This window comes from Pedobacter sp. V48 (assembly GCF_000523515.1).
Classification (GTDB): Bacteria; Bacteroidota; Bacteroidia; order Sphingobacteriales; family Sphingobacteriaceae; genus Pedobacter.
In genome coordinates this window covers 527-58,197 of the sequence record NZ_AWRU01000020.1, presented here as the reverse complement: position 1 = coordinate 58,197, position 57,671 = coordinate 527, and the positions used below count along the sequence as shown (strand labels likewise).

General features: G+C 37.9%; 44 protein-coding genes and 5 pseudogenes (1 of these 49 cut by a window edge). 27 read left to right on the top strand and 22 right to left on the bottom strand.

The genetic code is table 11. The annotated features are described in order from the left end of the window. Positions 1-1,078 carry the 3' portion of a bifunctional 3,4-dihydroxy-2-butanone-4-phosphate synthase/GTP cyclohydrolase II gene (locus tag N824_RS17290; protein ID WP_048906411.1) on the top strand. 134 nt of this gene lie to the left of the window's left edge, so 1,078 of the gene's 1,212 nt are visible here — the last part of the coding sequence; its start codon lies off the left edge, out of view; its stop codon occupies positions 1,076-1,078. A gap of 16 nt (positions 1,079-1,094) precedes the next feature. On the opposite strand, the gene N824_RS17285 is transcribed toward N824_RS17290, so the two are convergent. Next, on the bottom strand, positions 1,095-5,354 hold the full coding sequence (locus tag N824_RS17285; protein WP_235207177.1) for a translocation/assembly module TamB domain-containing protein: 4,260 nt from the start codon (positions 5,352-5,354) through the stop codon (positions 1,095-1,097). Positions 5,355-5,593: 239 nt separating this feature from the next. Between N824_RS17285 and tsaD the strand changes: the two genes are divergently transcribed. Beyond that, positions 5,594-6,595 (top strand): tRNA (adenosine(37)-N6)-threonylcarbamoyltransferase complex transferase subunit TsaD, encoded by a 1,002-nt coding sequence (gene tsaD / locus N824_RS17280; protein ID WP_048906409.1) that lies wholly within the window; start codon positions 5,594-5,596, stop codon positions 6,593-6,595. Positions 6,596-6,613: 18 nt separating this feature from the next. Then, on the top strand, positions 6,614-6,838 hold the full coding sequence (locus N824_RS17275; protein ID WP_048906408.1) for a hypothetical protein: 225 nt from the start codon (positions 6,614-6,616) through the stop codon (positions 6,836-6,838). A gap of 69 nt (positions 6,839-6,907) precedes the next feature. On the opposite strand, the gene recA is transcribed toward N824_RS17275, so the two are convergent. From recA to N824_RS17255, 4 genes are all read right to left on the bottom strand, one after another. Beyond that, positions 6,908-7,921 carry a recombinase RecA gene (gene recA, locus N824_RS17270; RefSeq protein WP_048906407.1) on the bottom strand — a complete coding sequence of 338 codons (1,014 nt, stop codon included), beginning with the start codon at positions 7,919-7,921 and terminating at the stop codon, positions 6,908-6,910. Between the two features lie 118 nt (positions 7,922-8,039). Continuing rightward, complete coding sequence (gene nth / locus N824_RS17265) at positions 8,040-8,720, bottom strand: endonuclease III (RefSeq protein ID WP_048906406.1); 681 nt, start codon at positions 8,718-8,720, stop codon at positions 8,040-8,042. Between the two features lie 209 nt (positions 8,721-8,929). Next, positions 8,930-9,121, bottom strand: a complete 192-nt coding sequence (locus tag N824_RS17260) for a hypothetical protein (protein ID WP_152542359.1) — start codon at positions 9,119-9,121, stop codon at positions 8,930-8,932. A gap of 98 nt (positions 9,122-9,219) precedes the next feature. Continuing rightward, on the bottom strand, positions 9,220-9,795 hold the full coding sequence (locus tag N824_RS17255) for an RNA polymerase sigma factor (protein WP_048906404.1): 576 nt from the start codon (positions 9,793-9,795) through the stop codon (positions 9,220-9,222). A 269-nt stretch (positions 9,796-10,064) separates the two neighbouring features. Between N824_RS17255 and uvrA the strand changes: the two genes are divergently transcribed. Together uvrA and N824_RS17245 are read left to right on the top strand one after the other, a co-directional pair. Beyond that, positions 10,065-12,866, top strand: coding sequence for an excinuclease ABC subunit UvrA (uvrA, locus tag N824_RS17250; protein WP_048906403.1), 2,802 nt, complete (start codon positions 10,065-10,067; stop codon positions 12,864-12,866). Positions 12,867-12,919: 53 nt separating this feature from the next. After that, positions 12,920-13,501 (top strand): LysE family transporter, encoded by a 582-nt coding sequence (locus N824_RS17245; protein WP_235207176.1) that lies wholly within the window; start codon positions 12,920-12,922, stop codon positions 13,499-13,501. Between the two features lie 5 nt (positions 13,502-13,506). On the opposite strand, the gene N824_RS17240 is transcribed toward N824_RS17245, so the two are convergent. From N824_RS17240 to N824_RS17200, 8 genes are all read right to left on the bottom strand, one after another. Next, positions 13,507-14,544, bottom strand: coding sequence for a hypothetical protein (locus N824_RS17240; RefSeq protein ID WP_048906401.1), 1,038 nt, complete (start codon positions 14,542-14,544; stop codon positions 13,507-13,509). 107 nt (positions 14,545-14,651) lie between these two features. Next, on the bottom strand, positions 14,652-16,814 hold the full coding sequence (locus tag N824_RS17235; protein WP_152542357.1) for a cation:proton antiporter: 2,163 nt from the start codon (positions 16,812-16,814) through the stop codon (positions 14,652-14,654). 477 nt (positions 16,815-17,291) lie between these two features. After that, positions 17,292-18,227 carry a bifunctional riboflavin kinase/FAD synthetase gene (locus N824_RS17225; RefSeq protein ID WP_048906399.1) on the bottom strand — a complete coding sequence of 312 codons (936 nt, stop codon included), beginning with the start codon at positions 18,225-18,227 and terminating at the stop codon, positions 17,292-17,294. Between the two features lie 11 nt (positions 18,228-18,238). Further along, a complete protein-coding gene (locus N824_RS17220) occupies positions 18,239-19,090 on the bottom strand; it encodes a YitT family protein (RefSeq protein ID WP_235207175.1) in 852 nt (283 codons plus the stop codon). Between the two features lie 14 nt (positions 19,091-19,104). After that, positions 19,105-19,830: a tRNA pseudouridine(55) synthase TruB gene (gene truB / locus N824_RS17215; protein ID WP_048906397.1), complete on the bottom strand. Its 726-nt coding sequence runs from the start codon at positions 19,828-19,830 to the stop codon at positions 19,105-19,107. Continuing rightward, a complete protein-coding gene (locus N824_RS17210; RefSeq protein WP_048906396.1) occupies positions 19,830-20,624 on the bottom strand; it encodes an undecaprenyl-diphosphate phosphatase in 795 nt (264 codons plus the stop codon). Before N824_RS17210 ends, truB begins: the two co-directional genes overlap by 1 nt. A gap of 8 nt (positions 20,625-20,632) precedes the next feature. Beyond that, complete coding sequence (locus tag N824_RS17205; RefSeq protein ID WP_048906395.1) at positions 20,633-20,857, bottom strand: DUF3098 domain-containing protein; 225 nt, start codon at positions 20,855-20,857, stop codon at positions 20,633-20,635. Further along, positions 20,857-21,735, bottom strand: a complete 879-nt coding sequence (locus N824_RS17200) for an ABC transporter permease (RefSeq protein WP_048906394.1) — start codon at positions 21,733-21,735, stop codon at positions 20,857-20,859. Before N824_RS17200 ends, N824_RS17205 begins: the two co-directional genes overlap by 1 nt. A 333-nt stretch (positions 21,736-22,068) precedes the next feature. On the opposite strand from N824_RS17200, the gene N824_RS17195 reads away from it, so the two are divergent. Together N824_RS17195 and leuS are read left to right on the top strand one after the other, a co-directional pair. Continuing rightward, the gene (locus tag N824_RS17195; RefSeq protein ID WP_235207173.1) at positions 22,069-23,253 is read left to right on the top strand and encodes a voltage-gated chloride channel family protein; all 1,185 of its coding nucleotides are present in this window, start codon (positions 22,069-22,071) and stop codon (positions 23,251-23,253) included. 63 nt (positions 23,254-23,316) lie between these two features. After that, positions 23,317-26,115, top strand: coding sequence for a leucine--tRNA ligase (gene leuS, locus N824_RS17190; RefSeq protein WP_048906392.1), 2,799 nt, complete (start codon positions 23,317-23,319; stop codon positions 26,113-26,115). A gap of 159 nt (positions 26,116-26,274) precedes the next feature. On the opposite strand, the gene N824_RS17185 is transcribed toward leuS, so the two are convergent. After that, the gene (locus tag N824_RS17185; RefSeq protein WP_048906391.1) at positions 26,275-26,754 is read right to left on the bottom strand and encodes an Lrp/AsnC family transcriptional regulator; all 480 of its coding nucleotides are present in this window, start codon (positions 26,752-26,754) and stop codon (positions 26,275-26,277) included. Between the two features lie 240 nt (positions 26,755-26,994). Here N824_RS17185 and N824_RS17180 point away from each other — a divergent pair. The 3 genes and pseudogenes from N824_RS17180 to N824_RS17170 all read left to right on the top strand — a co-directional run bounded on the left by N824_RS17180 (position 26,995) and on the right by N824_RS17170 (position 31,051). Next, positions 26,995-27,855, top strand: a pseudogene (locus N824_RS17180) (RNA polymerase sigma factor RpoD/SigA). A gap of 6 nt (positions 27,856-27,861) precedes the next feature. Next, on the top strand, positions 27,862-28,815 hold the full coding sequence (locus N824_RS17175; protein WP_048906420.1) for an NAD-dependent epimerase/dehydratase family protein: 954 nt from the start codon (positions 27,862-27,864) through the stop codon (positions 28,813-28,815). Positions 28,816-29,146: 331 nt separating this feature from the next. After that, positions 29,147-31,051, top strand: a complete 1,905-nt coding sequence (locus N824_RS17170) for a PAS domain-containing hybrid sensor histidine kinase/response regulator (RefSeq protein WP_048906389.1) — start codon at positions 29,147-29,149, stop codon at positions 31,049-31,051. On the opposite strand, the gene N824_RS17165 is transcribed toward N824_RS17170, so the two are convergent. Beyond that, the gene (locus tag N824_RS17165; RefSeq protein ID WP_048906388.1) at positions 31,052-31,579 is read right to left on the bottom strand and encodes an N-acetyltransferase; all 528 of its coding nucleotides are present in this window, start codon (positions 31,577-31,579) and stop codon (positions 31,052-31,054) included. Positions 31,580-31,665: 86 nt separating this feature from the next. Further along, positions 31,666-33,072, bottom strand: a complete 1,407-nt coding sequence (locus N824_RS17160) for a PLP-dependent aminotransferase family protein (protein ID WP_048906387.1) — start codon at positions 33,070-33,072, stop codon at positions 31,666-31,668. 54 nt (positions 33,073-33,126) lie between these two features. On the opposite strand from N824_RS17160, the gene N824_RS17155 reads away from it, so the two are divergent. The 3 genes and pseudogenes from N824_RS17155 to N824_RS17145 all read left to right on the top strand — a co-directional run bounded on the left by N824_RS17155 (position 33,127) and on the right by N824_RS17145 (position 37,073). Beyond that, entirely contained in the window at positions 33,127-34,062 is a 936-nt protein-coding gene (locus N824_RS17155) for an NADP-dependent oxidoreductase (protein ID WP_048906386.1), read from the top strand. Between the two features lie 120 nt (positions 34,063-34,182). Then, positions 34,183-35,403, top strand: a pseudogene (locus tag N824_RS17150) (redoxin domain-containing protein). A 59-nt stretch (positions 35,404-35,462) separates the two neighbouring features. Next, positions 35,463-37,073: an alpha-L-fucosidase gene (locus N824_RS17145; RefSeq protein WP_235207172.1), complete on the top strand. Its 1,611-nt coding sequence runs from the start codon at positions 35,463-35,465 to the stop codon at positions 37,071-37,073. On the opposite strand, the gene N824_RS17140 is transcribed toward N824_RS17145, so the two are convergent. Further along, positions 37,074-37,769, bottom strand: a complete 696-nt coding sequence (locus N824_RS17140; protein WP_048906384.1) for a FadR/GntR family transcriptional regulator — start codon at positions 37,767-37,769, stop codon at positions 37,074-37,076. Next, the gene (locus tag N824_RS17135) at positions 37,769-39,298 is read right to left on the bottom strand and encodes a glycoside hydrolase family 43 protein (RefSeq protein ID WP_084498370.1); all 1,530 of its coding nucleotides are present in this window, start codon (positions 39,296-39,298) and stop codon (positions 37,769-37,771) included. Before N824_RS17135 ends, N824_RS17140 begins: the two co-directional genes overlap by 1 nt. A 74-nt stretch (positions 39,299-39,372) precedes the next feature. On the opposite strand from N824_RS17135, the gene N824_RS17130 reads away from it, so the two are divergent. The 3 genes from N824_RS17130 to gap all read left to right on the top strand — a co-directional run bounded on the left by N824_RS17130 (position 39,373) and on the right by gap (position 41,914). After that, the gene (locus tag N824_RS17130) at positions 39,373-39,612 is read left to right on the top strand and encodes a hypothetical protein (protein ID WP_048906382.1); all 240 of its coding nucleotides are present in this window, start codon (positions 39,373-39,375) and stop codon (positions 39,610-39,612) included. A 249-nt stretch (positions 39,613-39,861) separates the two neighbouring features. Then, positions 39,862-40,926, top strand: a complete 1,065-nt coding sequence (locus tag N824_RS17125) for a GlxA family transcriptional regulator (RefSeq protein ID WP_048906381.1) — start codon at positions 39,862-39,864, stop codon at positions 40,924-40,926. Positions 40,927-40,936: 10 nt separating this feature from the next. Next, positions 40,937-41,914 (top strand): type I glyceraldehyde-3-phosphate dehydrogenase, encoded by a 978-nt coding sequence (gap, locus tag N824_RS17120; protein WP_048906418.1) that lies wholly within the window; start codon positions 40,937-40,939, stop codon positions 41,912-41,914. 170 nt (positions 41,915-42,084) lie between these two features. Here gap and N824_RS17115 read toward each other — a convergent pair whose 3' ends face one another. Further along, positions 42,085-44,379 (bottom strand): TonB-dependent receptor, encoded by a 2,295-nt coding sequence (locus N824_RS17115; RefSeq protein ID WP_152542354.1) that lies wholly within the window; start codon positions 44,377-44,379, stop codon positions 42,085-42,087. Between the two features lie 132 nt (positions 44,380-44,511). Between N824_RS17115 and N824_RS35590 the strand changes: the two genes are divergently transcribed. The 4 genes and pseudogenes from N824_RS35590 to N824_RS35585 all read left to right on the top strand — a co-directional run bounded on the left by N824_RS35590 (position 44,512) and on the right by N824_RS35585 (position 48,456). Continuing rightward, positions 44,512-44,643: a hypothetical protein gene (locus N824_RS35590; protein WP_255327456.1), complete on the top strand. Its 132-nt coding sequence runs from the start codon at positions 44,512-44,514 to the stop codon at positions 44,641-44,643. A 296-nt stretch (positions 44,644-44,939) separates the two neighbouring features. After that, on the top strand, positions 44,940-45,944 hold the full coding sequence (locus N824_RS17110; RefSeq protein WP_048906379.1) for an LLM class flavin-dependent oxidoreductase: 1,005 nt from the start codon (positions 44,940-44,942) through the stop codon (positions 45,942-45,944). Positions 45,945-46,049: 105 nt separating this feature from the next. Beyond that, positions 46,050-48,122 (top strand): annotated as a pseudogene (locus tag N824_RS17105) (TonB-dependent receptor domain-containing protein). 55 nt (positions 48,123-48,177) lie between these two features. Continuing rightward, positions 48,178-48,456: an outer membrane beta-barrel protein gene (locus N824_RS35585; RefSeq protein WP_255327455.1), complete on the top strand. Its 279-nt coding sequence runs from the start codon at positions 48,178-48,180 to the stop codon at positions 48,454-48,456. A gap of 73 nt (positions 48,457-48,529) precedes the next feature. On the opposite strand, the gene N824_RS17100 is transcribed toward N824_RS35585, so the two are convergent. Then, positions 48,530-50,062, bottom strand: coding sequence for an ABC transporter substrate-binding protein (locus N824_RS17100; RefSeq protein WP_306413904.1), 1,533 nt, complete (start codon positions 50,060-50,062; stop codon positions 48,530-48,532). Positions 50,063-50,206: 144 nt separating this feature from the next. Here N824_RS17100 and N824_RS17095 point away from each other — a divergent pair, with 144 nt between their 5' ends. Next, entirely contained in the window at positions 50,207-50,665 is a 459-nt protein-coding gene (locus tag N824_RS17095) for a hypothetical protein (RefSeq protein WP_048906377.1), read from the top strand. Here the strand turns inward: N824_RS17095 and N824_RS17090 are convergent. Further along, positions 50,652-51,173, bottom strand: coding sequence for an NADPH-dependent FMN reductase (locus N824_RS17090; RefSeq protein WP_048906376.1), 522 nt, complete (start codon positions 51,171-51,173; stop codon positions 50,652-50,654). The two genes, N824_RS17095 and N824_RS17090, sit on opposite strands and share 14 nt — an antisense overlap. 181 nt (positions 51,174-51,354) lie before the next feature. Between N824_RS17090 and N824_RS17085 the strand changes: the two genes are divergently transcribed. The 6 genes and pseudogenes from N824_RS17085 (at position 51,355) to N824_RS17060 (ending at position 57,354) form a co-directional block, all read left to right on the top strand. After that, the gene (locus N824_RS17085) at positions 51,355-52,158 is read left to right on the top strand and encodes a ParA family protein (protein WP_048906375.1); all 804 of its coding nucleotides are present in this window, start codon (positions 51,355-51,357) and stop codon (positions 52,156-52,158) included. Between the two features lie 11 nt (positions 52,159-52,169). After that, positions 52,170-53,090 (top strand): annotated as a pseudogene (locus N824_RS17080) (ParB/RepB/Spo0J family partition protein). After that, positions 53,090-53,740 carry a DUF5683 domain-containing protein gene (locus N824_RS17075; RefSeq protein WP_048906373.1) on the top strand — a complete coding sequence of 217 codons (651 nt, stop codon included), beginning with the start codon at positions 53,090-53,092 and terminating at the stop codon, positions 53,738-53,740. The pseudogene N824_RS17080 and the gene N824_RS17075 overlap by 1 nt, the downstream one beginning before the upstream one ends. Before the next feature lie 125 nt (positions 53,741-53,865). After that, positions 53,866-54,606, top strand: a complete 741-nt coding sequence (gene dapB, locus N824_RS17070; protein ID WP_048906372.1) for a 4-hydroxy-tetrahydrodipicolinate reductase — start codon at positions 53,866-53,868, stop codon at positions 54,604-54,606. A 9-nt stretch (positions 54,607-54,615) separates the two neighbouring features. Next, the gene (gene lepB, locus N824_RS17065; protein ID WP_048906371.1) at positions 54,616-55,815 is read left to right on the top strand and encodes a signal peptidase I; all 1,200 of its coding nucleotides are present in this window, start codon (positions 54,616-54,618) and stop codon (positions 55,813-55,815) included. Between the two features lie 111 nt (positions 55,816-55,926). Continuing rightward, positions 55,927-57,354 (top strand): annotated as a pseudogene (locus tag N824_RS17060) (alpha-L-fucosidase). Here the strand turns inward: N824_RS17060 and N824_RS34390 are convergent. Beyond that, positions 57,349-57,671: Ldh family oxidoreductase (locus tag N824_RS34390; RefSeq protein WP_048906425.1), on the bottom strand; the 323-nt coding region annotated here is incomplete at its 5' end. The pseudogene N824_RS17060 and the gene N824_RS34390 overlap by 6 nt on opposite strands.

The following is a 57,671-nucleotide window of genomic DNA, read 5'->3' as shown; positions in this document are numbered from 1 at the left end:
AATGATAAATTTTATGGCTACCTATGGCCGAGGCTTAATTTGTGCCCCTTTAACAGAAGAAAGATGTGATGAATTAGGTTTAGATCTAATGGTGGGAAAAAATACCGCAGCCTATGAAACTAACTTTACTGTTTCAGTTGATTTAAGAGGTCATGGCTGTACAACTGGTATTTCTGCATCCGACAGATCAAAAACCATTAAGGCCTTAATCGATCCAAATATTGATCCGGCTGAATTGGGGAGACCAGGCCACATTTTCCCATTAAGATCTAAAGATGGGGGAGTATTAAGACGTTCCGGACATACCGAAGCATCTGTAGATTTAGCTAAACTTGCAGGAATGGAACCTGCTGGTGTATTGGTTGAGATTATGAAGGATGATGGAGAGATGGCCAGATTGCCTGACCTGATTAAGATTGCAGCACAACATCAGCTTAAAATAATTAGTATAAAAGATCTTATTGCATACAGATTAAGTAAAGAAAGTCTAATAGAGCAGGAGGTGACTGTAAATCTACCAACTCAATGGGGCGATTTTAAGATGACCGCCTATACGCAGATAGATACAGGAGCCACACATTTGGCAATTAGTAAAGGTGAATGGACTATTGATGAGCCTGTATTGACAAGAGTACATAGCTCTTGTGTTACCGGTGATATTTTTGGATCTTGCAGATGCGATTGCGGGCCTCAATTGCACAAAGCAATGGAGATGATCGATAAGGAAGGTAAAGGAGTAATCGTTTATATGAATCAGGAGGGAAGAGGTATAGGGCTTGTTAATAAATTACGTTCATATAACTTACAAGATGCCGGACTGGATACTGTTGAAGCGAATATAAAATTGGGTTTCAAAGGCGATGAGAGAGATTACGGGGTTGGAGCTCAAATACTAAGAGCACAGGGCATTACTAAAATGAGACTGATGTCTAATAATCCTACTAAACGTGCGGGTTTAATTGGCTATGGTTTAGAGATCGTAGAAAATATTCCAATTGAAATAGAAAGTAATATTCATAATGAGCAATATCTTAAAACAAAACGTGATAAGATGGGGCATCAAATAATGAAGGGCTAAAAAAAAGTAGGTTAACCTACTTTTTTTTGTTCTTTTTTTCTGGGGGAACAGCCTCTTTGTTAACCGGTTGTTTACTAACAGGAGGCGTCTTTTTCTCTTCCTCAGCCTTCTTCTTCAAGTTTCGGTTGTATTTACCTGATATTCTTTGAACAAACTCTCTAAAGCTATCAAATTGCTGTGTATAGATTAGACCTAAGGATGTTACATTGTTATTTTGGCTTATGCCAGTGTTAAAGAAGGTGTTTTGCTGTGTAGGAGGTTTATTGGCAAGCTTACCCACTAAAGTTCCATCTTTTTTAATTAAGGCTAAAACTTCAACTTCGCCACCTACATTATTTCTTGTAAAGCCAATTGGCGACAAATCGTTTGTACTGCGTTTATCCACAATTCCAGCGTTTAAAACTACGCGGTCATTAAAAAATCTAAAAGAAGCATTTGCTTCACTTAAAGAGCGGATATTAATGTCCACAAAATCAAGATTGAGTGAAGATAAGACATTATTAAATTGATTAAACAAAAGTTCTGTAGCAGTACTTGCTACTCCTGATGTTAATTGCTTGCCGAGAGCCTCTTTTCCCGTTCCAGGGGCAAAACTACGTCTTATGATCAAACTAAGTGCCTGAAGGTTCCTGTTGTTGTCGTCATTAAAATAAGATTGCATCTCTTCTTTGATGGCAGGATTTGAAGGGAAGAATATATCAAGTTTAATATCCGGCTTTAATAATGAACCGGTTAAACCCATTTCTACTTCAGTAAGTACGCGTTCGTTGGCATTATTTCCGCCATCTCTATTTGCGGCAGTATAAAGGTCACTCAGTCCCGCGCGAAGGGAGTAAATTGCCTTTAAATTTATTTGTGCCGTTGTAGGATTTCCCGTCCATCGGATAGTACCACCTTGTCTGATGTTAAATTTCTTATTTATAATTTCCTGAGCAGTAAAATCAAAGCTTCCTGATTCAATGATATAATCACCCGACATCTCAAAATCGCCAAGACTATTAATATTAAGCGCTAAATTTTTAGAATAGCCTTTACCACTTAAATTTCCTAAAGTGGTATAAATATTTGCGGTGCTATTTGCATCAACTTCAAGTTTCAGGTTCATTGTAAGTCCGTCAAAACTGGTTTGTTTTTTTACAACCTTAGTCGTGTCCTTATTTACAAATGTTATAAAATCTTTATTTGATACGGTCTCAGAGCTGTTAAGGGGAAGATTAAATACTGTCCCTTTCTCTGTCTTGGCATTAATATCTATAAATAATTTATTTGTTGGACCTTTAAATCTGAAGGTACCTGTTCCATAAGCCTTTCCAAAATATATAGAGTTATCTTTTTCCGTGGTATTCAAGGCCATGAAATCTTTAGCATTAATATCAATATCCAGCGTTGGTGTATTGATGTTATTGAGGTCAACCGTACCATTTGCGATGGCCTGGTTATCATCAACGTCAAGCAATTTCAAGTCGTTAATTTTGATCACGCTGTTTTCAACATCTACCTGGTCGTTTAATGTATATCTTGTTTTAAGATAATTAACTGTCACTTCAGCTTTGTCAAAAGATACCTGCCCATTAATTTCCGGTTTTTCAAATGGACCGGTAACCGTCAAAGATGATGAAATATGACCTTTAAGATCTGATACAAGTTCATTAACAAATGGTTCCAATACAGCTAATTCACTTTTATCGAGCTTTACGCTTATATCCATTTCTTTCTTTTCCAGATCAAGGACACCCAAAGCCCGAAGTRYWYSWCGSTCNGAAGAAACAATGTTGGTAAAAATGTTGGCTACATTATTTTCACGATCATAAGAAGAAGTATCGGTCAAATTGCCAATGTGGGTATTGTTAAAGGTTAAGGAATCTATTTTTAGATTATCTGATATCTTAGGCGATTTTAAGATATTATAAAGTTTTGTTTCTCCATTAACGTTACCTGCTAACTGCACGCCAAATGCTTTAACAAAGGGATTTATTGTTTTTAAGCTAAACTCTTTAAATCCGACAAGAAGCAAATCTTTTGGATCGTCGGACAGGATGCCGTCAATAGTTAAGAGCTGATTGCCGTTGCTTAAATCAAAATTGTTGATCTCGGTTTTTCCTTCGTGAAAACTAATCCTCACTTTTTCCTGAATCTTCCAGTCCTCATTATTTACTTTAAGCTGAGAAGGGAGTATGCTTACTCTGGCTGTGGTGTCGTTTGCGAACTCTACCAAGCCGTTTAAATCCAGTTGATTTGCATCATCTGAATTGGCAAGTTTTAAGTTAAGAGAGAGACTATCATTTCTCAATATATTTGATATGTTGACATTTTTAATATACAAACTGTCATTTAAGTCAACTCTATCTGATGTTATAATGGCTTGTAATTGATTTACGGAAGTATTCTCATCAATAATAATATTGTTTGCTACTATACCCTTGTACTTTAGCTTTTTTACGAAACCATTTAATGTGGCTATGTTGTTTGGAGAATCAAAATTACCAATAAAAACCGCTTGATCGTCGATTTCTAAGCCCGGAGCAAGAAGTTCTGCAATGGGCTCAAATTTTTTTATTTTTAGATTGAACTGAAAGATCTGGTCTCCATACGGTAGAATGTTAGTTTTGAGGGAAGGTATATACTTTTTCGCCAAGGCTTTATAGTACGATGGTATGGTGTTTAAGTTGTATTGGCCTTTTAAGCTGGCATCCAGAATATCTGAATGAATGGTAAGGTCTCTGTCTTTTCCTATACCTGCAGCCTTTAGTTCTACAGAATCAATATTGTAAATGCCTTTAACATTGTCTAACCGAATTTGTTGAATTAGAAGTTTACCCTGGATGTTATTTAGATTAGTGCCCGAGAAATTGGTGCTAAAAGTAGCATCAATTTTTAACGAATCCTTATATAGTTTTAAGGCCTTTAACTTTGCATTGTTTATTTGGGCTTTGAAATTAAACACCGGCAATTTGGGGTTCAGATTTACCCCGCCATCAAAAACAAGCTGAACATTTTTGTCATTAATTTGCAGACGCCCGTCGAAGTATTTTTTATCAAAAGTTCCATCAATTTTAACGTTTCTGTATCTATACTGATTAAAGTCGATGTAATCGATATCTCCATTTAGCTTTTCGGAAAGGTTTTTTATTTCTGTACCTCTTCCCTCCACATTTAAGGAGGCAGATATTCTACCCAGATCGTTCTCATCTAAAAGATTCCCTAAATTAAAATCGTAGGCTTTAACATTACCTGAATAAGAGGGGACACCCTTCTTATCTATTTTCATATTAACATCAGAAACCAATCTGCCTAATTTAGTTTTAAACTCCCCGTAAGCAATAAAATCGTTTTGGAACCCGGTAAATGAGCCATTAAAATTGATGTTGCCAAATTTTCCGATAACTACAGGGATCACTTTAGTCTTTTTCCCGGTTGTGCTTGTTAATATCTCATCCAGATCAGCTTTATTTGTTCCTGCCATCTCTATTTTAAGATCCATAAAAGTCTCTTTGAGATTCGGTAGCCCTTTTACAATAAAGTCCCCTTTTATATAAGTCGCTTTCCCGGCTTTAACAGATAACTTTTTTGCTTTAAGATTATTTACCAACCCAGTAATCCTTCCATCAACTTCAATTTCAAGATTCATCTGATCTAATTCCGGGGCAAAGTAGGCAACATCGCGCGATGCCAAATAGCTGTTCTTGAAATTAGCTTTCATTCTTACTTTATTCACATAATCTCTAAAGTCGCGGTATTTATCAAACCGCATTTGGAAGTAATCAGACAACCTGCTTTTATTCGTAACCAGCATCAGATTTTTTAACTCTATGCTATTGGTGTCCACAGTAGTAAAGGCCGTTAGGTTTTTTAAATAAAACCCACTCTTTTCCTTAAATGTCAGGTTTTTAATGTCGGCCTGGAGAATATGATCGGTAGTATTTAATTTTTCAAAAATTCCGTTAAAACTGGTTAGATATATGTCATCAAAGTTAACCCCTTTCATAACGGTATCCACTCTTTGGTTTTTGTATTTGAAGCTGATGTTGTTCAGAATAACTCTGTCAAATGATATTTTGTACGGTTTCTTTTTAGGTTTAACTGTGGGAGTCCCAGAGTCAAAGTAATCGATAATAAAATCAAGATTCGTAGACCGGTCCTTATATGATTTTAAATAAAAAGAACCATTATTAATTTGCACAGTATTAATATCAACTATTCGCTTTTTAAGCGAAATCTGATTGATGTCCACTAAAAATTTGGGTGTATTAAGTATAGTATCTTTCTGCCGATCCAATACAAGCAGGTTTTCTATTACTATATACTTAAAAGGTTTTATATATATGCCGGTTAAAGAAATGGTTGTATTAAGCTCTTTGGATAGGTATGATGCCGCTTTTTTAGCTACGAAAGTCTGAATAGGCTTAAATTGGATTGCAAATAGAATGACACCAGCAAGTAATAATACTGATGCAACGACCCAAAGAAGTATTTTTAATAGTTTTTTAATAATTTTGTAGCTTAATAATAATAAACGTGTCTGTAATACTTGCTATAGAATCTTCCTGCGATGAAACCTCCGTTGCTATATGTAACAACGGCAAAATTACTGCCAATGTTATTGCAAACCAAACAATTCATCAAAATTATGGAGGTGTAATTCCTGAGCTAGCTTCAAGGGTACATCAACAAAATATCGTGCCAGTAATACAACAGGCATTAAGTGATGCTAAAGTTAATAAAAAGGAGCTAAATGCAGTCGCTTTTACACAGGGACCTGGATTATTAGGCTCATTGTTAGTGGGTGTTTCTTTTGCAAAATCATTTGCACTTGCTTTAGATTTACCTTTAATTTCGGTAAATCATATGCACGCTCATATTCTGGCGCATTTTATTGATGATCCAAAGCCTAATTTTCCTTTCATTTGCTTGACGGTATCTGGCGGGCATACTCAAATTGTGGTGATAAGAAGTCATTTCGATATGGAGATAGTGGGTGAAACTTTAGATGATGCAGCAGGTGAGGCATTTGATAAAACTGCCAAAATTCTGAATCTACCTTATCCTGGTGGACCACTTATAGATAAGTATGCTAAAGAGGGGAACCCTTTGGCATATAAATTCGGGGAGCCTCAGATCAAAGATTTGAATTACAGTTTTAGTGGATTTAAAACCTCTATTTTATATTTTATCAGAAATCAGGAAAAGGAAAATCCTAACTTTGTTTCTGAACATTTACACGATATTTGTGCTTCGGTTCAGCATAGCATTGTGCATATATTGCTTAGTAAGCTAAAGAAAGCTGCTAAGCAGTATGGAATTAAGGATATTGCGATAGCAGGAGGAGTATCTGCAAATAGTGGATTAAGAGCAGGCTTAACAGCTCTTGCCGAGGAGTTAAATTGGAAAGTATATATACCAGCTTTTGAATATTGCACCGATAATGCGGCTATGATTGCTATTGCAGGCTATTATAAATATTTAAACAAGGATTTTGTGGAACAAGATGTTGCACCTTTGTCCAGAATGGAATTTTAATATATAAAAAGTAGAGTTATGGGTACAATGAGTTTTGTTTTCTTTGGGTTAATGCTATTGCCATTAATCATCTTTTTAATCTGGTTAATCAAAAAGGATAAAAACAGAAACTATATAGGGCTTGTGGTTTTGGTGGCGATGGCTATTATCGCGATTATTGCAATTGTCAGGTTTGACGAGCATTTTATGAAGAACAACACGCCGGGCATGGCACCAGATAGTCAAGCCCCTAGCTATAAGTAAAAAAGTCTTAAATAAAGAAGGGGGATTTTCAAAAAAGAAATACCCCTTCTAGTGTGTTTTAATTATGATTTAAGCTTTATCCTCTAGTTTATCGCCGGTTACTTCAGCTCTAATTTTAGCTTCAATCTCTTCAGATAGTTCTGGATTGTCAAGTAATAACTGTTTAACTGCATCTCTACCCTGACCAAGTTTTGTATCTCCGTATGAGAACCAAGAGCCTGCTTTTTTGATGATATTAAAGTCAACACCTAAGTCGATAATTTCACCGGTCTTAGATATACCTTCTCCAAACATAATGTCAAACTCAGCAACGCGGAAAGGTGGAGCAACTTTATTTTTAACAATTTTTACTTTAACCCTGTTACCTGCAACTTCATCAGAGTCTTTGATTTGAGAAGTTCTTCTGATATCCAAACGAACAGATGCATAGAATTTTAATGCATTTCCACCAGTAGTTGTTTCCGGGTTTCCAAACATTACACCAATTTTTTCACGTAATTGGTTAATGAATATACAGCAACATCCGGTTTTAGAGATTGTTCCTGTTAATTTACGTAGTGCTTGTGACATTAAACGAGCCTGAAGCCCCATTCTGGAGTCACCCATTTCTCCTTCAATTTCAGCTTTAGGAACCAAAGCAGCAACAGAGTCAATAACGATCACATCAATTGCACCTGATCTGATTAGGTTATCAGCAATTTCCAAAGCCTGTTCACCATTATCTGGTTGTGATATCAATAAATTATCTACGTCTACACCTAATTTTTTTGCATAACCTTTATCAAATGCATGTTCGGCATCAATAATAGCAGCTAAGCCACCTTTTTTTTGTGCTTCAGCAATAATATGAGTCGCTAAAGTTGTCTTACCTGAAGATTCGGGACCATATATTTCAATAACCCTTCCTTTAGGTACTCCGCCAATCCCTAAGGCAATATCTAAACTAATAGACCCTGTCGAAATAGATTCAATCGGTTCTACAGCATTGTCACCCAATTTCATAACGGTACCTTTACCATATGATTTTTCCAACTTGTCTAAAGTAAGTTGTAATGCTTTTAATTTGTCTGCGTTTGTGCTCATATTATTAAATTCTGTAAGAAAGTAACTACTTACATTTCTTAACGTAAAATGATTTTCTTTTTACTAATTATATTAGCAAATATAACTATTATTTAATTTAAAATAACAAATAAAATTATTATTTTTTTATTGTCGGTACTGAATCACTAAATATTTTAGTTATTTTATTGTTGTTTTGATAATATTTGCAAAAACTTGTGATTTCGCAGATACTGCATTTTGGAGATCTGGCTAAACAAACATATCTGCCATGTAGTATCAACCAATGATGTGCAACATGTATTGTTTCTTCAGGCAAGTTCTTCACTAAATCCTTTTCAACAGCTAAAGGAGTTTTTCCGGTAGTTAATCCTATTCGGTTCGCAACTCTAAAAACATGGGTATCTACCGCCATGGCAGGTGCATTATAGATAACTGACGCAATTACATTAGCTGTTTTTCTTCCAACGCCTGGCATTTTTTGCAAATCACCTATATCAGAAGGAACTTCGTTGTTGAAATCGTTAAGCAACATCTGGGCCATACCAACTAAGTGCTTCGCTTTATTATTTGGGTAGCTAACACTTCTAATGTAATCAAATACAATGTCGGGTGTAACACCAGCCAATGCTTTAGCATCAGGAAAACGTTGAAATAAAGCAGGAGTTACCTGATTTATTCTTTTATCAGTGCATTGAGCAGATAATATTACTGCCACAAGTAATTGGAACGGATTGTTGTAGTGTAATTCTGTTTCGGCATCTGGTTGCTTGGCAGAAAAATGAGACACAAAAAGTTTATATCTTTCTTTTTTGAGCATTTGCAAACTTATATAATTTTGCCTTTAATTTTCAATTTTGCACAAATTGAATCCCTGTCAAAGCATTTAAGTTAAATTTCATTTTAACGATATTCTTGCCTTTTAAAACGGGCAAATGAATATTTTTTATTTTCTTAAATGAAATGAATTTCAAATAGAGGCATAAAAAAAAGCTGCCAAATCTTTGGCAGCTTTAATTCGTTTGTAAATTACTTGGCTCTTGAGTAGGCTAAAATCTTCGAAATCGTTGTCTCAGAAGGGTTTTTAGCTAAGCTATCCAACTGTGGTTTAATGTTCTCATAGAACGATAAATCCTGTGGTTCAACATCATCTGCAGGAACTGTTTCCTGTTTTTTCTGTCCGTAATTTAATTTGTTAACTGAAGTAGAGGTTTCCATCATAAGCAATAAGCGTATATTAGTTTTACTAAATAACGCTATTATTATTAATTTATTTTAACCCTAACAACAATTTTTTATATTTTCTTTTTTTGGCTTTATCAGGATATTTCTTTAACCTTCATCATCTTCCGAAGATTGCTCAAAGCATACCTCATACGCCCCAAAGCGGTATTTATACTTACGTCAGTTAAATCGGCTATTTCTTTAAAACTTAGATCGGCATAGTGACGCATAATTAATACTTCTTTCTGATCGTCGGGCAACAAATGAATCATAGCTCTTAGATCAAAATGAGTTTGTTCTCTTAAAATCCGGTCTTCGGCGCTTTCTTCATGAAACTGAAGCATGTTAAATACATCAGTGCCATCGGCGCTTGTAATTACAGGTCCTCGTTTTTCACGTCTAAAGTAATCTATCACCAGGTTATGCGCAATACGCATTACCCATGGTAAGAATTTACCTTCTTCGTTATAACGTCCAGATCGTAACGTGTTAATTACCTTAATAAAGGCATCCTGAAATATGTCTTCAGCCAAATACTGGTCTTTAACCAATAAATAGATTGAGGTGTAAATTTTTGATTTGTGTCTTCTTAAAAGTTCTTCCAAAACGGCTTCATCACCGGTAAGGTATAACTTCACCAAATCTTGATCACTATATTGTTGTAATTTCATAGGAGTATCCTAACTAAATTCCCTTGCTTTAAATGCTAAAAAATACTTAGTAGATGTTTGTTTCGATATAATTTCTCCTATTGTTTTTTAAGATGGTGGTGTGTTTTGTTCAGTTAATATATTTCAAAAGAAGCATTTTTTTATTAGAATTCAATAGAAAAAGTGTTAAAAAAAAATAAAAGTGGTCTCAGAGCCTTATTTTTGCATTCTCCCAAAAAACCAAATATTCGTTTTTTGGGGTATATTAGCAATATTCTATCACGAAATCAATGAGCAACGAAATCGACAAAGATCCACACAAAAATATTATCATAAAAGGTGCCAGAGTTCACAACCTAAAGAATATCGATGTAGCCATCCCCAAAAATAAGCTGGTTGTAATAACCGGAATGTCGGGGTCGGGCAAATCATCTTTGGCATTCGATACACTATATGCTGAAGGTCAGAGGAGATACGTAGAAAGTTTATCTTCTTATGCTCGCCAGTTTATGGGAAGAATGAATAAGCCTGATGTCGATTATATAAAAGGAATCGCTCCGGCTATTGCTATTGAACAAAAAGTAATCACCTCAAACCCCCGGTCAACTGTAGGTACGTCAACAGAAATTTACGATTATCTTAAGCTTCTGTTTTCAAGAATAGGCAAAACATATTCTCCGGTTTCCGGTAAGGTGGTAAAAAAAGATACAGTTACTACAGTTGTTGATTTTATATCTAAACTGGAGGATGAAAGTACAGTCACAATATTTTGTCCTTTATTTCCGCACAATAACAGATCTGTAAAAGAAGAGCTTGCTGTACTTTTACAAAAGGGATTTCTTAGGATTTCATATCAGGACAAAGTTCATAAGATTGAAACGATCCTTGAGGATGAGACTTTCAAAGATTTCGAATTAAAAGACGAAAATACGATCAGGATTCTGATTGACCGTATTGTTGTCAACTCTGATGAGGAGACGCTAAGCCGTATCGCCGACTCTGTACAAACAGCCTTCTTTGAAGGAAAGGGAGATTGTTATGTAGAGCATGAAGGTAAGTTAACAAACTTCTGCGACCGTTTTGAACTTGATGGTATTCGTTTTGATGAGCCTACACCAAATTTCTTTAGCTTCAATAACCCATATGGAGCCTGCAAAAGGTGCGAGGGATATGGAAACGTAATTGGAATAGATGAAGATTTAGTTATTCCCGATAAAAGCAAAAGTGTTTTTGATAATGCAATTGCACCTTGGCGTGGCGAAAAAATGAAGGAATGGCTAAATAAACTTGTTAAAGCCTCTTCCAAATTTGATTTCCCGATTCATAGACCATTTAATGAATTAACCGAAAAGGAGCAGAAGCTATTATGGACTGGTAATAAGTATTTTGAAGGTCTGGATGCCTTTTTTAAAGAACTGGAAGAGCAGACTTTTAAAATTCAATATCGCGTAATGTTATCTCGCTACAGAGGAAAAACATCATGTCCTGATTGCAAAGGCTCCAGGTTACGCAAAGATGCCTCTTATGTAAAGATCAATGACAAGTCGATTATTGACATTGTTTTGATGCCTTTATCCACCATACTTGATTTCTTTGATAATTTAAACCTTTCGTCAAATGACGAGAAAATCGCCAAGCGCTTATTGGCCGAGGTGAGCAGTCGTGTGCTATACCTTAATAATGTTGGCCTGGGTTATTTAACACTCAACAGGTTATCTAATACACTTTCTGGTGGCGAATCTCAACGTATTAATCTGGCTACCTCTTTAGGGAGTAGTTTGGTAGGCTCTATTTATGTGCTTGATGAACCAAGTATAGGATTACATCCAAGAGACACGAATAAGCTTATAGAGGTATTGGTGTCGCTTAGAAATGTAGGAAATACCGTTCTTGTAGTAGAGCATGAGGAAGAAATGATGAAAGCCGCCGACCATATTATTGATATCGGTCCGGAAGCCGGAACGCATGGCGGTAACCTGGTTTTTAGTGGTACATACGAACAGATCATTAAGGATAAGAAAAGTTTAACCGGGAAATATCTTTCCGGCGAAGAACAAATTGCCGTTCCTAAAAAAAGAAGAGGTTGGAAAGATCATATTCTAATTAAAGGAGCCAGAGAAAATAACCTTAAAAATATAGATGTAAAGTTTCCCTTAGGCGTATTCACCGTAGTGAGTGGTGTTTCCGGATCTGGAAAAACAAGTCTGATCAAGAAAATACTTTATCCTGCGCTGCAAAAGGCAATAGGGAATTATGCAGGAGAACAAACCGGAGCCTACGACGGTATTTATGGGAATTACGAGCTGGTTAGTCAGGTTGAAATGGTAGACCAGAATCCAATTGGCCGATCATCAAGATCAAATCCGGTAACCTATGTGAAAGCTTGGGATGATGTAAGGGCGCTATTTTCGGCATTGCCTGCCGCTAAAGCAAGCGGACTAAAACCTGCAGCATTCTCGTTTAATGTTGAAGGTGGGCGTTGCGATGTTTGTCAGGGAGAGGGAGAGGTGAAAATAGAGATGCAGTTTATGGCTGATATTTACCTGCCATGCGAAACCTGCGGGGGCCGAAGATTTAAGCAACAGGTACTTGATATCACCTATCAGGATAAAAACGTTGCCGACATTCTGGACTTAACAATCGAAGAAGCAGTGGATTTCTTTAAAAAAGAACCCAAAATTTTAAACAAGCTACAGCCTTTGGTAGATGTAGGTTTAGGGTATGTACATTTGGGCCAATCGTCTAACACACTTTCTGGTGGAGAGGCGCAGCGTATCAAGCTTGCTTCCTTCTTAATCAAAGGAAATAATGCCAATAAAACGTTATTCATTTTTGATGAACCAACCACAGGATTACATTTTCATGATATTAAAAAACTATTAGTTGCCCTTAACACCTTAATCGAGCAGGGGAATACAATTTTGGTAATAGAACATAATATGGACATGATAAAATCTGCTGACTGGGTAATAGACATTGGTCCAGAGGGAGGAGACAAAGGGGGTAACATTGTTTTTGAAGGTACTCCTGAGGATCTTTTACCGGTAAAGTCATCTTACACTGCTAAGTATTTAAAAGCACATTTGAAATAATTGTATCTTCGCCCATGCTTTTTTTAACACTCTTTCTCGGGATAATTCTGAATATGGTTGGATACATACCACCGGGGAACATTAATCTTACTGTAGTTCAGATAACGATAACAAGGGGACTTCGCCAGGCATTGTACTTTATTATGGCGTTTTCAACTGTCGAAATACTTTTCACTTTTGGGGTGATGCGTTTTGTACAATGGCTATCCAGCGAAATTCAGCTGGATAACATTATTGATGTAATCATGGTTTTCATGTTTGGAATATTAGGTGTAATTACCTGGAAGTCTCGTAAGGAGATGCCTAAAGCCGATTATTCAAAAAAGGACAGCATAAAATATGGATTGCTTTTGGGTGTTGTTAACCCAATGCAAATACCCTATTGGTTGTTTGTAGGTACGTACTTAATATCACATGAGTGGATAGATATCGGTTATCTTTCTTTATCTGTTTTTAGTATTGGGTCGGGTATTGGTGCCGGCTTGGCATTATATGGTTTTGCCCGCTTTGCTCAATACATTCAAGAGAAATTTGCGTTGAGTAGCTATATCGTAAACAAAGGGATTGCGCTGCTTTTCTTCGCATTGTCAGCGTATCATATATGTAAAATAGTATATATACACTTTATAAAATAAGTATACTACTTCTTCAAAAATTCAAGATTCCAAATCTTTTCTGCTCTGCGTCCAATGAACCAAAATGAGGCTGCCAGTACGCAAAAGAAAAGTGCTTTGTGCCAGGTGTCCCAGAAGTATTCAAAGTATCTGGTATACAGGTTTATAAATAGAAAGGTAATTCCAAATTCCCTTGCAACATCATCCCTGTATTTTAAGCCGATATAAATACTTACCAAACAAAATGCAGCTGATAATATGCCCCAGTAAAACAGACTTAGCTGTTTTACTGAATACCATTCTTCTAATGAGCCGAAGTTGCCAAATACCGAAAGCAGCCAAAGAGAAACAAAAAGATATACCATCCCGCAGACATAATTTACCTGAAAAAAGATACCCATCTTTTTATTGCCCTTAATGATAAAAGAAAAGGCAGTTATGCATAAGCCAAAAAGCACAAAACGAAGCGGATAATTCATCCCCACAAAGTACCAGTTCCAACGCGATAGGTAACCCGTTTCAGTGCCAAACCAGGCACCTAATGATATCAATACAAAAGCCCATATCAATCTTGATTTAAATATATAGGCCAATACGCCGTATATAAATACAGATATTAAAATGAGCAAGGAGAAATGCGAATTACCGTTGTCAATAGCTTTGCCCAGGTAGGCAATGGCATTTGCAGTTAACATCACGGCAGTAAAAACCATGGCCTCGTTGCTAAATACAAGGTGTGACTGGAGCTTTTTTCTTTTAAAACTGAAATAGTATAAGGCAGCTGCACCAGCTGCCGATAAGATACTGATCATCATATCCGAAGCTGTGAAAATCTGCTCCAGATAGTTCAAAATCTTATTGTCAATCAAAAGTGCGCCTAACGAAATAACCCCACAGGCCATTGCTATCCAAAAAGAATACTGAGCCAATCGGCGCCAGTCGAAACTTTTAGTTTCATAACTCTCGCGTAATCTGCTCACATCATCTGGCGACAAGAGGTTTTCCTCTTGCCAATGATTTAGCATCTCATCTAAAAAGTCACTCTTTTCCTGATCAATTTTCATTTAGATACAAGGTACATCCTGTTACCCTAAAATCAAAATCTGTAATTTACTTTAGTAGTTCAGGAACCTTCTTATTGTTTCCTACAATCCATACAATGTCACCATTCTCAAATGTAAGTGTCGARYYARGATNKKAAKATCCGCTCGCCATTTCTTTCAATTCCCACAACTAGCCCCTGAGTCATTTCTCGTATTCCCGAATTGCGAATAGTCTGCCCATAAACTGGTGAGCTGCTGTTGATCACTATTTTTTGAAGAGCCATGTCTTCTTTAGGGAAGCTAGATTGCAAATTATCGTCTATACTTCCTTCAAATAGCTCTTTTACGGCTGCTAGCTGATCATCTGTTCCTATTACCAAAACCTTGTCATTAGGATACAGTCGTTCGTCTCTGCCTGGTGTTGGGATCATAATTTTCCCACGTTCAATCAATGCAATATTAACCCCGTATTTTTCCCTTACAGACAAATCAATAAGGGTTTTTCCAACAAGTGTTGATTCAGGTGCCACCGTAAGCTCTACAAGGTGAGTATCCCATGGCAATATTTCTGGCTGTGCATTTTGAGCCTCTCTGGCATTAAGGTTAAGCAGAAATCTGCTTTCAAGTTTGTTGTAAAAACCTTGCAGCCTTCTAGAGAAAACAAACATACATAGCACAATCAGGGCTATTGCGATAACAATCGAAATCCAGGTGCTATAGAACTGGTAAATTAAAATGCCGACAAAGAAAATAGCCAAAGAAATACGTAAAACTTCGAGTGCAACAAGTGGCCCCCGCGTATACTTTTTATTCAACCATAAATGAGAATAAGCCTTTCTTTCAATTCGTCTTATGGCTAAGGCCCACAAGAATGGTGTCATTATAAACAGCGTGACTATCAAACTGATCACAATACCATTATTACCATTAATCAGGTTCTGAGTTATAAAAGGCTGAAGATATTTTGAACCCAAAAATACTATTGCAATAAGAATAACCGAGTGTATAATAAGGTTAAAGGTATACGATTTGAGTAGTGTTTTCCAGTCACTTAGTGTAGTTATGCCCGCGGTACTTGAGCTATAACGGTTGATGCCCTCCACCCATTTTTTAGGAAGTTTACGTTCCAGAAATAAATAGAAAGGTTCAGAAAATTTAATCAGATAAGGAGTAGTAAAGGTTGTAATGGCCGATACTGCAACCGCAATAGGGTATAAGAAGTCGCTGGTTACCTTAAGGGTTAAACCTAAAGTTGCAATAATAAAGGAGAACTCGCCAATTTGAGCTAAACTTAAACCTGTTTGTACCGATGTTTTTAAAGGTTGCCCGGAAACCAATGCGCCTAATCCGGAGCTTAAAAACTTGCCGAAAACAGTGGCCAAAGTAATTACAACAATAGGAACAGCATAATCAATCAGAATGCTTGGATTGATTAGCATACCTACGGATACAAAGAAAATCGCAGCAAACAGGTCTTTAACAGATTTTGTAAGGTGTTCTATTCTTTCGGCCTGCGTCGTCTCAGCTAGTATTGATCCCATGATAAATGCACCCAAAGCAGGAGAGAAGCCTACCTTCACAGCAAGTAACACCATAAGTAAGCACAAAGCGATAGAAACCACAAGCATGGTCTCATCATTCATTAATTTCTTTGTGGCCTTTAAAAAAGTGGGAACAAGGAATATACCGCCTATAAACCATAAGACCAGGAAGAAACAAAGTTTAAGAATAGAGATCAACATCTCTGCTCCTGCAAACTGCTGACTAACGGCGAGGGTTGATAGCAATACCAACAATAAAATGGCCACAAGATCTTCAACAATCAGGACACCAAAAACCAGCCCTGCAAACTTTTTATGCTTTACGCCAAGTTCTTCAAAGGCCCTAATGATAATTGTAGTAGAGGATACTGATAATATACCACCAAGGAATATGCTATCCATTGTAGACCAGCCCATAGCCAACCCGGCTACAAACCCAATCAGCAACATAAATACAACCTCAACAATAGCCGTTATAGATGCGGAACCGCCCACCTTTACCAGCTTTTTAAAACTAAATTCAAGTCCTAAACTAAATAATAAGAAGATAACCCCAATCTCTGCCCAAATATGAATGCTTTCATTATCAGTAACAGTTGGTATAAATTTAATATGGGGGCCAACAAGTAGTCCGGCCAAAATATAACCAAGTACTAATGGTTGTTTAATTCTTTTAAAAAGGAGTGTAGTTATCCCGGCAGCTGCAAGGATTAAACCTAAATCAGTAATTAATACTGGTAGATGTATCATAGAAACGCGTATTTTTTAATGTATAATTTATTGTGTAACAGTGGTGGTATAAATTATAATTACCAAAAAACATGTTTTGGGTACAGAAAATTAAAAATATAGGAGTAACTCGAAAATGAAAAAGAATTATAATAGTTTGCAATCAGCGGGCATAAGGCTATCTGATTGTCCTGGCGCTTAAAAGGCAGGAAAATTCCAAAAGTGGTTTTCTTTACAACTTGTTGTAGTGCGGGAAGATCTTCGAAAGATGTTTTCTGAAGTGATGATTTGCCTTTCTTACTAAAAACTAATGTTTTTTTAACATTAATACTCAATCCCCTATGTTTGGTTTTTTCCACGTTAAGACCTTTCCCATTTACTAAGTGGAAAGAAAAAAGATGGATAAAAACGATTAATATAAGAGTAAATAACGGCCTCATTGTCGTAAATATACGAAAAAAATGCCTTTATTTAGAATAAAAGAGCCTTTAAATGAGGTTATGACGATTTCCTGAAATATTCTAAAGTTGCTTCTTTGTCTTTTTGTAGCTGTTCTTTTAATGCTTCAAGTCCGGTAAATTTAACATCGTGTCTTAGAAACTCGAGGAAAGTCATTGTAATATCCTGACCATAAATTTCCTGGTTAAAATCAAATATATTTACCTCAATGTTTCTGGTCATTCCGTTAATTGTCGGGCGTTGACCAATGTATGCCATTCCCTTAAATACCTGATTATTCAGTTCAACAGTCACGGCATAAATCCCATCGGAAGGAATTAGTTTATAAGTTTCCTCAACAAAAATATTTGCCGTAGGGAAGCCAATAGTACGTCCAATTTTATCGCCTTTAATAACCCTGCCGTGTAAAGAGAAGTTGTAACCAAGGTAATTGGCTGCAAGTGCAACATCGCCATCTAGCAATGCTGTACGGATCTTTGTAGAGCTTACCGCAACATCATTAATATCCTGTTCCGGTATTTGCTCGATTTTATAGTTGAAGTTTTTGGAGAAAGCTTCTAAATCCTGAAGACCGCCTTTTCTATCCTTACCAAAACGGTGGTCATACCCCACAATCAGATGTTTGATGCCAATTGTATCAACTAAAATATTCTTGATGTATTCTGCAGGCGTCAGGTTAGAAAAGTCGCGTGTAAAAGGGGTAATAATTAAGTGATCTACACCAAGACTATCTAATATTTTAGCCTTTTCGTTAATGGTGTTGATCATTTTTAAGTCCTGATTCTCAGGGTCAATAATTAGCCTGGGATGCGGAAAAAAGGTTAAGATCACGCTTTCACCGCCAGTTGATTTTGCAAGTTCACAGAGTCGCTTAATAATTTTTTGGTGCCCATAATGTACACCATCAAAAGTTCCTATAGTTGCAACTGCGTTGTTTAGCTTTCTAAATTCCGAAAAGTGATTATATATTTTCAAGGTAGTTTTAATTAATGTAGAGCCTGGCGTTTCACTACGCCACCCTTTATGTCGGCAATTTGTTGCTGAATCACAAACGCATCCGGATCGATCTGCCTTATTGCGGTTTGTAGCTTACTCATTTCAAGTTTAGTAACTACCGTATAAAGTATGTCTATGTCCTTTTTTTCTCCGTATCCTCCTTCGCCTTTATAAATTGTTACCCCCCGTTTCATTTGGTTGATAATGAATTTTTTTATGCGGTCGTTTTTTTCTGAGATCACCGTAACACCGGTATACTGCTCAATACCATTTACAATATAGTCGACCGTGTTAGATGCTGATAAATAAGTTAAGATGGCATATAGTGCCTTATCTATGCCCAAAAATATTGCAGCGAATGCGAAAATGATAATATTTAAAATAAGGATGATATTACCTACAGTGAGGGTACTCTTTTTACTGATGTATAAGGCCAATACTTCTGTACCGTCAATTACGCAGCCACCACGCATGGCCAATCCAATTCCACCGCCTAAAAACAGACCTCCAAAGAAGGCAATCAATAGGGGGTCATGAGTAATCGGCTTAAAAGGGGCTATAATAAGTAGAATGGCCAGCAATGATATCGCAATAGATGTTTTAATGGCGAATACTTTACCAATTTGCCTATATCCCAAAATAACAAAGGGGATGTTGATGATAATAATCAGATATGAAAGGTTGAGTTTTGTAATGTTGCTAATTAGCAGTGATATACCAGTTACTCCGCCATCTATAAATCCGCTAGGCAGCAAGAAGCTTTTCAATCCAAAACAAGCCGAAACAATGCCACATATTATTAAAAATATATTTTTGGCGATGTTAAGTTTTTTGGATTTCATCTGGCCACGCATAACTATTCTTTTTTAAGTCTAAGATAGCTAACTAAATCTGCTACCTCAAAAGCATTTTCAAGTAAAAAGTTACCGCTACGTGTGCGGGTAAGTTTTGATAGGTATGCGCCATTGTTAAGCTGCTTACCAAAATCAGAAATCAGTGACCTGATGTAAGTTCCTTTACTGCAAACAATCCTGAAATCAATTTCGGGAAGTGCTATTCTGGTAATTTCAAATGCAGAAACAGTCACATTACGTAAACGCAATTCTGTTTCTTCACCTCTTCTTGCTTTCACATAAAGGCGCTCTCCATTTACTTTTACAGCAGAGTGTGCAGGTGGATATTGCTGTATATCGCCAACAAAAGGAGCCGTGGCAGCATAAATAGCTTCTTCAGTTATTCCATCTAACGAGAATTCCTGATCAACAACAGTTTCCAGATCAAAGGATGGAGTCGTAGCACCTAAAACCATAGTACCGGTATACTCTTTCTCTTCGGCCTGAAAAGTATCAATTTGTTTGGTCAATTTCCCGGTGCAAAGTATTAATAAACCCGTAGCCAGCGGATCTAAAGTTCCGGCATGGCCTACCTTTAATTTCAAAGGTTTTAATGAGTTGCGAATTTTTCCAACTACATCAAAACTTGTCCATTTGTATGGCTTATTGATGAGCAATAGCTCACCTTCGGCAAAATTAAAATCAGGAAATGTTTTGGTTACTATTGGTTCTTCTTTATCCTCACTCATTACAATACGTTCATTTCAACTCCCGAAAAATATAGTACAAGAAGCAGAACACCTATAATAATTCTATACCAGCCAAAAATCCGAAACCCATGTTTAGATAAAAATCCGATGAATGATTTTATTGCAATTATTGCTACAATGAATGCAATAACATTTCCGAAAAGCAACAGTTTAACGTTTTCAGCATTCAGTAATTCATATCCTTTCAAAAGCTTGTAGCCAGTAGCGGCACACATAGTGGGTACGGCAAGGAAAAAAGAAAACTCTGCTGCGGCATGTCTGGTTAATTTTTGTTGCATACCTCCAATTATTGTTGCCGCACTTCTGCTTAAACCCGGAAATGCAACAGCTAGAACCTGAAAACATCCGATTTTAAAAGCAGTAAGATTGCTGATCTCGCTTTCGTGATTGATGGTCTGATTTTTAAATAACTTATCAATAAACAACAATACAATACCACCAAGCAGCAATACCACCGCAATAAAGATAGGGTTGCCTAAAGTGTTATCTATAAAGTCGTTTAATAAGAAACCAAAAAATAAAGCAGGTATAACTGCAATGATTAGCTTAATATAGAACTGCCATTTACTAAAATCAAAAAACTTTTTCCAGTAAAGTACCACTACGGCTAATATTGCGCCTAATTGTATGGCTACCTCAAAAAGCTTTACGAATTCATCTTTCCCAATTCCCATAAAGGAACTGGCAATAACCATGTGGCCGGTTGAAGAAACCGGCAAAAACTCCGTTAGCCCTTCTATTATAGCTAGGATAAGGGCCTGTAAATAATTCATGTGCTAACCTATTTTTTTAATATGGCATAAACCCCAAAACCGAACCCGGCTAATACCACCATCGGGGCAAGCAATGTTTTTCTGAAGTCGTATATATCTGTTGTGCCTATCATTAAAATAAAGCCGAATACAACAATGGCTATGCTAATAAGCAATAACTGATAGTTCTTTTTTGTGAAAACTAATTCTGATTTTGAATCCTGATGTACAGGAGTAGATTTTTTTTCTATCATTATCTGTAAAGGTCGTAAATTTTTAAACGTAAATATTTGCTAACGGCAAATGAGGTACTTATAGCAGTAATAAAAATACCTACCCCCACAAGGCCAAGTAAAACAATACCAAATTCAGTATAATTTCTAAGAATTACAATTTCCGGAATCTCTCTCTGTGCATAATACAATATACCTAGTAGGATCAGGATGGCAATAAATGCCGCAATTAATCCGTGTAAAGCAGCTAATAAAATAAAAGGTCTGCGGATAAAGCCTCTTGTGGCCCCAACCAGTTGCATGCTTTTAATTAAAAAACGCTGGGAATAAATGGCGAGTCTTATTGTATTGTTGATCAGCGCAACAGATATAATTAACAAAATAGCAGCAAAGCCAAGAATAATTAATCCTATGGTATTGATGTTCTTATTTACCATATCAATCAATGAACTCTGATAGATTACTTCTTTAACCACAGGGTTTTTAGCGATACTTGCCTTTAACGTGTCTATACTTTTGTTGTTCGCATAATTTGCCTTTAAGTATACATCAACTGTCGATAGTAAAGGGTTGTAGCCAAGAAAGTTAACAAAATCTTCACCAAGGTCGTTGGTTAAGTTTCTGGCTGCCATTTCCTTATTTACATATTGAGTGGTCTTAATAGCCGGATTGGCATTAAGCTCCTTTTGAAACTGCAAAACATCTGTTTCTTTGGCGCCTTCATCTACAATAATGTTTAGCACAATATTTTCCTTCACGTAATTGGAAAGGTTTTTTGCATGTACCAATATCAAGCCCAACATACCCAGCATTAATAAAACCAATGCAATACTGAAGATTGTAGAAATATAAATGGTTTTTGTCTTCTTAGAAGCATCGCTCACTTCAAATTCTTCCATGTATTTGTCTTTATGTTTTGCGAAAATAAAAAATATAAGCAACTAATTTAAATTATATGCCTTTTATACTTTAAAACTTCAAAAACTTATAACGGAATTTGTGTTTAAATAGTGTTAAGTTTATGCTGGTGCGACACTGATTCGAGGATGAGTCCACCTTTCTTACGAAAAACACGGACCTAATGTGGACTCCCTGTGTACTCAACGTGGACCGATGCAGAGGAGTCTTAAAATATATTATATTTGAATTGCATTATGATTGATAAGAAATTCATTTATAAATTGGGCAAGTGGTTGCTAATAATCATTTTACTTAGTTTCGTGGCGGGCACAATGTCTGCAATATTTTTAACGTCATTAGATCTGGCAACAAATTTTAGAACCAAACATCCATATGTTCTTTACTTACTGCCTTTAGGAGGGCTGGCAATTGGATTGATTTACCATTATTCGGGTAAAAGTGTTGAGCGAGGTAATAACCTGGTTTTTGATACCATTCATAACCCTAAGGACATTATTCCATTCAGGATGGCTCCCTTGGTGCTCATTGGTACTGTTGCCACACATTTTTTTGGCGGTTCTGCCGGCAGGGAGGGCACAGCGTTGCAGATGTCGGCCGCAGCGGCAGATCAGTTTCATAAAATTTTCCATTTGAGTAAGCAAGAGCGGATAGTACTTCTTATTGCAGGTTTAAGCGCTGGTTTTGCCTCCGTTTTTGGGACCCCCATTGCAGGAGCTATTTTTGGTATCGAAGTGTTGTTACTAGGCAAAATTCCTTACAAGTCAATTTTACCTGCGCTTGCAACAGCTTTTTTGGCTGCTTATGTTACCAGTTTGTGGGGTGTTGGCCATGCCCACTATCATATCGATTCAATCCCTCAGCTTTCTTTAAGGGGGATTGCCTACAGCGCTGTTGCCGGGGTGTTTTTCAGTATTGCTGCGGTAATATTTGTAAGATTGACTCATCAACTGTCTCTGATTTTTAAAAAGATCAATTACGCACCCATGCGACCTTTTGCCGGGGGCTTACTGGTCATTGCTATTGTGTCATTGTTAGGTACTTATAAATACCTTGGTTTAGGCATACCCACTATAGTCGAATCATTTTTGCAAAGTTCAAAACCCCAGGACTTTGCTTTAAAAATCCTTTTAACAGCGGTTACGCTTGGTGCCGGTTTTAAAGGTGGCGAGGTTACTCCGCTCTTTTTTATTGGCGCAACACTAGGCAGTGCACTTTCATTTTGGCTTCCTTTGCCTGTCGGATTGTTGGCCGGTATGGGTTTTGTAGCAGTTTTTGCCGGTGCTGCCAAGACGCCGCTAGCTTGCTGTGCTATGGCGATGGAACTTTTTGGAATTTCTTGCGGTATTTATGTAGCAGTGGCCTGTATAGTTGCTTACCTTATTTCGGGAACCCATAGTATCTATAATGCCTCAGAAAACAAAGCGCCAAAGCACTTTTTATTCGGTAAATTTTCGCTTACAGATGTACATCGCAAGGGTGAAATGAAAACTTCTTAGCCAAACTTTTCTGTAACCACCTTAATTTCTTTATTTTCGCGGGATATAAAGGAATTAGCAGTAATGGATTACCAATTTAAAGAAATAGAACAGAAGTGGCAAAAGTTCYGGSSWCAAAATCAAACGTTTAAAGCAGAAAAAGATACAACAAAACCTAAGTTTTACGTTCTCGACATGTTTCCTTACCCATCTGGTGCGGGTTTACACGTGGGCCATCCACTCGGTTACATTGCTTCCGATATATTTGCCAGGTATAAAAGATTAAAAGGATTTAACGTATTGCATCCAATGGGATACGATTCTTTTGGATTACCGGCAGAGCAATATGCTATACAAACTGGTCAGCATCCGGCTTTAACTACCGAAACCAATATCAATACCTACAGAGCGCAATTGGATAAAATTGGTTTCTCTTTTGATTGGAGTAGAGAGGTACGCACCAGCGATCCGGGATATTATAAATGGACACAATGGATCTTTATGCAATTGTTTAATTCCTGGTATAACCTGGAAACAGACAGAGCTGAAGATATCACTTCGTTAATTGAAAAATTTAATGCTTCGGGCAGTGCTGATGTAAAAGCAGTTTGCGATGAAGAGGTTAAGTCTTTCTTGCCTAGTGATTGGGCAACCATGACCAGCGAGGAGAAACAGGAAGAATTATTAAAATATCGTCTTACTTATTTAAGAGAAAGTACTGTGAACTGGTGCCCTGCATTGGGTACTGTACTTGCTAACGATGAGGTGAAAGACGGGTATTCAGAGCGTGGCGGATATCCTGTAGAGCAAAAGAAAATGATGCAGTGGAGTATGCGTATTTCTGCATATGCAGAGCGTTTATTGCAAGGCTTAAATACAATTGACTGGCCTGAGCCGGTTAAAGAGATGCAGCGTAACTGGATTGGAAAAAGCGTTGGAGCAAGCGTTAAATTTGCTATAGAAAATGCTCCGGAAGGTATTGCCGACTATATTGAAGTTTTTACCACGCGCGTGGATACTATATTTGGTGTGTCTTATTTGGTTTTAGCGCCAGAACATGAACTTGTGACTGCATTAACTACATCAGCACAACTGGATGATATTAATGCTTACATCGCTAAAACTAAAAAGAAATCAGAGCTGGATCGTATGGCCGATACAAAAACTGTATCAGGTGCTTTTACAGGTAGCTATGTAATTAACCCGGTAAGCGGAGAGCGGATCCAACTTTGGATTGCAGATTATGTATTAGCAGGTTATGGAACCGGTGCAGTAATGGGTGTGCCTAGTGGCGATCAGCGCGACTGGCTTTTTGCTACTCATTTTAACTTGCCTATTGTACAGATCCTTGATGCGCAAAAAGACATCGAGCATCAGGCAGATGCCACTAAAGAAGGTAAATACATTAATTCTGGTTTTATAAACGGAATGAATTATACCGAGGCTACCCAAACTTTAAATGCCTGGTTGGAAGAAAAAGAAGTAGGTAAAGCAAAGGTGAATTATCGCATGCGTGATGCGATTTTTGGCAGACAACGTTATTGGGGCGAACCAATTCCTGTATATTTTAAAGATGGATTGCCGTATTTGATCAAAGAAGAGGAATTGCCGTTAATGCTTCCAGAAATTGATAAATACCTTCCAACCGAAACAGGCGAGCCACCATTGGGCCGTGCAGAAGATTGGAGCTACGATGATCAATATGAATATGAGTTGAGCACTATGCCGGGATGGGCAGGGTCTAGCTGGTATTGGTATCGTTATATGGATGCTAAAAATGATTCAGACTTTGCCTCTAAAGAAGCGATTGCTTATTGGAAAGATGTCGATTTATATATTGGTGGTGCTGAGCACGCAACCGGACATTTATTATACAGCCGTTTCTGGAATAAGTTTTTAAAGGATTTGGGATATGTGCAGGAAGAGGAGCCTTTCAAAAAACTAATTAACCAGGGAATGATACAAGGTAGAAGCAACTTTGTATACCGGGTCGTAGATGAGGAAGGACGTGGTACAAACACACTCGTTTCTCTTGGTTTAAAAAAGGATTATAAAACCTCCGCCTTGCATGTTGATGTAAACATTGTAGAGAACGAAGTGCTGAATATTGAGAAATTCAAAAAATTCAGACCAGAGTTTGCCGAAGCAGAGTTTATTCTTGAGAATGGAAAATACATCTGCGGAGTGGAAGTAGAGAAAATGTCTAAGTCCAAATTTAATGTAGTAAACCCTGATGTGCTGATCGAGAGTTACGGGGCAGATACGTTAAGGATGTACGAAATGTTCCTTGGACCACTTGAGCAAAGTAAGCCATGGAATACCAATGGTATAGAAGGTGTGTTCAAGTTCTTACGCAAATTCTGGCGTTTATTCCATAATGAGGCATGGCAGTTTAATGTTAGTGATTCTGTACCTACAAAGGCTGAATTAAAGGCTTTACATAAGATCATTAAAAAAGTGCAGGATGATATTGACCGTTTCTCGTTCAATACTTCTGTATCGAGCTTTATGATTGCCGTGAATGAGCTTACAGATTTAAAATGCAAGAACCGCCAGATACTGGAAGACCTTGTTGTAGTACTTGCTTCTTATGCACCACACATTTGTGAGGAGCTGTGGGCTTTATTAGGTCATGATGAAGGAACTTTGTCATATGCCAAGTATCCTGTGTATAATCCTGCTTATATGGTGGAGGATGAGTTCAGTTATCCGATCTCAGTTAATGGTAAAACACGCTTAAACATGAACTTAAGCCTCGCTTTAGAGCCGAAAGAGATTGAAGAAACTGTTTTAGCTGATGAACACGTTCAGAAATACCTTGAAGGTAAGGCACCTAAAAAGGTAATTGTAGTAAAAGGACGGATTGTAAATATTGTGATTTAGATTATAAGGCGCCCGTCATCCTGAATTTATTTCAGCACCTCGCAAGAGAAAGAAAGCCTTGCTAGCGAGGGATGCTAAAATAAATTCAGCATGACGGATGTATAAAGAACGAGGGTGCGCTTCACTGAAGCGCACCCTCGTTCTTTATACCCCGGTTTTTTATGTCCTGTCTTTTAATGGGTAGGCCAATTCTCTTTTCGCCTCGTTAACCACAAAACAACTCTGTAACGAACCTACATTTTTGAGCTTTGCTAGCTTTTCTACAATTAGCTTATTGTAGCCTGCCATATCACTTACCACAATTTTTAACAGGAAGTCAAAAGCTCCCGTTGTGTGGTAGCATTCTAATACTTCTGGAAAACGAATTACTTCATTTTGAAATGCAATGAGCGCTTCGCCGCTATGGTCGTTTAACTGAACCTGAGTAAAGGATATCCAGAGTTCATCGAATTTATTGCGGTCTATAAGCGTTACGCTTCCGGTAATGTAACCAAGATCTTTAAGGCGACTTACACGTTCAAACATAGTGCTGCTCCCCTTATGTAATTTAAGGGCCAATTCTTTATTGGTAAGCCTTGCGTCCTTTTGCAGCAGGCGAAGAATATCCAGATCAGTCTGATCTAAGATGGTTGTATTCATATAACCACGACAGCTTTATATACGTTTAGATGTGATGCAAATAAAGAACATTCAGCTCATATTAACAAATGCAAGACAACAAAATTTGGGGATTACTTACAGTTTTTTTTAAGAGCAAAATTTAATTCTGATGATAAGGGTGCGTTATGAATAATTTGCGGATTAATCGGATATCCAAGGTTATAACAAATCAACTTTAGAACTTTAGCCCATGCAACCGCAGGCTGCAATGTGCTAAGCATGAGAGAAATCAAGATAGAAAAATCCTTTACTAAACGAGACCATGACTCCCTTCGCAGGTATCTGAATGATATTGCGGGGTATCCATTGTTAAGTGCGGAAGAGGAAGTAATGCTGGCTCGTAAGATTCAGGCAGGAGATCTTTCCGCATTGCAAAGGCTTGTAAATTCGAATCTTCGATTTGTTGTTTCGGTAGCAAAAAAATACGAAGGACAGGGCTTGCCCCTTGCCGATCTTATTTCTGAAGGAAATGCAGGCTTGGTTAAAGCTGCGGAACGCTTTGATGAAAGCAGAGGGTTTAAATTTMYCTMYWYKRCGSTMTNKYSGATCNNYYAGYYTATGATGATGGCCATTGGGACTTACAAGCGTATGATCAGGCTTCCTATGAACCAGGTTAACGACATACAGGAACTGTGGCGATCGGAAATGGAGATGGAGCAGAAATTAGAACGGTTGCCTACCGATGAGGAACTCTCTGAATATACCGGGATAGCGCTTGATAAATTAAAAGCCTATCAGTATAGTCCGGGCCATGCAGTTTCCCTGGATACTGCAGGTGATGATGAAGAGAAACCGGGTTTGATGGTGTTTCTTGAAGATACTTCTATAGATGCGCCTGATAAGGTCCTGCAAGCTCAGGATTTAAAGTACAGCCTTAGGAAATTATTAAATCAACTACCGGACAGACAGCGCAGAATAATCCAGCTCAGTTTTGGGCTGCAAGGTAACGAAGCAATGCACCTGGAAGATATTGCTGATCTTTTTGACCTGAGCAAAGAAAGTGTTAGAAAGATCAAGTATCAGGCTTTGCATAACCTTGGCAAGGGGGAGGGGGCAAAACGCCTCAGACAATATTTATAAATGAACATGAAACAGAAAGAATATATACTAATCATTGGAGCACTTGGACAAATTGGAAGAGAGCTAACCGATGAACTACGAGAGAGATACGGAAAGGAAAATGTATTAGCTGCGGACATCAGACCCAAAGAAGATGTTTCTTTTGAGAAACAGCCTTATATGCAATTAAATGTAATGGATAAGGGGGCACTTGAAAGTTTAATAGCTGAAAATAAGTTTACTCAGATTTATCATTTGGCGGCAATGCTTTCAGCAAGCGGAGAGCGTAATCCTCAGGCAGCATGGGAATTGAACATGAATAGCTTATTAAGTATCCTAGACTTATCTGTTAAATATAAAGTAGGAAAAGTTTTCTGGCCGAGTAGTATAGCGGTATTCGGACCTGATTCTGCAAAACAAAATTGCCCTCAGCAAGGTGTTACCGAGCCAAGCACAATTTACGGGATCAGTAAGGCTGCAGGAGAGTATTGGTGTAAGTATTATTTTGAAAAACATGGACTTGATGTGCGCAGTGTACGCTACCCGGGGCTTATTAGTTATACAGGTGCGCCAGGAGGTGGAACAACTGATTATGCAGTAGATATTTTTCATAGCGCAGTAAAAGGCGAAAAGTATGCTTGCTTTTTGAAAGAAGATACGGCTTTGCCAATGATGTATATGCATGATGCAATACGTGCAACATTAGAGCTTATGGATGCTCCATCGGAGTCTTTATCTGTACGTACGGCTTATAACCTGAGTGCTTTGAGCTTTACCCCGAAAGAAATTTATGATGAAATAGCCAGGGAGGTGCCGGGATTTGAGATTTCGTACGCTCCTGATTTTCGCCAACAGATTGCAGATAGCTGGCCTCAAAGTATTGACGATAGTGTAGCGAGTAAAGATTGGGGCTGGAAACCTGCATATGATTTGCAAAAAATGGTGAAAGATATGCTTAGTAATATTGAAGTATATCCATAAGAAAATACAATTAGAAGTAATTGGTAAATTTAGGTTCAAAAGCAGGCAGTATCCGGATGGAGCGCCTGTTTTTTTTTAATGCTAAATTGTTAATTTGTTTATAACATTTATTACAAAGATTGGGTTAAGATTTGTTAAATTAGATTGTAGAATAATTCGAGTCTGTTTTGACAAAAAAGTCCTGTGAGTGGGTGATCCGCGAAGGGCAGGCACAGCATAAGTACAAGGTACAAAAGCCAGCTTCCTAAAGCCGGCTTTTGTGTTTATAGAACTTTGGCGGGCAAATTGCAATAGGGTACAATAAAAAACTGTTATTTGCTGGCCGCTAACAATGCAAGAATCAATAGAAGAAAAGATTTATCTTTTTCAAATGTTACTGGACAACGTACCCGTTGTCATCTTCCGAATAAATAAAGACGGCATATTTACGCGCTCGGTAGGGCTGGGTTTAAAGCTGTTTGGAGTTGAAGATAATGAGTCTGTAGGGAAAAATATTTTTGAATTATMCCCTGCCGTAGGCACACGAATGCGCCGTGCACTGGCAGGCGAATCGCTTAAATTTATCACTGACATGGAAATTAAAGGGAGAGTGATACTCCTTGATGTTACGCTTCGCCCAGATCCGTTTGATTTGGGAGGTGTTATTGGTTCCATTTTAGACATCTCTCAGCAAAACGATGTGGAGCAGGAACTAAGAAAGGCTGAGATAAAATTAGGGCAGACAGTTGAGTTGCTAAATACCGGAGAGGAAATAAGTAAGACAGGTGGTTGGGAGTACGACATAGAAGCAGATCTGGTTTACAGAACAAAAAATATGAAGCTGTTGCTGGGGATTAATGAGGAAACAACTTCCCTAAATGATGCTGCAATTTTGTATGAAGATAATGGTGCTGAATTAATTAGGGAGGGAATGAAAAATGCCATTGAGAACCAGCTGCCATATAATATTGAACTTATACCTAAGGGTACACAGAAGTGCTTTAGGAGCATCGGTATTCCAATAGTTGAGAATGGTAAAACCATAAGAGTGGTTGGAGCTGTAACAGATATCACAGAAATAAAACAGGCTGAACGAGAACTTCTAATGGCAAAGCAAGTAGCCGAAAATGCCGCCCTGGCTAAACAACAGTTTCTATCTAATATGAGCCATGAGATAAGAACACCAATGAATGCGGTAATAGGGATGACCAATCTGCTATTGCAAGAAAACCCTAAACCCGATCAGATAGATAGTTTAAAGATTTTAAAGTTCTCTAGTGAGAATCTTTTGGACCTGATAAATGATGTGCTGGATTATAGTAAAATAGAATCCGGAAAAATTTTATTTGAGGAGATTGATTTTAACTTAATAGAGCTGGTAAATAATGTTAAAGAAACTCATTGTTTGGCAGCAAAAGAAAAGGGGTTAAAGTTTAAAGTAAAGGTAGATTCAGATTTGCCGACCATGATAATTGGTGATCCGACAAGGCTAACCCAGATATTGAACAACCTGGTCAGCAATGCCATTAAGTTTACTAGTTCGGGTTCTGTTATTATTGATTTATCGTTGAACCGTGCAGTGGGTAATCTGGTTGATATCGATTTTGCTGTAACAGATACTGGAATTGGTATTGATGCAGATAAGAAAGATTATATTTTCGAGAGTTTTACCCAGGCAAGCACTGATACGACCAGAGTTTTTGGCGGAACAGGTTTAGGTCTTGCAATAACAAAAAAGATAGTAGAGCTACTTTCAGGAAGTATTTCCGTTAAGAGTACAATTGGCATGGGAGCCAGTTTTTTATTTAATCTGCAGTTTAAGAAAAGTAAAAAGAAGGCGGGCGACACCTCTATTCCTAATATCGTTTCTGATTTTTCAAGTCTTGCTGGTTATAGAATACTTTTGGTTGAGGATAATGAGATAAACATAATTGTTGCCCGCAAGTTTATGCAAAAATGGGGGCTTCATATAGATTGCGCAGGAAATGGTACTGAAGCAGTTGAGAAGGTAATTGACAACCATTACGATCTGGTTTTGATGGATTTGGAAATGCCAAAAATGGATGGTTATGAGGCTACCAAAGTAATAAGATCTATTGGTGATGATAAATTTAAACAGCTTCCAATAATTGCTTTAACTGCATCTCTACTGACAGAAATTAATAAACAGATTTTGGAAGCTGGTATTGATGATTATGTAGCGAAGCCTTTTAGTCCTACAGAATTACACTCTAAAATTAGACAATACTTACATTGATTAAGCCGTTTGCTGTTCTTTTATGAGGTAAACGGATGGAATGGGTAATTCATCCATTTCAGTTTTCTCATCTTGTATTTTAAATCCGTTGTTCTCAAAGTAGTTTAGCAGCGGATTATTTTCATATTCATTAAGCCAGATTGCCTGGTAGGATTTACTAATGCTAATACATTTTTCGAACATAGATTCAATGCATCCGGAGGTAGCATATTTTAAGAGCACACCAAAATCAGCTATTCTAATCGCTTTCTTGTTGTCAATAGAAAGTGGCCGCTTGCCATTTGTTGTAAGGCGTGTATAACCTGCAGCTTCGTCATTGAGGTATACAACCAGCCATTGGTTAGACATGCTGTTCATCTCGTCAATCAGCGTTTCTCCATTAAAATTAAATGCAATGTATTCTTCTAAAGCTGACTGCGTTAAAGTTACTGAGAATTTTTCGCGCGCGATATCTTTGGTAAGATTTATTAAGGTATCTATTCCCTGTTCATTTGCTATTGTAAATTTAGTAATGATCTTATTGTCCATCGTTTTTTTATTTAATAAGCGCTAAAGGTAGCGGGAATGATAAAAAACGAAGGGTACACATTATGAAAGAATAGCCGGTACAGATGTTATTTCAACATTTGGCCTAACTGTTTTAGGGCTTCAATTCTTTTAGGAGAAAGTTGGTCGGCAAATACGATCCTGAAAAACCTGCTATATGTGTTGGAAAATGAAAAGGTGTGCCCAGGTGTAAATCTTACTCCAATATGTTCACATTCATTGTAAAATGTGTTGATGTCAATTCTATCAGATAGCTTGGCCCATATGTTATATCCTCCGGCAGGGCTGAAAACTATGGTGTCATCTGGGTAGCTAGTGGATAATAAATTTAAAGTATGGTAGGCATTTTTAGCTAACTGCATTCGGAGTTTGTGTACATGTCGGTCGTAACTTCCCGTTTGGATAAGCTTATTGACTGTCTCCTGATATATCGGAGAGACTGTGCTGCCTAAAGAGAATTTAATTTGTTCCGCTTGCTGGAAGAATTTACCTGTAGAGAGCCAACCTAGTCGGATACCTGGAGATAGTGTTTTGGAGTAAGACGAGTAAGTTATAACCATACCACTTTCGTCAAAGCTTTTAATTGTGGAGGGTCTGTATCCGCTAAAGTTTAAATCTCCATAGATATCATTTTCTATGATGGCAATATTGTAATGTTGCGCAATTTGAAGTAATTCCTTTTTTTGTATATCCGTTAATAAGATGCCTGTTGGATTTTGGAAATTCGGGGTGACCAGAATAGCTTTAATCGGATTGCCCGAGCAAGCTTTTTTAAGATAAGCTATGTCGAGTCCTGTATAGCAGTCTATAGGAATTTCTATTACTCTTAATTTTAAAACCCTAATCACTTCTAATACGGAGAATACACATGGGCTTTCTATGGCTATAATATCGCCTGCAGTGCAAACAGACGCAAGCGCAATGTATAATGCTTGTAAGGCTCCATCGGTTATGATCAATTCAGCAGGATTAATGGCCGTTTGATAGGTAGCTGCTTTAATAGAAATATGTTCTCTTAGTGATGGAGATCCGTTTGAGGGGTAGTACTTTAACAAGCCAACACCTTGTGCTCTGATGACTTGTTGCATGGTGCGCAAAAGCAATTTTTGAGGTATGATGAGGCTTCCCGGTGCAGCAACATTGAATTCGGAAAGTTTGGAGCCCGGGTTTATCGACGTAATGAGATTTAGATTGTTCTCGAATACAGCATCTCTTATTACAGGTGTGTTTTTAGTTTGTTTGGATTGTTGTGGCCGGGTTAATTTATTGCTCACGTAGTATCCGGATTTAGGGATACTTTGTACAAGACCTTTAATAATTAAATGTTCATAACCATTTTGAATGGTACTTGTACTGGTTTTGTACTGTTCTTTAAGCTCACGTATCGAAGGAAGCTTATGTCCGGGTTTAAAAATTCCTTCAATGATATTACGTTCGATCGTTGAAGTAAACTCCTCAAATTTATATGATCTCATAGGAACTCAAACCTACTCAATTTTTGTAATTTGCAATATAAATTGGTTGAGCAAATGAAAAGTATCATATTAAAAGATTTTGGCAGTGTAGAGAATTTAGTTTATACCGACTTGCCAATACCATCAATAAATGATGGAGAAGTGCTGATACAGGTAAAGGCCATTAGTATAAATCCGGTAGATGTTAAAACACGTGTGGGCAAAGGACGCGCAGCAAAGCTAAAAGAGGAGAATCCTATTGTTCTTGGCTGGGATGTTTCGGGAGTTGTTAGTTCATCAAAATCTGACTTGTTTAAAGAAGGTGATGATGTATTTGGAATGCTAAATTTCCCTGGACATGGGAAGGCTTATGCTGAATATGTAGCTGCTCCTGCAAATCATCTTGCTTTAAAGCCTGCCAATGTGACGCACGAGGAAGCTGCGGCTGCTACTTTAGCTGCGTTAACTGCATGGCAAGCGCTTATTGATCATGCAAAAATAAAGAAAGGGGACCGGGTTTTAATTCATGCAGCTGCAGGCGGGGTAGGAAACTATGCGGTGCAGATAGCAAAACATGTAGGTGCTTATGTAATCGGCACTTCATCTGCAGGTAAAAGGGATTTTGTTTTTGATTTAGGGGCAGATGAACATATTGATTATACAAGCCAGGCTTTTGAAGATGCTACCGGTAATATTGACTTTGTACTTGATACAATTGGAGGTGAGAACATTGACAACTCTTTAAAAGTAATGAGAAAGGGGGGGACAATTATTAGCATTCCATCTGGACAAAACGATGCTGTAGCTGAAAAAGCTACAGCACAGGGTATGATTGGTTATCCGATTATGGTACAATCTGATGGCAAGGAGATGAAAGAAATTGCTGCTTTATTGGAAAGTGGAGCTATTAAATCTCATGTGTCGCAAGTATTTGAGTTTAGCCGGATGAAGGCAGCACACCTCTCACTTGAAACCGGAAAAACTCAGGGAAAGATAATTGTACGGGTTTAATACTCTAGTCTTTTTGTCGTATTTTCGACCATAGAACTGTTTTTTACTTTCGTATGAAATATTTTTACACTCCTCAGGAGCGATTCCGCTACCTTTGTATACACTAAGAGTACAAAAAATATGGTAAGATACGCATTTTTGGCTGTTTTAATGGCCTTTTCTCTATTCTGCAATGCGCAGATTAATTTGCAGCAAGGAAAATGGAAAGCAGCATTGCATCGGGCAGATGGAAAGGAAATACCTTTTGAACTGGGAATTCAAAAGCAAGGTAACGCTACAATTTGTTACGTGGTAAATGATACTGAACGACTTAAAACAGAAATGACATGGATCTCTAAAGATTCTGTATTGATTAAAATGCCGGTATTCGAATCTTCGTTTAGGGTTAAAATTATCAATAAAGATAGTTTAAATGGTGTATRSRWRRAWRGMGGNATCGSTNNTRARGASTTAGTTGTGCCGTTCTCTGCCAGTTCGAAAGCCAGCCGTTTTCCAAAGGGAATTGCAGGTAACGTATCCGTTAAAGGAAAATGGAAGATTGAGTTTACCAGGGCTGATCAATCTGAGCGACTGGCAATTGGCGAGTTTACGCAGAATGGTCAGAAAGTAGGGGGTTCAGTACTCACCCCTTCTGGCGACTATCGTTATCTTGATGGAAAGATCATCGGTGACTCTTTAATGATCTCAACTTTTGATGGTATACATGCACTTGTTTTCTCTGCTAAAATTAAGGGAGATAGCATTAAAGGCACACTTTATAGTGGTGCTACGTCGTTCGAAACATGGACTGCTGTAAAAGACTCCAATGTTAAATTGGAAGCTCCGGTTACTGCGCTTAAAGAAGGAGAAAGTGGTCGCCTGGATTTTAGTTTTAAAGATCTCGAAGGTAATGTGGTATCTATAAATGATAAAAGATTTAAAGATAAAGTCGTTGTCTTGCAGTTAATGGGTTCTTGGTGCCCTAACTGTATGGATGAAATGGCTTTTTTAAGCGACTATTACCGCAAGAACAAAAACCGCGGTGTTGAGGTTATTGCATTAGCTTATGAATTAAGTACYSMWSMRRYARSATCMANAAAAAGCCTGCAAAAGTTTCAGCAACAGTTTAAGGTTGAATACCCAATGCTAATTACCGGTGTTACTGCCGGCGATCCGGAAAAGACAGAAAAGACTTTGCCTCAGTTAACTGCAATTAAGGTGTTTCCAACAAGTATCATATTAGATAAAAAAGGATTGGTAAATCATATCAATACTTCATTTTATGGTCCTGGGACCGGCGAGTATTTCGTGCAGTATAAAAAAGAATTTGAAGCGGTTATGAATTCTTTACTGAATAAATAGGGTATATTGTTTTTTGACAAAATCACTTAACGTTTTGACAAAAAATTATACTATTGATAATGGAAATCAAGCTTTCTTTGAAGTTGATCATTATGCAATTTAATCAGATTATGGAGAAGAGGTATTATTTTAACAGGCTAAACTGGATGCTATTGGTGGGGCTTGAATTGGCTGCTTGTGTGGGCTTATCAAACAGTAGTTCTGCTCAGATCTTTACCAATAAAAACTACGTTACAATTAATCCGGGAGATACGGAGAAGGACATTGTAAAAAAAGCGGCCAATGTAGTTCCTGCCGCCCGGCAATTAAGGTGGCAACAACTAGAGTTAACTGCTTTTATACACTTCGGGATAAATACCTTTACCAATAAAGAATGGGGTGATGGATCTGAAGACCCTAAAATATTTAATCCGAAAGATCTGGACGCACGACAGTGGGTAAAGGTTTGTAAGGAAGCTGGTTTTAAGCAAATTATTTTAACAGCTAAACACCATGATGGTTTTTGTTTATGGCCAAGTAAATACACAGAACATTCTGTAAAAAATAGTCCCTGGAAAGAAGGGAAAGGAGATATTGTAAAGGAAACCGCGGACGCATGTAAGGAATTCGGCATCGGATTTGGAATTTATCTTTCTCCGTGGGATCGCAATTCGAAATATTTTGGTAGCATGGAATACAATAACTATTTCATTAACCAGCTTACTGAATTGTTAACGCAATATGGCCAGATAGATGAAGTTTGGTTTGATGGGGCGAATGGAGAAGGGCCTTCTGGTAAAAAACAGGTTTATGAATATAACAGATGGTATGAGTTGATTCGTAAACTGCAACCTAAGGCTACTATTGCGGTTTCAGGACCGGATGTAAGATGGGTAGGAACGGAAAGTGGCTATGGCAGAGAAACTGAATGGAGCGTTGTGCCTGGTGATGAACTTAAGACTGAAAAAATAGCTGAAAACTCACAACAAAAAGTTGAATTTGCCCCAAAAGATATGATGGCAAATGACTTGGGCAGCAGGTCGAAAATTGCAAAAGCAAAAAGCCTGGTTTGGTATCCAGCAGAGATCGATGTTTCAATTCGCCCGGGATGGTTTTACCATACTGCAGAAGACAAGGATGTTAAATCTCCGGAGAAGTTAATGGATATCTATTATAGCTCGGTTGGAAGGAATGGCGTATTGCTGTTGAACATACCTCCTGATACCAGGGGTCTGATTAGTGATAGTGATATTAAGTCGTTGCAAGGTTTTAAGAAACAAAAGGAAAATACATTTGCTGAAAACTTGCTAGCAGGTGCCGTGATTAAGGGTGGCAGTGCAAAAAAATCAAATGTATTGTTTGATGGTAAAGATAATACAGCCTGGGCAACTAAACCGGGTGACAGTATGGTTGTTATTGATCTTAAATTATCAAAATCAAAGGAGTTTAATTTGTTGCTATTGCAGGAGAATTTGAGGGTAGGGCAACGGGTAGAAAGTTTTGTTTTGGAATATAAAGCTGGAGGTGAATGGAAAGAAGCTATAAAAGGGACAACCATTGGCTATAAACGTCTATTGCGTTTTGCACCTGTTACAGCTTCGGAAGTAAGAGTAAGAATTATTTCATCGAGGTTAAATCCTGCCATTGCTGAAATAGGGTTATACAAGCAGGCAGCTAACGAATCAAAATAATTAGGATAATCTTAGAAAATGGTTTTCAAGATGATTGCGCATTGCATTTCTGAACAATTCAGGGGAGCCATTTTCCAGAATGTCAACTAACCCTTTATGCGATACAAACTTTCCGTAAGTAGTGGGTTTCTTAAGCATGCCACTGGTGTTTACATAGTCAAATATCGGGAGTAGTATTTTCTGAAATTTCTTCATGGTTTTGTTCCCTGTTATTTCATAAAGTTTTGAATGAAAGGCGATCTCATGATCAATTTCAAAAAGATAATCTTTGGCCATTACCGGCTCCTTTTCAACAATGGTTTTTAATTCTTTGATATCTTTAGGTGTGATATTTCGAAATAAGAAGTCGGCCATTCCAATTTCAAGTGTTAATCTGATCTCAAAAATTTCTTTTAAAGTTTCCTCATCCAGAATATAAGGATTCATACTTTTGCTTAGGATGCCAAAAAGATCAGGGCTTGTAATTACAGTTCCCTTTTTCTTTTTAGTCTCGATTAAACCCATCATTCTTAATCGTAATAGGGCTTCTCTTACTACAGTTCTACTTACACCCAGAGAAGAGCAAAGCTCCAGCTCAGTAGGGATACTATCTCCAATTTTAAGTTGTTTCGCCTGAAGAAGCTCAACAAGTTTTGTCTCCACGCGATCTACGAGAGAACTTGTATCAATTTTTCTGATAGAATTAAGTAAGTCCATTATTTGTCTAAATAATTAAGTTCAAATGATGAGAATTGTGCATCCTCTGCAGAGGCTCCTTTGAAATTTAGGCCTGGCCGCGGGCTTCTATCCCATTGGGGAAGAAACTCTATTGAATGTGCTTTATCATCTAAGGATAATTCTTTCCAGTCTAACGATTTTTGTCTCCAGTAAACACGACATGTGAGGTCAGATTTTACCAACATTTTTAATTGAACAGGGATTTCAGGATTGTCAATTATAGAGGTGTTGAGAATGGTTTCTTTATTGTCCTTTACCATCCAGAACTGGACTTTATTGGCTACTATTCCAACGCCTAAGGCGGCATTTGCATCTCCGTAAATGACCAGGCCTTTTAAAGCGTTGTTAGTATTGACAACGGTTGTCGTCATTTCGTAGTTCAAATGAGATGGACGGATGGTTAGTGCAATACCAGCATTGTTTTCTTTTTTAATATTTCCTGATAAATAAAGGTTCCCTTTTTGATGGGCTAATTTAGGTGTGGAGTTTCTGAAATCCCATTGCCAATCTACAGATGGATTTTGCGTAGAGAAATTAGCTTTGAAATTATTGGCTGATGATTTAGTTAATGTCGGTGATAGTTCTTTGAACCCCGGCCACTCATTTTTTCCTGACCAAATAAGCTCGGCAAGCATACCTTGTCGGCCTGTGAAAACACTGCTGGCTTTATTGTAAGCATGGTAAATGTAGTAAGATTTCCCTTCAGGGCTATTTACAAAAGTGCCATGTCCAGCGCATTTCCACCAGTCATTTTCATATAACAAAGGGTTTTTTGGATGGTTTTCATATGGTCCCTGAAAGGTTTTAGATCTGGCAACTCTAACATTATAATCGCATTTACTGCCACAGCAATTTCCAACAGAGTAGAACATGTAATAATAATCGTCCTTTTTCAGGATGCTTTGTCCTTCAAGACCGATGCCCTTCTCGTCTTTCATCATTGTAAATGCATCACCGATTAAAGATAAGCCGTCGTTAGCTAGCTTGCTCCCAAGTATTTCTATTGGTCTGCCATCTAAGCCATAAGCTTTCCAGGTGATGTATAACTGGCCTTTATCGTTAAATACGAATGCGTCTATAGCTTCTTTGCCATACTCAATAATAATTCCATGGTCTTTGAAATCCTTATCTGGATATTTAGAAGTGGCCACCCCAATGCAGGAAATGCCGTCTTTTTTACGTCGTGCGGTATAATATATAAAATAGGTTTTGTTGTGGTAATAATACTCTGGGGCCCAAAAAGAAGCATTTGCCCAGGCAGGAGTTTGTTTGAATACATAGCCTGTTTGTTTCCATGTTTTTAAATTGGTGGATTTAAATATTGGAAAGTGCGGAGCCCACTCCGAAGAGGTACCGATAGAATAGTATTCATTTCCTTTTCGGATAATTGATGGGTCGGCAAAATCTCCTGGAATAACCGCTGTTATTTCCTGTGCAAATAAGGGTTGGACTGTGGCTGTAAATTGGATTACAGCTAAAAAAAGCAGGTATTTAAAAAGTAATCTCATAACCTGCAAGATAGAATTTTACCTTAATTTTTTAACGGTTTATTATGTGTACATTGTGAGTTAATTGAAAAATCATGGAAATTAAGGGGTTAACCGAATCATTGGGGGTGGCAAAGACGAGTTTGGCAGATCAACAACGTAACTTGAAACAAGTTCAAAATCTTGTTGATGACCTGGGAAAGGAAACTCAGACATTTGAAATAAAACTCGAAATATCCGATCTGAAAAAGGACGTTAATAATCAAACGGCTCTAATTGCAGAAAGAGAAAAAGAGATATCTGAACTTGAAGCAAGCATTGCACTTCTAAAGTAGAGCGAATTAATTTTACTTGAATTTTATATTTTCAGCTGCGTTGGCGGCCATTGGATTCTGGCGGGTTGGCTATTGGATAAACATGCATTCGTGCGCAGTTTGTTCGGTAAAGGTACCCGTTTTGCGAAAATCTTGACGCAGTAGCTGTGCTGAGACACTACCTCATAGGCTCGGGAGACAGATTTTTATGTCCTAAATTGTATAAAATATGTCCTTTGAGACAAGTCCATTTGCCTGTATATTTGTCGTATGAATGACGATGGATCTGTTCTCATTAGCAATCAATTAAGGAAAAGAGTGGTAATCGTACCGATGTCTGGGCGTACTTTATTGCATTTTTCGGGGCCTGTTGACGTTTTTACCAATGCTGACAAGTGTCTAAACTTGTCTGGTTCTAGACATGGGTACGATGTTGTAATCGCGTCTCCAACTCTAAATAAGCACATACCTACTTTAGCTGGGGCCGAACTGGTTTGTCAGCAAAGTGCGTTGGAAATTACGACGCCTATTGACATCGTTATTGTAGCTGGAAATGACTTTCAAACTTTAGGAAAATCAGAATATACTGCTTTTTGTAATTGGCTATCTGCCATCAATGAAAAAAGTAAAAGCAGGATCGGGTCAGTTTGCGGTGGCGCTTTTGTTTTAGCTGAAGCAGGATTGTTGAATGGAAAAAAGGCAACAACACATTGGCAGTTGAGTGATCGGTTAAAGAAGGAATATCCACTTGTTGAGGTAAATACGAATCCATTTTATACCGCTGATGGGCGGATATATACTTCTGGAGGGGTTTCTTCCGGGATAGATTTGGCTCTTGCTTTAGTAGAGGAGGATCACGGCAAGGATATCGCCATTCAAGTGGCACGCAGATTGGTATTTTACCTATCAAGACCTGGCTTTCAGGCTCAGTTTGGCAATCTATTGCCAGTTTACGAAAGCACCAATATTGCACAGAAATTATATGGATGGCTCAATGAGAACTTGGCTCAACCTTTGGATGTGGGGCGGATGGCCGAACATTTAAATATGAGCCCAAGAAACTTTACCAGAGTTTTTCATAAACAAACGGGCTTGCCGCCTGCCAAGTTTATAGAAAAACTAAGGGTGGAAATGGCCAGAAAATATTTGGAAGATACTGATGTTTCTATTGAAAGTATAGCGGAAAAATGTGGGTTAAGCAACCTGGTCTCCATGAGGCGCACATTTCTGAGACATTTAATGGTTACACCATCCGATTATCGCCGGGCATTCAGGACATCACTCCAATCTGCTGGCATTAATAGCGCTCAATCCAATTTATATGGAACAAATTAATCTTAATAACATGAAAATAGCAATTAACGGATTCGGCCGTATAGGCAGAATGACCCTGAGGGCATTACAAAATAAACCAGAAATAGAAATTGTCGCAGTAAATGATCTTACAGACATCAAAACACTTACCCACTTACTTAAATATGATACGGCACACGGTCGTTTTCCCGGAGCGGTGACCAGTGAGGAGGATGTGATCATTGTAAATGGAAAACGCATACAGTTATTGAGTGAAAGAGATCCTGAAAAGCTTCCATGGAAAGATCTGGGAATTGATGTTGTAATAGAATCGACAGGCAGGTTTACCGATAAAACTTCTGCACAATCACATATCAATGCAGGTGCAAAAAAAGTATTGATTACTGCACCTGCCACAGGGGGGGTGAAAACGATTGTACATGGGGTGAATAACAACCTGATAGGGGACGACCTAATCTATTCGACTGCATCATGTACCACCGGTAGCATTGCCCCGATTTTAGCAATACTGGACAAAGAGTTCGGTGTGGAATCTGGGTATATGGTGACTGTTCACGCATTTACAGCTGATCAAAACTTACAAGATGCGCCTCATAAAGACCTGAGAAGAGCACGCGCGGCTTCATATTCTATTATCCCTACTACTACTGGTGCTGCCAAGGCTATTGGTGATGTGCTCCCTAATTTAAAAGGGAAAATGGATGGTTACTCTTACCGTGTTCCGGTAATTGATGCATCTATAGTGGATTTATCCATTAATTTAAATAAGGAAGTGTCTGCTGATGAATTGAATGATTTATTTAAATCCTATGCCGGAGGCGCTTTTAAAGATATACTGGAATATACAGAGGAACCGTTGGTATCCTCAGATATTTTAGGAAACACACATTCTTCGATTGTGGATGGAAGTTTGACTAAAACCAACGGTAAGTTAGTTAAAGTGGTTGCCTGGTATGACAATGAAATTGGCATTTCAAACAGGATTGCAGAGCTGGTCAGTTTGCTTTAAAAACACCAAAAAAGGGAACGGCGGCAGGTGATCATACACCTGTCGCCGTTCCCTTTTTTGGTGTTGGCGACCTCCCTGGACCTGCTATCTTACTACAGTAGCTTCCAGTCCGACCGATAGGAGAGGTCACGGTGGTTTTAAATAATCTGTTGTTGGTAGTTTTAAGTAGCTTAAAATTTGAAAGAAAAATTAGCTACGAAGTTCCTGGTAAATTGAGGGTTTCCTACCAAATCCCAATATGCTACATTTGTGATATTGTTTAATTTAAAACCGAATCTCCATTTTTCTTTTTGATAAGAAACAGCGGCGTTAATAATATGATACGCTGGAATGGTATAAGTGTTGCTGGAATTAAGATACGAATCGCCAATATAGTTTCCTCCAAACCCCAGTCCAATACCTTTAATGCTTTCGAAAGGCAGACGATAGTTAACCCAATAGTTAACGATATGTTTGGGCGCCTGTGTTGCCAATTTGCCTTCGTATGTATCGGCCTTAGTAAATTTATTTTCATTAAATCCGTATCCGGCTACAATATTCAGACCGGTTAGGGGAGTAGCGGTAAGTTCTACTTCAACTCCCTTGCTCACTTGCTGACCATCCTGAAAACTATATAGCGCATCATCCGTACGCAAAGCATTGTCAATACCAATATGATAATAGCTAATGCTTCCACCCAGTACACCTCCCGGTAATTCGGCTTTTATACCGCCTTCCATTTGGTTGGCAAAAACCGGTTTTGGCTTAAACAGGCTGCCGTCAGGCTGTTCGACAGGCCCCTGGTTTTGAAAGCCGTTCATGAAGTTTCCAAATAAAGATACCTTATCTTTCACTAGCTGATACACAATTCCTAACTTGGGTGAAAGTGATGGCTGAACAAACCCTCCTTCGTAGGTTTGCTTAAAACGATCAAAACGTAAGCTTAACATCGTCGACAAACGATCTGTCCAATTGATCACATCAGAAGCGTATACACCAAAAGAGTTTCCTCCGTATGCATCATTCGATGCCGTTATTGAATTATCTGCCAATAGACCGGTCACCCTACTCAGACCCGATTTCTCAAAAGGCTTGCTAATGTCTATTTCGTCAAGCTCAAGGGCCTTATAAGTAAGTGTTTCATCGTTAAATTCATAACTGGCTCCAATTAATATGTTATGATGAATTTTACCGGTATTAAAACTTCCATTAAAGTTCTGCTGGATATTTGCATAAGTTCTTTCTCTGGGGCCAAAATGCCTGATACTGGTTGAGGCTGTGGTTGCATTAATCCATTCCACATAAGGCTGATAGCTGTGGTTTAAAAATTCATTTACATGAGACACACCTGTAGTTGATGTCCAGTTTTTACTGATCAGATATTTGGCCTGTCCAAAATATTTTGTGGCCTCTGCGTCGCTAAGCAGATCATTCTGGAAGAAAGATTTTTTAAAGCCCAATGGAATATCTTTTGCAGATTTAAAAGGCACATTATCCGCAAAAAGTAAGGTATATGCCAGACGATTTGCATCACTGTTAAAATATTCAAAATCAAACAGGAATGAAAGGCGATCGCTAGCCTGGTAAGAAAGGCTGGGACTAATGGCGTACCTTTTATTTTTACCATATTCGCTTGAACTGTTTTGCTGATGCTTTACAGCATTGAACCTTAGTAATACTGTTTTCTCTTTATTTAGCGGTGTATTTAAATCAATAGCGGCCCTGCTTAAATCAAAGCTTCCCATGCTATAATCTACCTCGCCTCCAAACCCTGCATAAGGTTTTTTGGTCACCAGATTTATGGCACCACCAAAAGTGGATATCTGCGAACCAAACAGCGTACCTGATGGACCTTTAATTAGCTCTACTCGTTCGAGATTTGCTATTTCCGTTCCCGAACGGTATACTGATGTAGCCATCCCATTCCTGGCATAATCGAAGTTGGTGAAGCCTCTAAATAAGACTGCAAAGCTTCCGGTGACATATTCCGTTGGCGCAACGCCGGCGGCAGCCCTGAAAACTTCTTTAACATCGGTCATCAGTTGCGCTTTCATTAACTCCTTGCCCACGACGTTATATACCTGTGGGTTTTCGAGATTTTTTAATGGCATCCGGGCAACATATTCGGTTTCTTTATTTGTTTGGCGGCTATTGCTATTTACAACAACTTCCTTTAATTGCTGGTTGTCTTCAACCAAAGTAAAATTAACCACGCTGGTTTCTCCAGGTGTTACTGTTATTATGCTTTTTTGTGTAAGAAGTCCCGTAAAACTTGCAGTCAGCGTATAAGCCCCTGCAGGAACTTTGTTGATGGTGTAATTACCGGCGTCGTTTACGATGCTGGCCTTGTTTGTTCCTCCAAGAACAACGTTTACAAATTCAGCAGGTTTACCATCTGAAGTGGTTACTGTGCCCTTGATGGTTCCAGTTTGGGCAAAAGCCTGAACTGTAAGGATAGAAAAAAATAGCGTTAGAAATTTAAGCATATGTGTTATATTTTATTTAGACTTATTAAAAATAAGACGCAAATATATAAACATTTGAATTTCTAACATTGTAAATTTCAATTTTTTAAAATTTATCTCGCTCCAAGGTTTTTTTCGTCCGTTTAGCTGTTGATGAGCATCAAAATAGATGGAAAAGCAAAAGAATTAGTTGAAAGATATAACAGAGTTTTAGCAACAGCCGAAGAAAAGGATGTTACTGGAGATGCAATAAAAGGCTGGATGCATTGTGCGATCAAAGCGTAAATTCGGGTTAGAACAAGCGTGAGCTAGGCAGATGAGAAGCTTAACCGACTTTACAGATAAAGAAAAGCAGAAAAAAGATCCCAGTTAGGGCTAAAAAAACGCAAACACGACTTGTTAGATAAGTTTTCATGATGTTTGTAATTTAGGTTTTACTTAAGCTTTATATCCACAGATACGTTAGCGCCTTTCAAATAGTTGCCTGCTTTCGGAAGTTCCGTGGATTTAAAGTCATATAGTGATTCGAAAATGAAGTTTCGCTGAAATAGGCTGTAGTTTTGCAGCCTACTTTTAAGCAAATGAAAAAATTACTGAATACCATTCCGTTTTCTGTCTTAGATCTTGCAACTGTTATTGAGGGCAAGACCCCAGCCGATACCTTTAAGAAAAGTTTAGACCTTGCCCGACATGCTGAAGATTGGGGGTATAATCGCTATTGGTTGGCTGAACACCATAATATGATTAGTGTGGCCAGTTCTGCAACATCGGTAGTAATAGGCCATATTGCCGGAGGGACAAAAAAAATACGGGTTGGAGCTGGAGGTATAATGTTACCGAACCACTCACCGCTAATTATTGCCGAACAATTTGGTACTCTTGCTTCTTTATATCCTGATAGAATAGATTTAGGATTGGGAAGAGCTCCAGGTACTGATCAGGCAACGGCTGCGGCAATTAGAGGTGAACGTATACATGCGGCTCAGGATTTCCCGGGAGACGTACTTAGGTTGCAAGCCTATTTGTCGGCAGATAACCATAGAAGTAGCGTAAGAGCAATTCCTGGTGAGGGACTTGATATTCCGATATGGATATTGGGATCGAGTACTGATAGCGCACACCTAGCTGCTGCTCTGGGCTTACCGTATGCTTTTGCAAGTCATTTCGCACCAGCTCAATTTCTTACAGCAATAAATATATACAGAAAGAACTTTAAGCCTTCTGAGCATTTGGCTGCACCATATGTTTTAGCTTGTGTAAACGTTGTTGCTGCAGATACTGATCAGCAGGCTAATAAACTTGCCACTTCGTTGTATCAATTGTTTAGAGGAATTGTAACCGGGAAGCGCAGACTTTTGCAACCTCCTGTTGATAGCATGGAGGGAATATGGACAGATTATGAGGAAGAGCAGGCCGGGCAAATGTTGGCTTGTACTTTTACAGGAAGTAAGGAAACTATAAAAGCGGATCTGCAGCAATTTCTGGATCAGACAGAAGTTGATGAGATCATGGCTACTTCGCATATTTTTGATCATCATGCAAGATTGCGTTCTTATGAATTGTTGGCTGAAGCTTTTGGCCGATAAAAAGGAGCATTTCACCGCTTCCGGTTTGCAGATAATCTAATTTCTATTGATAGAAAGTGTAACAAAACCGATTTTGCGCAGACTAATTGAAGAAATAAAATTTTTATGAAACGAATTATACTATTATTTGCGGGATTGGGGTTGGTGCTGAATGCTAATGCCCAGTTTTCTTTAGGTGGAGCGCCACAAAAACCTAAAGTGACTGGACGTATTACAGCATTGATTTTAGACTCGCTTACAAAAAAGCCAATTGACTACGCAACAGTATCATTAATAAAAACAGCTGATAATAAATCTGTAAATGGAGGGGTAACTGATGAGAAAGGTAAAGTGGTTTTACAAAACATTGCCCCTGACCAGTATAAACTTTCTATTGGGTTTATGGGATATAAAACAAAATCTATATCGGTTAAAACCAGTCCCGAAAAGCCTGATTTAAATGCAGGAACCATTTATGTAAGCCCAACAGAAAGTAACCTTAAAGAAGTTGCAATTGTAGGAGAAAAATCTTTGATTGAGAATAAGGTTGATAAATTGGTTTACAATGCTGAGGCCGATATCACCAATGCCGGTGGAGACGCCACTGACGTAATGCGTAAAGTGCCTATGCTTTCTGTTGACATAAATGGAAATGTGCAGTTACGTGGAAGCTCGGTTCGCGTTTTGATAAACGGAAAACCTTCTGGAACAATGGCAAACAGTGTGGCTGATGCGTTGAAAATGATTCCTGCAGAGCAGATTAAAAGTGTGGAGGTTATTACAAGTCCTTCTGCAAAATACGATGCTGAAGGCTCTGGTGGTATTATCAATATCATAACCAAAAAGAAAACTGCCGAAGGTGTTAGTGGAAGTATAAATACATCGGCCGGTACACGTTCAAATAACGGTGCGTTTAATTTAAATGCTAAAACAGGCCGTTTATCTTTAACGGGTAATTTAGGTGTAAATCATGCTTATCCGCAGAATTCGAAGGTTGTTGTATTTAACAGTTCTGTTGTAGACGGGGTTACAAATACAGTTTCACAGAATGGTTTTTCTAAGTGGTCAAGAGTTGGTTACAACGGGAGTGCTGGGTTGGATTATGATTTTAACAGTTACCACAACATTAGTTCTACAGTTAAGTTTAACAGATTCTCTAACGGAGGACCTGGAAGCTCAGATATATTGACCAATAATGTCTTTTCTCAGAATATACGAGATATGGATATGGGTTTCAATAACATGGACTGGAATGTAGATTACAGGAAAACAAGCAAAAAAGAAGGGGAAGAATTGAGTGTTTCTGCACAGCTTTCCAGAGGAAGAAACACCAGTGATTTTACAAACAGATTTGTAAGCGAGGGTATTCCTGATTTTACTTTAATTGGAGGCAATACGGGTAAAAACAATGAGTACACCTTGCAAACTGATTATACATATCCTTTTAGTAAAACAACCACTCTTGAAACCGGATTGAAAGGGATTTTTAGGAATATTATAAGTGACTATGACCAGAACGCTCAGGACTTTGACTATGATCAGAATGTAGGTTCTGCTTATGGGGTTCTTGGTTTTAAATTGTCTAAGAAAATTACTGCCAAAGCTGGTTTAAGGGCTGAGTATACTAAAATTGATGGGCTGGCAGGTAATATTTTGCCGTTTAAAAATGACTATTTTAACTTGTTCCCAAGCGTAGTTTTGTCGCAAACTTTAAAGGGAATGACGACTGTTAAAGTGAGTTATAACCGCAGGATACAGAGACCAAGTTTGTTTTATCTGAATCCTTTTAGAAACGAAAGTGATATTTATAATCCGATGCAAGGTAATCCGGAATTGTCGCCTGAGTTGAGTGATAACATTGAAGTGGGATACTCAACCTATATTAAAGGTTCTGTAATTAATGCTTCGGTATTTTACCGTAATACAAAAAATGTGATTGAAAGCTTTATCAGTCCAATTGTAGAAGATGGTGTAAATAAAAACTTAACATCGTATACAAACGTGGGTACCAGTCAGTCGTATGGTTTTAACGTATTTGGTTCATATAATCCTAAACCTAAATGGACTTTAATGGCTAATTTTGGTATGAATACGTATGATGTAAGCAATGCAAATAATAATATAAATACCGRARCWTTWRTTAMWKAWMCTKYWWTNNMYANGWTSAGYATMYSMYTTSANAKGTKRTYRSWSWACTGAACTTTGGGGTGTTATTAACTCACCAAGAAGGACTTTTCAGGGAAAAACTGATGCCATGTATTTTTATGGTGGTGCCGTGAAAAAAGAGATTCTTAATAAAAAAGCAACCATTGGTTTAAATGTGTTGAATCCGTTTAGCAGAGATTTGAATATTAAGACTGTAAATAATACAGCAACCTCAACTCAGAATACGGATATCCATTATCCGTTACGCTCATTTGGTTTGAACTTTAGTTATAACTTCGGTAAGCTTAAGTTTACGCAAAAGAAATCGATTAAAAATGACGACTTGAAGAAAGAAGAGCAAGGCGGAATGGGAGGTGGTGTGCAATAAGCTGCCGTGATCTGGCCACTCCGTCATTTCGAACGCATGTGAGCGCTGACCGAGTGGCCGTTCTAGACATTTTTTAATTCTTTTTAACCGTTTTAAGAATCATCAGATTTTGTGGATTCATGCTGTAACCGCTAATGTTATTTTGAGTCATAATTACCGATTGATCATAATAAATAGGAACGATGTTGGCAAAGTCAATTACCATTTGATCCATTTTTTGATAAAGAAGATAACGCTTTGCATTGTCGCTAACATAATAACTTTGTTCAAATAGCCTGTCAAAATCGTTATTGTAGTAAGCGGTGTAATTTGGACCATTGGGCACTTTGTTCTTAGAATAAAACATGGCAAGATAATTCTCCCCATCCGGATAATCCGCTATCCAGGAACCCCTGAAAAAATTCACTTCGTTTTTAGACATCAGGTCTCTTAAGCTTGCATTGGGGCTCACATCTACTTTTACTTTAATGCCGATTGCTGCCAATTCACCTTGTATAAATTCTATGAGATCTTTATAAGTAGTAGAAGTGCTGAGGGTAACCTGAGGCATGCCCTTGCCATTAGGGAAGCCCGCCTCTGCTAATAGTGCTGCAGCTTTTTCAGGTTCATAATGATACCCCTTTACTGCTGTGCTATCAAAACCAGGCATACCCTGAGGAATGAAGCCTGAAGTTGCTGGTATGCCTATGCTATTACGTAAATATTTAATTAGTTTAGGTTTATCAATGGCGTAATTTATTGCCTGCCTTACTTTTTTATATTTTAATGGAGAGCGTTTGGCAATGGCGATATTGGTGTCGACAAGTATTCCTACATATTCTGTGCAAAGATAAGGGCCTTTTTTGAGGTTGAATTTGCCTTTATATTTTGCGGTCATTTTTCCGCTTTTTGTTAATATGTCATCACGATAACTTCCGTCCACCTTATCAAAAAAATCAAGGTCCTTTTTAAGGAAATTCATGAACGCACTTTGCTTATCTGTGATGAAGGAGACTTTTACGGCATCAAGATAAGGCAGCTTGGTGTCGCCTGTTTTTTCCCAATAATTTTCATTTTTGAGTAATACCAGTATTTCGTCTTCTTTCCAATATTTAAATTTAAAAGGGCCTGTTCCAATAGGGTGGCTTCGAAAATCTTTGCCATAGTGATCTACAACTTCCTTTGGTACTACCGAGCAATATTGAGTAGTAAGTAATTTCATAAAAGCAGGGAATGGCTTTATGAGTTTAACCTGAAAAGTGCTGTCGTTTATCGCTATAAAATTGTTGATATCTTTTACCTTGTCGCTAAATATCCAGCCACCTGAAGATGCAACTTTAGGGTCGATCAGACGATAAAAACTGTAAACAAAATCAGCGGCTACGGCTTTTCTGCCTTTTCCATCTGGAAAAATGGGGTCGTTGTGAAAATAGACATCGTTGCGGAGATTAAAAGTGTATGTTAACCCATCTGTAGATATTTGCCAGGTTTTCGCTATGCATGGCATGATGTTAAGATTGCTATCGACCTGTACCAGCCCGTTAAACACCTGATTAATCATCCATAAAGCATTTTGATTGCGCGCAAAAGCCGGATCAAGAGAGGTTAAATTCTGATCAAGGTTCATGCTGAAAACTTTTTTCTCCTTATTGGAGGAAGAACTACTGCACGAAAAGACAACAGGTAGAAGCAGTACGCAAAAAATATTTATTATAATACGATGCATCAGTTTAGGAATACTAATTTTGCACAAAGTAATAAATAAATCAATATGTCTTTTTTAAATGCGGTTATAAATAGGGTTGGGGATGAACAATTACGCGAAAATTTTCAGGAACGTGTAGATATAATTCAGCATAAAATTAAGTTCATGGACAAAGTGGCCGTGGCTTGTCTTGATACCAAGAATCATCTTAGTAAGGATTTGGAAGCACTTATTGCCGAAGCAGGTGGGGTTTTGCAAGATGATGTTCACACAGCCAGAGCTGTTATTTATTGTGAAAAAAGCACCAGTATGTTGCAATTGATGGGGGTTGTTCCCTCATTGTTGAATAAGGACTGGCCCTCTGTTGAGTATGATAGAATATATCTTTGGGATGATGAGGCGGCAGTGGCAGATGAGGCAAACGTGGCAGTAAACGCATTAGAAGATCTGGCGGAAATGCTATATCCGGGATACTTTGTTTTTGGAAATGAAGGCAAAACCTGGATGAGTTTTAAAACGCAATAAACTTATTTATCTGCTGGTCGGTAAATTTAAGTGTATCCTCTTTAAAGAAATCGCCCTGTTCATTTAATTCGGCTTTAATGGTTGCTATATGGAGCCTAAGGGGTAACACATTTAAGTGCAGGTAACTGCAAACGCCTCCGAAATGATCAACCCCGCGGATGTTTCCGTATTTGCCGGATGATATGCCTACAAGTGCTGCTTTTTTATCATAAAAGCTTTCGGGAAAATTGCACGCATCTATAAAGAGCTTTAATACTCCGGGGAAACTTCCATTGTATTCTGGTATGATAAAAAGAAACTTAGTAGTTTGGGTTACCATTTCCTGAATCGCTTGGAATTCAGGGCTTCGTTTTCCATACAAATCAGACGCAATAAGATTATCGGGTAAATCTTCAAGGTTGAAGATGGTACATTCTAAGCCTTTTAAAGCCAGTGTTTTCTGATAATAATTAGCGACTTTTAGCGTATTACTTTCAGGTCTGTTGGTTCCGGATATGATGGTTACCATGTATAAATTGTTAATAAGATGTTTAAAACACTTAAGGCTTTAATACTAATTTTGCCATTTAGTTTGTATCTTAGCTATTCGTTAAAATATGCCTAAATAAACACAAAAATAGCATTTTTTATAGATTTACGTCGAGTAAATACAAGCCGTTAGAGAATAATTGTAATTATTAATAAGATAGATGAGTAAAATTATTGCATTGGCAAATCAGAAAGGTGGCGTAGGGAAAACTACTTCATCAATTAACTTAGCCGCAAGTTTAGCCGTACTAGAATATAGAACATTATTAGTTGATGCTGATCCTCAGGCCAATTCTACCTCTGGTATTGGTTTTGACCCAAGAAGTATCAAGAATAGCATTTACGAGTGTATCATTAATGATATTGATGCAGTAGACGCCATTCAGAAAACTGAAACTCCTAACCTTGATCTGCTTCCGGCACATATCGATTTAGTGGGTGCAGAGATTGAAATGATAAACCTGAACAACAGGGAATATAAGATGAAGGCTGTTCTTGAAAAAGTTAAAGATCAGTATGATTTTATTATTGTAGACTGCTCACCATCTTTAGGTTTAATTACCATTAATGCGCTTACCGCTGCTGATTCAGTAATTATCCCTGTACAATGTGAATATTTTGCACTTGAAGGGTTAGGGAAACTTTTGAACACAATTAAAATTGTTCAAAACCGTTTAAATCCTGAATTGGAAATTGAAGGAATTCTACTTACAATGTATGATGTGCGTTTAAGGTTGTCGAACCAGGTTGTAGAAGAGGTTAAGACCCATTTCCAGGAGTTGGTTTTTGATACGATTATTCAGCGTAATACGCGTTTAAGTGAGGCCCCAAGTTATGGTATCTCTGTAATTATGCATGATGCCACTTGTAAAGGGGCAATTAACTACCTGAACCTTGCCCGTGAAATTGTTCATAAAAACGGAATGGTTAAGGAAGTACAGAATACAACTACAGCAATTATTTAAAAATATTTTTAATGACATCTTTTCAGCGAAAAACAGGTTTAGGTAWMKKSYKAWSTKMGCTTTTGGATGACTCAGATGCTGTAAACCCGCCAAAGAACGGGGTGAACCCGGTAAGCGAAACAAAGCAAGAGGGCGGTAACAACAATAATATTGGACATATCAATATTAAAGATGTTGAAACTAACCCGTATCAGCCTCGTACTGAATTTGATCAGGTTGCTTTAAATGAGCTTTCTGAATCTATCAGGGTTCAGGGTTTAATACAGCCAATTACGGTAAGGAAACAACCCGGAGGTAAATACCAGTTGATCTCTGGAGAGAGAAGATTGCGGGCTTCTAAGTTAGCAGGCCTAACCGAAATACCCGCTTATATCCGTAGCGCCAATGATCAGCAAATGCTGGAAATGGCTCTTATTGAGAATATTCAGCGCGAAAATCTTAATGCAATTGAGATTGCACTGAGCTTTCAGCAGATGATAGATGAATGTAACCTGAAACAGGAGCAATTAGGTGAAAGAGTTGGTAAAAACCGTACTACTGTGACCAATTATCTCCGCTTATTAAAATTGCCGCCAGCAATACAAGTTTCTATAAGAGATCAAAAGATCTCTATGGGGCATGCACGCGCGCTGATAAATGTAGAACAGGCAGAAAAACAGCTCTTTATTCATGATGAAATCATTGATAAAGGACTATCTGTGCGTAAGGTTGAAGAGTTAGTTAGAAGCATAAATAGCGTTCAGGTAAAAACTAAATCAAGTAAACAGCCTGTTGGCGTTTCATTTGAATATCAAAAACTACAGAGAGATCTGGCATCTAAATTTGCCACTAAAGTTAAGCTGAAAGTCGGCGAAAATGGGAAAGGGGCTATAGAGATCCCGTTTATGTCTGAGGACGACCTAAGCCGTATTCTGGAATTATTAGATTGGTAATGTACAAAAGTCTGCTGCTATCGGTTTTGTTTCTTTTTGTGACAGCGTTAGCTCGTGCCCAGGAAATTCCTGTTGTTAAGAAGGATACCCTAGTTATTAAACCAAAGCCGGTAGTAGAGCCTGTCAAACCTCAAAAAATAGATACACTTAAAAAACCTGCTTACGTAAATCTTGGTAAAATTGCAGGTAGAAGAGCGGCCCTTAGTTCACTTATGCTTCCCGGACTTGGACAAATCAGAAATGGGGTTACTGTTTATAGACTCGCAAAAGTTGCCGGTCTATATACAGGAATAACGCTTCTTACCATTTCATTTATAGACAATAGTAGGAATTACAGGCTTTTTTATGATGAAATCATTTATCGTAGAGCGAATAATAATGAGAAAAGTGCCGATTTCCCATATAACAACATGGATGAGGCTGGATTAATTACCGCAAAGGATCTTTTCAGAAGAAATAAAGAGGTAATTATTTTCTCGTATGTAGGATTGTATCTCCTGAATGTGGTTGAGGCTTATATAGACGCTCGTCTGAAATATTTTAATGTAGACGATATAGGAATGAAAATTTCTCCTGGTCTAATCAACACTGATACCATGTATGGTTTTAATAATGTAACACCTGGGATAAAACTTACTATTAGATTATAGTATATTTTTATGCAAGTTTGAACTCGTATATGGGGGCTTTTAATACCTTTAGCAAAAAATTAAAAAAATAAATGATTCGGTCTTAGGTTTAAGTCTGGTTCGTAACAAATAAAAGAATAAAATCAATGAAAATAGCATTACTAGGCTACGGTAAAATGGGTCAGATTATTGAACGTTTTGCTTTAGAAAGAGGACATGAGGTAGTTTTAAAAATCAGCATTGATAACCTCGATGACTTAACCGTTGCTAATCTGCGAAAGGCCGATGTAGCTATCGATTTTAGTGCTCCTGATGCGGCAATAAATAATATTTATACCTGTTTTGATGCAAATGTTCCAGTTGTTGTAGGGACTACAGGATGGTATGGCCAATTGCAGGAAGTAAAAAATGAGTGCCTTACACGTAACAATGCACTTCTTTATGGGTCAAACTTTAGCATTGGGGTTAATATCTTCTTTCATATGAATAAGGTATTGGCGAAGTTAATGAACGACTTCCCTGCATATGAAGTTCAGGTGGAGGAAATACATCATACGCAGAAACTGGATTCACCAAGTGGTACCGCAATGACTATTGCTGAAGGCATTATTGAGAATGTTGACAGAAAACGCGAATGGGTTAATGAACTTGTGGGTACAGAGTTCGATGATGTATTAAAGAAAGAACAATTGCTGATCGAATCGCATAGAATCGAGAATATACCAGGTACGCATACCGTGGTGTATAGTTCTGAGGTTGATGAGATCGAATTTAAACACACTGCTCATAATCGTTCCGGGTTTGCATTAGGTGCGGTAGTAGCTGCGGAATGGCTTGAGAAGAAACAGGGGTTTTATAATATAGCTGATATATTTAATTTTAAATAATAAAGAAATATGAATTGGAAATTCTGGCAAAAGGAGAATAAGGACACTAAGCCAAAAAAGAAAAAATCCAGAAGCCGAGAATGGGTTGATGCTATTTTGTTTGCAGTAATTGCTGCTACCATAATCAGGGTGTTTTTTATAGAGGCATATACCATTCCTACTGGCTCTATGGAAAGATCATTACTAATAGGTGATTTTTTATTCGTTAGTAAGGTTAATTATGGTCCTCGTGTGCCAATGACGCCTGTTGCGTTCCCTTTTGCTCATCATACAATGCCTTTAACCGGTACTAAGGCATATTGGGATGGCGTGCAATGGAAGTATCGCAGATTGCCAGGCTTATCTGAGATCAAAAGAAATGACGTAGTGGTATTTAACTATCCTCAGGGCGATACTGTAGCCTTGGAGATTCAGGATGTTGATTACTATAAGATGGTGAGATCAGAAGGCTGGGATGCAATTAATAAGCACTATACTGTTGTAAGCAGACCTGTGGATAAGAGAGAGAACTATATTAAAAGGTGCATCGGTATTGCTGGTGATGTAATTAGTATGAAAGACGGTCTTGTTTCTGTAAATGGTAAACCCGAGAAACTTAAAAGTACCGGGCAGATGACTTATGCAGTAACATTTAAAACTGCCGATATCAATTTCTCTGTTTTTGAGGATCTCGGATTTAACATATCAGAGGATATTAATCAGTCCTCTCCTAATACTTATAGTTTTACCGGGACGGAGCCAATGATGGATAAGGTTAGTAAATTGGATTTTGTGCAATCTGTGAAAGAGGTGACTCAGCCAGAAGGTTATCAGGAGAAAGATGTTTTTCCTTTTGATCCAAAAAGAAATTGGAATGCTGATAATTTTGGTCCCATTCTTATTCCTAAAAAGGGGATGACAGTTCAACTGGATAGTGCATCAATGCCACTTTATGAGAGAAGTATTAGGATTTATGAGGGTAACAAGTTAGAGAAAGCTGGCACTGGTTGGTTGATTAATGGTAAGCCTGCAACTAGTTATACTTTCAAAATGGACTATTACTGGATGATGGGGGATAACAGACATAACTCATTAGATTCTCGTTACTGGGGTTTTGTTCCCGAAGATCATATTGTAGGAAAAGCATTGTTTATTTGGATGAGCTATAATACCAATGGATCATTCTTTAATAAAATAAGATGGAATAGGTTGCTAAGAGGGATAAACTAGGTTTAAAACTTTAGGGTAAAAGAGGGCACATTTTTGTAAGTGCCCTTTTTTTATATAATTAATATTCAATCCAGTTGGCAATCGACCGGGATTTTTTTACTTTTAAGGGAGATGAAAAAAAGTATTATTATAGTAGGTTTAGTCGCTCTTWKYARCMYRNTCMAWMKYMYWKKANTAAMGRNTGWTCMMYWRSWATNTAYARYTYATSMAWRKMMMMAAKWYMYRMWSGKMMNNCAAARACYMNACWMRTRRSWMGATCAAAAATTCGGAATGATTATTCACTGGGGACTATATGCCGTTCCTGGTATTATTGAATCATGGTCTATTTGCTCAGAAGATTGGATCTCAAGAGATAGTACAAGTAATTACGAAGATTATAAAAAATGGTACTGGGGCTTAAGTAAAGAATTTAACCCTGTTAAATTTAATCCGGACCAATGGGCAAAGACAGGTAAAGATGCAGGTATGCGCTATCTGGTATTTACAACCAAACATCATGACGGTTTCAATATGTTTGATACTAAAGAATCAGATTTTAAGATCTCTGCCGGACCATTTAAAGATAATCCTAAGGCTGATGTTGCGAAATATGTATTTGATGCTTTTCGCAAGCAGGGCTTTATGATTGGTGCTTACTTTTCAAAACCCGATTGGCATTCTGAATATTATTGGTGGCCAAAATATGCAACTGCAGATAGAAACAATAACTACGATATCAGGAAAAATCCATGGAGATGGAGCATGTTTAAAAAGCAAACATTTAACCAGATTAGCGAGTTAATGCATAACTATGGTTCGGTTGATATTCTTTGGTTAGATGGTGGATGGGTTAGACCATTAGAAACTGTAAATGAAGAAGTACTTGCATGGGGAATGAAAATTCCTGAATGGAGTCAAGACATTGATATGCCCGCAATTGCTGATATGGCACGTAAAGCGCAGCCAGGATTACTAATGGTGGATAGAACCGTTCACGGGCCTTACGAAAACTATCAAACACCAGAACAAAGTGTGCCAAAAAAACAATTGGCAAATCCATGGGAAAGTTGCATGACCTTAGGTGGTGCATGGGGCTTTGTTCCTAACGACCAATATAAATCTGCCACCCAGGTAATTCACACTTTAATTGAGGTGGTGGCAAAAGGGGGTAGTCTATTACTGGGAGTCGGTCCAAAAGCAGACGGAACCATTCCTCAGGATGCCATAACCAGACTTGAAGATATAGGTAAATGGCTAAATGTAAATGGAAAGGCTATTTATAATACAAGAATCACTAAGGAATATCACGATGGTGATACCTGGTTTACGCAGAGTAAAGACGGGAAAATCAAATATGCATTAACCTGCCTTAAAGATAAAACTCCGGAATATGTAGTTTGGAACGGAAACATACCCGCCAAAGGTTCATCAGTTGAACTCGTTCAAACCGGTCAGAAACTTAAATGGGAAAATAAGGGGACTACCGTAAAGGTATGGTTGCCAAAAAATATCCGGAAAGATCTACCGGCATTAGCATTTTCTTTTAAAGGGGCTTTATAGCCCCTCTATTTCCAATTTTTTAGCGAGTTGGTTCAAGTCATGGACAACCACGTCAATTAACGGAATGCCGTTAATTCTACGCTCTTGCTCATAAGCAAATTCCGGTTCACCCGGAATAATTACCTTTTTATCCGGATCAACAGTTTTAGCGCTTTTAAAGCGTTCAATCCAATTGTCGAGATGATCTTTAAAATCCTGTGCCGGCCTAAATCCATCAATGCTCATCGCACCAAGAAAATGTCCTATACCTTCTCCAACAGGGTCTGTAGGGGGCTCTAAAAAAGCAACAAATGGCGGTACCCAAGGGCCATAATTTG

What these genes read in the sequence shown, in the direction of transcription:
- N824_RS17240 (WP_048906401.1), bottom strand. Translation starts at nt 14,544, where the DNA reads ATGAAAATTGATCAGGAAAAGAGTGACTTTTTAGATGAGATGCTAAAT.
- recA (WP_048906407.1), bottom strand. Translation starts at nt 7,921, where the DNA reads ATGAGCACAAACGCAGACAAATTAAAAGCATTACAACTTACTTTAGAC.
- N824_RS17200 (WP_048906394.1), bottom strand. Translation starts at nt 21,735, where the DNA reads ATGGAAGAATTTGAAGTGAGCGATGCTTCTAAGAAGACAAAAACCATT.
- N824_RS17175 (WP_048906420.1), top strand. Translation starts at nt 27,862, where the DNA reads ATGAAACAGAAAGAATATATACTAATCATTGGAGCACTTGGACAAATT.
- N824_RS17115 (WP_152542354.1), bottom strand. Translation starts at nt 44,379, where the DNA reads ATGCTTAAATTTCTAACGCTATTTTTTTCTATCCTTACAGTTCAGGCT.
- N824_RS17145 (WP_235207172.1), top strand. Translation starts at nt 35,463, where the DNA reads ATGGAAATCAAGCTTTCTTTGAAGTTGATCATTATGCAATTTAATCAG.
- N824_RS17130 (WP_048906382.1), top strand. Translation starts at nt 39,373, where the DNA reads ATGGAAATTAAGGGGTTAACCGAATCATTGGGGGTGGCAAAGACGAGT.
- N824_RS17095 (WP_048906377.1), top strand. Translation starts at nt 50,207, where the DNA reads ATGTCTTTTTTAAATGCGGTTATAAATAGGGTTGGGGATGAACAATTA.
- uvrA (WP_048906403.1), top strand. Translation starts at nt 10,065, where the DNA reads ATGAGCAACGAAATCGACAAAGATCCACACAAAAATATTATCATAAAA.
- dapB (WP_048906372.1), top strand. Translation starts at nt 53,866, where the DNA reads ATGAAAATAGCATTACTAGGCTACGGTAAAATGGGTCAGATTATTGAA.
- N824_RS17085 (WP_048906375.1), top strand. Translation starts at nt 51,355, where the DNA reads ATGAGTAAAATTATTGCATTGGCAAATCAGAAAGGTGGCGTAGGGAAA.
- N824_RS17245 (WP_235207176.1), top strand. Translation starts at nt 12,920, where the DNA reads ATGGTTGGATACATACCACCGGGGAACATTAATCTTACTGTAGTTCAG.
- N824_RS17075 (WP_048906373.1), top strand. Translation starts at nt 53,090, where the DNA reads ATGTACAAAAGTCTGCTGCTATCGGTTTTGTTTCTTTTTGTGACAGCG.
- truB (WP_048906397.1), bottom strand. Translation starts at nt 19,830, where the DNA reads ATGAGTGAGGATAAAGAAGAACCAATAGTAACCAAAACATTTCCTGAT.
- N824_RS17090 (WP_048906376.1), bottom strand. Translation starts at nt 51,173, where the DNA reads ATGGTAACCATCATATCCGGAACCAACAGACCTGAAAGTAATACGCTA.
- N824_RS17210 (WP_048906396.1), bottom strand. Translation starts at nt 20,624, where the DNA reads ATGAATTATTTACAGGCCCTTATCCTAGCTATAATAGAAGGGCTAACG.
- N824_RS17205 (WP_048906395.1), bottom strand. Translation starts at nt 20,857, where the DNA reads ATGATAGAAAAAAAATCTACTCCTGTACATCAGGATTCAAAATCAGAA.
- N824_RS17185 (WP_048906391.1), bottom strand. Translation starts at nt 26,754, where the DNA reads ATGAATACAACCATCTTAGATCAGACTGATCTGGATATTCTTCGCCTG.
- N824_RS35590 (WP_255327456.1), top strand. Translation starts at nt 44,512, where the DNA reads ATGAGCATCAAAATAGATGGAAAAGCAAAAGAATTAGTTGAAAGATAT.
- N824_RS17255 (WP_048906404.1), bottom strand. Translation starts at nt 9,795, where the DNA reads ATGAAATTACAACAATATAGTGATCAAGATTTGGTGAAGTTATACCTT.
- N824_RS17100 (WP_306413904.1), bottom strand. Translation starts at nt 50,062, where the DNA reads ATGAACCTTGATCAGAATTTAACCTCTCTTGATCCGGCTTTTGCGCGC.
- N824_RS17125 (WP_048906381.1), top strand. Translation starts at nt 39,862, where the DNA reads ATGAATGACGATGGATCTGTTCTCATTAGCAATCAATTAAGGAAAAGA.
- N824_RS17155 (WP_048906386.1), top strand. Translation starts at nt 33,127, where the DNA reads ATGAAAAGTATCATATTAAAAGATTTTGGCAGTGTAGAGAATTTAGTT.
- N824_RS35585 (WP_255327455.1), top strand. Translation starts at nt 48,178, where the DNA reads ATGTATTTTTATGGTGGTGCCGTGAAAAAAGAGATTCTTAATAAAAAA.
- gap (WP_048906418.1), top strand. Translation starts at nt 40,937, where the DNA reads ATGAAAATAGCAATTAACGGATTCGGCCGTATAGGCAGAATGACCCTG.
- N824_RS17160 (WP_048906387.1), bottom strand. Translation starts at nt 33,072, where the DNA reads ATGAGATCATATAAATTTGAGGAGTTTACTTCAACGATCGAACGTAAT.
- N824_RS17165 (WP_048906388.1), bottom strand. Translation starts at nt 31,579, where the DNA reads ATGGACAATAAGATCATTACTAAATTTACAATAGCAAATGAACAGGGA.
- lepB (WP_048906371.1), top strand. Translation starts at nt 54,616, where the DNA reads ATGAATTGGAAATTCTGGCAAAAGGAGAATAAGGACACTAAGCCAAAA.
- N824_RS17260 (WP_152542359.1), bottom strand. Translation starts at nt 9,121, where the DNA reads ATGATGGAAACCTCTACTTCAGTTAACAAATTAAATTACGGACAGAAA.
- N824_RS17220 (WP_235207175.1), bottom strand. Translation starts at nt 19,090, where the DNA reads ATGAAATCCAAAAAACTTAACATCGCCAAAAATATATTTTTAATAATA.
- N824_RS17140 (WP_048906384.1), bottom strand. Translation starts at nt 37,769, where the DNA reads ATGGACTTACTTAATTCTATCAGAAAAATTGATACAAGTTCTCTCGTA.
- nth (WP_048906406.1), bottom strand. Translation starts at nt 8,720, where the DNA reads ATGCTCAAAAAAGAAAGATATAAACTTTTTGTGTCTCATTTTTCTGCC.
- N824_RS17135 (WP_084498370.1), bottom strand. Translation starts at nt 39,298, where the DNA reads ATGAGATTACTTTTTAAATACCTGCTTTTTTTAGCTGTAATCCAATTT.
- N824_RS17110 (WP_048906379.1), top strand. Translation starts at nt 44,940, where the DNA reads ATGAAAAAATTACTGAATACCATTCCGTTTTCTGTCTTAGATCTTGCA.
- N824_RS17195 (WP_235207173.1), top strand. Translation starts at nt 22,069, where the DNA reads ATGTCTGCAATATTTTTAACGTCATTAGATCTGGCAACAAATTTTAGA.
- N824_RS17275 (WP_048906408.1), top strand. Translation starts at nt 6,614, where the DNA reads ATGGGTACAATGAGTTTTGTTTTCTTTGGGTTAATGCTATTGCCATTA.